At 69.5% G+C, this 47,557-nt stretch carries 36 protein-coding genes and 2 pseudogenes; 12 read left to right on the top strand and 26 right to left on the bottom strand.

Annotated elements, in window-relative coordinates; all coding sequences use genetic code 11:
* The coding region (locus ACIRJP_RS34585; RefSeq protein WP_404183069.1) for a heavy metal translocating P-type ATPase at positions 1-747 on the top strand (747 nt) is incomplete at its 5' end.
* A 513-nt stretch (positions 748-1,260) separates the two neighbouring features.
* Here the strand turns inward: ACIRJP_RS34585 and ACIRJP_RS34580 are convergent.
* Together ACIRJP_RS34580 and ACIRJP_RS34575 are read right to left on the bottom strand one after the other, a co-directional pair.
* Positions 1,261-2,550, bottom strand: coding sequence for a citrate synthase (locus tag ACIRJP_RS34580; protein WP_329921004.1), 1,290 nt, complete (start codon positions 2,548-2,550; stop codon positions 1,261-1,263).
* A gap of 197 nt (positions 2,551-2,747) precedes the next feature.
* On the bottom strand, positions 2,748-5,006 hold the full coding sequence (locus ACIRJP_RS34575) for an ATP-dependent RecD-like DNA helicase (RefSeq protein ID WP_404183065.1): 2,259 nt from the start codon (positions 5,004-5,006) through the stop codon (positions 2,748-2,750).
* Between the two features lie 104 nt (positions 5,007-5,110).
* Here ACIRJP_RS34575 and ACIRJP_RS34570 point away from each other — a divergent pair, with 104 nt between their 5' ends.
* Both ACIRJP_RS34570 and ACIRJP_RS34565 read left to right on the top strand, forming a co-directional pair.
* Complete coding sequence (locus ACIRJP_RS34570; protein WP_404183062.1) at positions 5,111-5,410, top strand: hypothetical protein; 300 nt, start codon at positions 5,111-5,113, stop codon at positions 5,408-5,410.
* Entirely contained in the window at positions 5,407-5,877 is a 471-nt protein-coding gene (locus ACIRJP_RS34565; protein WP_404183059.1) for a hypothetical protein, read from the top strand. The genes ACIRJP_RS34570 and ACIRJP_RS34565 overlap by 4 nt, the downstream gene beginning before the upstream one ends.
* Positions 5,878-6,057: 180 nt before the next feature.
* Here the strand turns inward: ACIRJP_RS34565 and ACIRJP_RS34560 are convergent, their stop codons facing one another.
* The 3 genes from ACIRJP_RS34560 to ACIRJP_RS34550 all read right to left on the bottom strand — a co-directional run bounded on the left by ACIRJP_RS34560 (position 6,058) and on the right by ACIRJP_RS34550 (position 7,433).
* Positions 6,058-6,711: a hypothetical protein gene (locus ACIRJP_RS34560; RefSeq protein WP_404183056.1), complete on the bottom strand. Its 654-nt coding sequence runs from the start codon at positions 6,709-6,711 to the stop codon at positions 6,058-6,060.
* 87 nt (positions 6,712-6,798) lie between these two features.
* Positions 6,799-7,152: a hypothetical protein gene (locus tag ACIRJP_RS34555; protein ID WP_404183053.1), complete on the bottom strand. Its 354-nt coding sequence runs from the start codon at positions 7,150-7,152 to the stop codon at positions 6,799-6,801.
* Positions 7,149-7,433 (bottom strand): hypothetical protein, encoded by a 285-nt coding sequence (locus tag ACIRJP_RS34550; protein ID WP_404183050.1) that lies wholly within the window; start codon positions 7,431-7,433, stop codon positions 7,149-7,151. The genes ACIRJP_RS34555 and ACIRJP_RS34550 overlap by 4 nt, the downstream gene beginning before the upstream one ends.
* A 138-nt stretch (positions 7,434-7,571) precedes the next feature.
* Here ACIRJP_RS34550 and ACIRJP_RS34545 point away from each other — a divergent pair, with 138 nt between their 5' ends.
* Together ACIRJP_RS34545 and ACIRJP_RS34540 are read left to right on the top strand one after the other, a co-directional pair.
* Positions 7,572-8,411 (top strand): Scr1 family TA system antitoxin-like transcriptional regulator, encoded by an 840-nt coding sequence (locus ACIRJP_RS34545; protein WP_404183048.1) that lies wholly within the window; start codon positions 7,572-7,574, stop codon positions 8,409-8,411.
* On the top strand, positions 8,383-8,607 hold the full coding sequence (locus ACIRJP_RS34540; RefSeq protein WP_404183045.1) for a DUF397 domain-containing protein: 225 nt from the start codon (positions 8,383-8,385) through the stop codon (positions 8,605-8,607). Before ACIRJP_RS34545 ends, ACIRJP_RS34540 begins: the two co-directional genes overlap by 29 nt.
* Positions 8,608-8,659: 52 nt before the next feature.
* On the opposite strand, the gene ACIRJP_RS34535 is transcribed toward ACIRJP_RS34540, so the two are convergent.
* The 12 genes from ACIRJP_RS34535 to ACIRJP_RS34480 form a co-directional block, all read right to left on the bottom strand.
* Positions 8,660-9,382, bottom strand: coding sequence for an HNH endonuclease (locus tag ACIRJP_RS34535; RefSeq protein ID WP_404183042.1), 723 nt, complete (start codon positions 9,380-9,382; stop codon positions 8,660-8,662).
* A gap of 32 nt (positions 9,383-9,414) precedes the next feature.
* Positions 9,415-10,809 carry an AAA family ATPase gene (locus ACIRJP_RS34530; RefSeq protein ID WP_404183039.1) on the bottom strand — a complete coding sequence of 465 codons (1,395 nt, stop codon included), beginning with the start codon at positions 10,807-10,809 and terminating at the stop codon, positions 9,415-9,417.
* A 36-nt stretch (positions 10,810-10,845) separates the two neighbouring features.
* Positions 10,846-12,390, bottom strand: coding sequence for an N-6 DNA methylase (locus ACIRJP_RS34525; protein WP_404183072.1), 1,545 nt, complete (start codon positions 12,388-12,390; stop codon positions 10,846-10,848).
* Between the two features lie 65 nt (positions 12,391-12,455).
* The gene (locus ACIRJP_RS34520; protein ID WP_404183036.1) at positions 12,456-13,892 is read right to left on the bottom strand and encodes a restriction endonuclease subunit S; all 1,437 of its coding nucleotides are present in this window, start codon (positions 13,890-13,892) and stop codon (positions 12,456-12,458) included.
* The gene (locus ACIRJP_RS34515) at positions 13,889-17,479 is read right to left on the bottom strand and encodes a DEAD/DEAH box helicase family protein (protein ID WP_404183033.1); all 3,591 of its coding nucleotides are present in this window, start codon (positions 17,477-17,479) and stop codon (positions 13,889-13,891) included. The genes ACIRJP_RS34520 and ACIRJP_RS34515 overlap by 4 nt, the downstream gene beginning before the upstream one ends.
* Before the next feature lie 277 nt (positions 17,480-17,756).
* Complete coding sequence (locus ACIRJP_RS34510) at positions 17,757-18,545, bottom strand: ABC transporter permease (RefSeq protein ID WP_404183030.1); 789 nt, start codon at positions 18,543-18,545, stop codon at positions 17,757-17,759.
* A complete protein-coding gene (locus tag ACIRJP_RS34505; protein WP_404183027.1) occupies positions 18,542-19,525 on the bottom strand; it encodes an ATP-binding cassette domain-containing protein in 984 nt (327 codons plus the stop codon). Before ACIRJP_RS34505 ends, ACIRJP_RS34510 begins: the two co-directional genes overlap by 4 nt.
* 76 nt (positions 19,526-19,601) lie before the next feature.
* Positions 19,602-20,444, bottom strand: coding sequence for a DUF4097 family beta strand repeat-containing protein (locus ACIRJP_RS34500; RefSeq protein ID WP_404183024.1), 843 nt, complete (start codon positions 20,442-20,444; stop codon positions 19,602-19,604).
* A gap of 93 nt (positions 20,445-20,537) precedes the next feature.
* Positions 20,538-21,065 carry a hypothetical protein gene (locus tag ACIRJP_RS34495; RefSeq protein WP_404183021.1) on the bottom strand — a complete coding sequence of 176 codons (528 nt, stop codon included), beginning with the start codon at positions 21,063-21,065 and terminating at the stop codon, positions 20,538-20,540.
* Between the two features lie 533 nt (positions 21,066-21,598).
* Positions 21,599-22,426 (bottom strand): sugar phosphate isomerase/epimerase family protein, encoded by an 828-nt coding sequence (locus ACIRJP_RS34490; protein ID WP_404183018.1) that lies wholly within the window; start codon positions 22,424-22,426, stop codon positions 21,599-21,601.
* A complete protein-coding gene (locus ACIRJP_RS34485; protein ID WP_404183016.1) occupies positions 22,423-23,577 on the bottom strand; it encodes a dihydrodipicolinate synthase family protein in 1,155 nt (384 codons plus the stop codon). The genes ACIRJP_RS34490 and ACIRJP_RS34485 overlap by 4 nt, the downstream gene beginning before the upstream one ends.
* A 38-nt stretch (positions 23,578-23,615) precedes the next feature.
* A complete protein-coding gene (locus ACIRJP_RS34480; protein ID WP_404183013.1) occupies positions 23,616-24,767 on the bottom strand; it encodes a Gfo/Idh/MocA family protein in 1,152 nt (383 codons plus the stop codon).
* A gap of 110 nt (positions 24,768-24,877) precedes the next feature.
* On the opposite strand from ACIRJP_RS34480, the gene ACIRJP_RS34475 reads away from it, so the two are divergent.
* Complete coding sequence (locus ACIRJP_RS34475) at positions 24,878-25,957, top strand: LacI family DNA-binding transcriptional regulator (RefSeq protein ID WP_404183010.1); 1,080 nt, start codon at positions 24,878-24,880, stop codon at positions 25,955-25,957.
* An 82-nt stretch (positions 25,958-26,039) separates the two neighbouring features.
* The gene (locus tag ACIRJP_RS34470; RefSeq protein ID WP_404183007.1) at positions 26,040-26,828 is read left to right on the top strand and encodes a sugar phosphate isomerase/epimerase family protein; all 789 of its coding nucleotides are present in this window, start codon (positions 26,040-26,042) and stop codon (positions 26,826-26,828) included.
* A 37-nt stretch (positions 26,829-26,865) separates the two neighbouring features.
* On the opposite strand, the gene ACIRJP_RS34465 is transcribed toward ACIRJP_RS34470, so the two are convergent.
* Positions 26,866-27,786, bottom strand: coding sequence for an EamA family transporter (locus ACIRJP_RS34465; RefSeq protein ID WP_404183004.1), 921 nt, complete (start codon positions 27,784-27,786; stop codon positions 26,866-26,868).
* Between the two features lie 160 nt (positions 27,787-27,946).
* Between ACIRJP_RS34465 and ACIRJP_RS34460 the strand changes: the two genes are divergently transcribed.
* Together ACIRJP_RS34460 and ACIRJP_RS34455 are read left to right on the top strand one after the other, a co-directional pair.
* A complete protein-coding gene (locus ACIRJP_RS34460) occupies positions 27,947-28,867 on the top strand; it encodes a LysR family transcriptional regulator (RefSeq protein WP_404183001.1) in 921 nt (306 codons plus the stop codon).
* Between the two features lie 180 nt (positions 28,868-29,047).
* Positions 29,048-30,901 carry a glycoside hydrolase family 3 protein gene (locus ACIRJP_RS34455; protein WP_404182998.1) on the top strand — a complete coding sequence of 618 codons (1,854 nt, stop codon included), beginning with the start codon at positions 29,048-29,050 and terminating at the stop codon, positions 30,899-30,901.
* 74 nt (positions 30,902-30,975) lie between these two features.
* On the opposite strand, the gene ACIRJP_RS34450 is transcribed toward ACIRJP_RS34455, so the two are convergent.
* Together ACIRJP_RS34450 and ACIRJP_RS34445 are read right to left on the bottom strand one after the other, a co-directional pair.
* The gene (locus ACIRJP_RS34450; RefSeq protein WP_404182995.1) at positions 30,976-32,445 is read right to left on the bottom strand and encodes a S28 family serine protease; all 1,470 of its coding nucleotides are present in this window, start codon (positions 32,443-32,445) and stop codon (positions 30,976-30,978) included.
* A 110-nt stretch (positions 32,446-32,555) separates the two neighbouring features.
* A complete protein-coding gene (locus ACIRJP_RS34445; RefSeq protein WP_404182992.1) occupies positions 32,556-32,927 on the bottom strand; it encodes a hypothetical protein in 372 nt (123 codons plus the stop codon).
* 276 nt (positions 32,928-33,203) lie between these two features.
* Here ACIRJP_RS34445 and ACIRJP_RS34440 point away from each other — a divergent pair, with 276 nt between their 5' ends.
* On the top strand, positions 33,204-33,707 hold the full coding sequence (locus ACIRJP_RS34440; RefSeq protein ID WP_404182989.1) for a hypothetical protein: 504 nt from the start codon (positions 33,204-33,206) through the stop codon (positions 33,705-33,707).
* 20 nt (positions 33,708-33,727) lie between these two features.
* Here the strand turns inward: ACIRJP_RS34440 and ACIRJP_RS34435 are convergent, their stop codons facing one another.
* Both ACIRJP_RS34435 and ACIRJP_RS34430 read right to left on the bottom strand, forming a co-directional pair.
* A complete protein-coding gene (locus ACIRJP_RS34435) occupies positions 33,728-37,483 on the bottom strand; it encodes an ABC transporter ATP-binding protein (RefSeq protein WP_404182986.1) in 3,756 nt (1,251 codons plus the stop codon).
* Positions 37,484-37,740: 257 nt separating this feature from the next.
* A complete protein-coding gene (locus tag ACIRJP_RS34430) occupies positions 37,741-38,712 on the bottom strand; it encodes a serine hydrolase (RefSeq protein WP_404182983.1) in 972 nt (323 codons plus the stop codon).
* A 170-nt stretch (positions 38,713-38,882) separates the two neighbouring features.
* On the opposite strand from ACIRJP_RS34430, the gene ACIRJP_RS34425 reads away from it, so the two are divergent.
* Positions 38,883-39,269: a hypothetical protein gene (locus ACIRJP_RS34425; protein WP_404182980.1), complete on the top strand. Its 387-nt coding sequence runs from the start codon at positions 38,883-38,885 to the stop codon at positions 39,267-39,269.
* A 125-nt stretch (positions 39,270-39,394) separates the two neighbouring features.
* Here the strand turns inward: ACIRJP_RS34425 and ACIRJP_RS34420 are convergent.
* The 3 genes and pseudogenes from ACIRJP_RS34420 to ACIRJP_RS34410 all read right to left on the bottom strand — a co-directional run.
* A pseudogene (locus ACIRJP_RS34420) lies at positions 39,395-39,583 on the bottom strand (thiamine pyrophosphate-binding protein); the annotation flags it as partial.
* Positions 39,584-39,689: 106 nt separating this feature from the next.
* Entirely contained in the window at positions 39,690-40,658 is a 969-nt protein-coding gene (gene speB, locus ACIRJP_RS34415) for an agmatinase (protein WP_124717598.1), read from the bottom strand.
* A gap of 95 nt (positions 40,659-40,753) precedes the next feature.
* Positions 40,754-41,171 (bottom strand): annotated as a pseudogene (locus ACIRJP_RS34410) (hypothetical protein); the annotation flags it as partial.
* 141 nt (positions 41,172-41,312) lie between these two features.
* On the opposite strand from ACIRJP_RS34410, the gene ACIRJP_RS34405 reads away from it, so the two are divergent.
* Entirely contained in the window at positions 41,313-42,809 is a 1,497-nt protein-coding gene (locus ACIRJP_RS34405) for a PucR family transcriptional regulator ligand-binding domain-containing protein (protein WP_404182976.1), read from the top strand.
* 955 nt (positions 42,810-43,764) lie between these two features.
* Here ACIRJP_RS34405 and ACIRJP_RS34400 read toward each other — a convergent pair.
* Positions 43,765-47,557 (bottom strand): DUF6531 domain-containing protein (locus tag ACIRJP_RS34400; protein ID WP_404182973.1); only part of this gene is annotated, 3,793 nt, incomplete at its 5' end.

Raw genomic sequence — 47,557 nt, 5'->3', positions numbered from 1 at the left:
CCCACCCCCGAGGACTTCGCCAACATCGCCGGACTCGGCGTCCAGGGCGTCGTCGAGGGCCACGCCGTCCTCGTCGGCCGCGAGCAGCTGCTCGCGGACGCGGGCATCGACGTGCCCGGCACGCTGTCCGGCGCCGTCGCGGACGCGGCGGCCGAGGGCCGTACGGCAGTCATGGTCGCCTGGGACGGGCGGGCGCGCGGCGTACTCGCGGTGGCCGACAAGATCAAGGAGTCCACCGCGCAGGCCGTCGCCGAACTCCGCGCACTCGGCCTCCACCCCGTTCTGCTGACCGGTGACAACCGTGCCGTGGCCGACGCCGTGGCCCGTGCCGTCGGGATCGACGAGGTCCGCGCCGAGGTGCTGCCGGAGGAAAAGGTGCACGTCATCGAGCGGCTGCAGGCCCGGGGGCGCTCCGTCGCCATGGTCGGTGACGGGGTCAACGACGCGGCCGCCCTCGCCACCGCGGACCTCGGGCTGGCGATGGGGACCGGCACGGACGCCGCGATCGAGGCCGCGGATCTCACCCTGGTTCGTGGAGATCTCAAGGTGGCCGCCGATGCGATCCGGCTCTCCCGGCGCACCCTGACCACGATCAAGGGCAACCTCTTCTGGGCATTCGGCTATAACGCGGCCGCCCTGCCCCTTGCGGCATTTGGCCTGCTCAACCCTATGATTGCCGGAGCGGCGATGGCCTTCTCATCGGTCTTCGTCGTGACGAACAGCCTGCGGTTGCGCGCCTTCACGTAAAATCCACAAAGAGATCCAGATCACATGGATTTCAGGGTAACCATCCGGCGGGTTCGTGAGTCTAAGAGTGCGATGCCAAGGATGTCTTGGGGGACGTCCGTCGGAGCGTCTTGGGGGACGCGCCGGGCAAGCGTTGGCCGGGGCACGTGCACCGGGGAGCTTTGAGCGGCCCTCCCGTGCGTACGTACCCCGGCAGATCGCACGAAGCAGGACAAGTGAAAAGCGCAGTTCGCAGCTAGTCGAGGAACGCAGGAGCTCCGGCTCCCACAGACGCCCGGCCGGATCCCGTGGGGGGAATCCGCTCCGGGACATGGGAAGCGCCTCGCTGTCGGCCCGTGGGGGGATCGATGGCGGGGCGCTTCTCTCTGCCGTCTCTCTGCCGCCGCTGGGCGGTGAAGCAGCCCGCCGGACACGCAAATCGCCCCGGACACCGCGCTCTGTGCGAAGGCGCGGTACTCGGGGCGAAGTCGACCGGCCTCGGCGGCCGGGGTCGTGCGGGGGGTGCTACGAGGTTCAGCGGCCCTCGACCGGGACGAAGTCGCGCAGGACCTCGCCGGTGTAGATCTGGCGCGGGCGACCGATGCGGGAACCCGGCTCCTTGATCATCTCGTGCCACTGGGCGATCCAGCCGGGGAGGCGGCCGAGCGCGAAGAGCACGGTGAACATCTCGGTCGGGAAGCCCATGGCCCGGTAGATCAGACCCGTGTAGAAGTCCACGTTCGGGTAGAGGTTGCGCGAGACGAAGTACTCGTCGGAGAGCGCGTGCTCCTCCAGCTTCAGCGCGATGTCGAGCAGCTCGTCGGACTTGCCGAGCGCGGACAGCACGTCGTGGGCAGCGGCCTTGATGATCTTGGCGCGCGGGTCGAAGGACTTGTACACCCGGTGACCGAAGCCCATCAGGCGGACGCCGTCCTCCTTGTTCTTCACCTTGCGGATGAAGGAGTCGACATCGCCGCCGTTGGCCTGGATGCCTTCGAGCATCTCCAGCACCGACTGGTTGGCGCCACCGTGCAGCGGGCCCCAGAGGGCCGAGATGCCGGCGGAGATCGAGGCGAACATGTTCGCCTGCGAGGAGCCGACCAGGCGCACGGTGGAGGTCGAACAGTTCTGCTCGTGGTCCGCGTGCAGGATGAGCAGCTTGTCGAGCGCGGAGACGACGACCGGGTCCAGGTCGTACTCCTGGGCCGGGACCGAGAAGGTCATGCGCAGGAAGTTCTCGACGTACCCGAGGTCGTTGCGCGGGTAGACGAAGGGGTGGCCGATCGACTTCTTGTAGGCGTACGCCGCGATCGTCGGCAGCTTGGCGAGCAGCCGGATCGTCGAGAGGTGGCGCTGCTCCTCGTCGAACGGGTTGTGGCTGTCCTGGTAGAACGTGGACAGCGCGCTGACGACCGAGGACAGCATGGCCATCGGGTGGGCGTCGCGCGGGAAGCCGTCGAAGAAACGCTTGACGTCTTCGTGCAGCAGCGTGTGCTGGGTGATCTCGTTCTTGAAGGTCGACAGCTCGTCGACCTTGGGAAGCTCGCCGTTGATGAGCGTGTACGCGACCTCCAGGAACGTCGAGCGCTCGGCAAGCTGCTCGATGGGGTAGCCGCGGTAGCGGAGAATGCCCTGCTCACCGTCGAGGTAAGTGATGGCGGATTTATAAGCTGCGGTGTTGCCGTATCCGCTGTCCAGTGTCACCAGACCGGTATTGGCCCGGAGCTTCCCGATGTCGAAGCCCTTGTCGCCGACGGTGCTGTCGATCACCGGGTAGGTGTACTCGCCGTCGCCGTACCGCAGTACTACAGAGTTGTCGCTCACGTCATCCCTCACCGACGTAGTGCCTCTTCTTCGAGGTTCCCTGACTGTCTCCACCCTCCCCCATTTGGCTCAGGAGAGTGCACTCGGGGTCGTCCATTGGACCTACTCGCGGCACTGAGTGCCGCGAGCTTACTCATCCTGCCCCCTCGGTTCCGGTTCCGGAAGGGCTGGGTGATGTTTCCCACCGATTTGATCGATCATTTTTCCGCCGATCCTCCGCCCGAGCCGCCCGACAGCCGGTAATCCAGCGCCGTACAGCGTCTGCCCGCGGAAACCGTGCGGACCGCCTGGCCGATCGCCTGCCGCGAGCCGACCAGCACGACAAGCTTCTTGGCCCTGGTCACGGCGGTGTACAGCAGGTTCCGCTGGAGCATCATCCAGGCGCTCTTGGTCACGGGGATGACGACGGCCGGGTACTCGCTGCCCTGGGAGCGGTGGATCGTCATGGCGTACGCATGGGCCAGCTCGTCGAGCTCGTCGAAGTCGTAACCGATCTCCTCGTCCTCGTCGGTGAGCACCGTCAGCGTCTGTTCGTCCAGGTCGAGGGCGGTGACGACGCCGACCGTGCCATTGAAGACGCCGTTCTCGCCCTTGTCGTAGTTGTTGCGGATCTGGGTGACCTTGTCGCCGACCCGGAAGACCCGGCCGCCGAACCGCTTCTCGGGGAGGTTCGGGCGGCCCGGGGTGATGGCCTGCTGGAGGAGTCCGTTGAGCGTGCCGGCGCCGGCCGGGCCCCGGTGCATCGGGGCGAGTACCTGCACGTCGCGCCGCGCGTCCAGGCCGAACTTGGCGGGAATGCGACGGGCCGCGACATCCACCGCGAGCACTCCGGCGTCCTCCGTCTCGTCCTCCACGAAGAGAAAGAAGTCCTTGAGGCCCTGGGTGAGGGGCGGCACACCGGAGTTGATCCGGTGGGCGTTGGTGACGACGCCGGACTGCTGGGCCTGGCGGAAGATGGTGGTGAGCCGGACCGCCGGAACGGGACTGCCGTCGGCGAGCAGATCGCGCAGCACCTCCCCCGCGCCGACCGACGGCAGCTGGTCGACGTCCCCGACGAGCAGCAGATGGGCACCGGGTGCCACCGCTTTCAGCAACTTGTTGGCCAGCAGCAGATCCAGCATCGACGCCTCGTCGACGACGACCAGATCGGCGTCCAGCGGACGGTCCCGGTCGTAGGCGGCGTCGCCGCCCGGTTTCAGTTCGAGCAGCCGGTGGACGGTCGACGCCTCGGCGCCGGTCAGCTCGGAGAGCCGCTTGGCCGCCCGCCCGGTCGGCGCGGCCAGCACCACCTTGGCCTTCTTGGCCCGCGCCAGCTCCACGATCGACCGGACCGTGAACGACTTCCCGCAGCCGGGCCCACCGGTCAGCACGGCGACCTTCCGGCTGAGCGCGAGCCGGACCGCCGCCTCCTGCTCGGGCGCCAGCTCCGCCCCCGTACGCGTACCGAGCCAGGCCAGCGCCTTGTCCCAGTCCACGTCCGCGAAGGCCGGCATCCGCTCCTCGGGCGTCCGCAGCAGCCGCTGCACCTGGGCGGCGAGGGCGACCTCGGCACGGTGGAAGGGCACCAGGTAGATGGCGGTGACGAGCTCGCCGCCCTCGGGCGACGGCACCTTCTCCCGTACGACGCCCTCCGGGTCCTCGGCGAGTTCGGCGAGGCACTCGATGACCAGTCCGGTGTCGACCTGGAGCAGCTTCACCCCGTCCGCGATCAGCCGCTCCTCGGGGAGGAAGCAGTGCCCCTGGTCGGTGGACTGCGACAGCGCGTACTGGAGGCCGGCCTTGACCCTTTCCGGGCTGTCGTGCGGGATGCCGACCGCCTGGGCGATCTTGTCGGCGGTGAGGAAGCCGATGCCCCAGACGTCGGCGGCCAGCCGGTAGGGCTGGTTCTTCACGACGGAGATCGAGGCGTCCTCGTACTTCTTGTAGATGCGGACGGCGATGGAGGTGGAGACGCCGACGCCCTGGAGGAAGACCATCACCTCCTTGATCGCCTTCTGCTCCTCCCAGGCGGCCGCGATCATCTTCGTGCGCTTGGGGCCGAGGCCGGGGACCTCGACGAGCCGCTTCGGTTCGTTCTCGATGATGTCGAGGGTGTCGACGCCGAAGTGGGTGGTGATCCGGTCGGCCATCACCGGGCCGATGCCCTTGATCAGCCCGGAGCCGAGATAGCGGCGGATGCCCTGGATGGTGGCGGGCAGGATCGTCGTGTAGTTCTCGACGGTGAACTGCTTGCCGTACTGCGAGTGCGAGCTCCAGCGGCCTTCCATGCGCAGCGATTCGCCGGGCTGCGCGCCGAGCAGCGAACCGACCACGGTGAGCAGGTCGTTGGCACCGCGACCGGTGTCGACGCGCGCGACCGTGTATCCGTTCTCCTCGTTGGCGTACGTGATCCGTTCGAGTACGCCTTCCAGGACGGCCATGTTCGGCTTGGGGTGAGTGGCGGACGTGGTGGACATGGGTGCGACGGTACCGGGCGGAGCTGACAGTGGGTGGGCCACGCCGGAAGCTGACATGCACCGAGCCCACGGCATCCCGTAACACTCGGTGTTATCGTGGCCGTATGGCTACCGAGCGCTTTTCGATCAGCATGCCGTCCGAGGTCCGCGACCGGATCAGAGAGCACGCCGCGGACGCCGGACTCGATGTCTCCACGTTCCTCACGATCGCCGCACAAGCCCAGATGGACCAACAGGACCGCGTCCGGAGGATTTTCAGGCCGTTCGAGGAGGCGCGCGCGGAGGCCGAGGAGAATGCCGGCACCGGCACCTGGGCCGGTGACGAGATCGAGTTGACCGGGGATGAACGGGCGGAGGTTGCCGCGATCCTCGGCCGCCCCTCCCGCGACGAGGCCGCCGCGTGAACGTAGTCGTCTACGACACCGGGATGTTGATGGCGCTGGTGAGCCAGGACCGCCGGGCACACGTCCTGCACAAGGGTTTCGTCGCAGTCGGCGGACACCGGCCGATCGTCCCTGGTCCCGCCCTCTCGCAGGCCTGGCGGACAAGCCCGAAGACCGCCTACGAGTGGAAGCGAATCCTCGCCGACGTGGTCGTGTACCCAGGAACCAGGGCCCGCTTCCCCGTGGACCAGGTGCCCAGTTGTCTTCCCTGTGTGGGGGGCATGACCATCGAGGACTGGAAAACGATCGGCGACATGATCGGCACGGCCGCGCTACCGCCCAAGAAACGCCCCGACCCGGTGGATGCGCTGGCCGTCTTCGTCGCAGCCGCCCACGGCGCAGGCGCCGTGCTGACCTCCGACACCGACGACATCGAGGCGTACGCCGCCACACTGCCCGGAGCCGATGTCTCGGCCGTGGCCATCTGACGGGCGAGTCCACCTGGCCGTGACGGTGCCCGTGGCGACGGTCCGTGCCCGAACGGTCAGCCGACCACTGCCGTGATCGAGCGTCGGTGCTTCGGGGTGGGGCGCCGCCCGGGAAATCCGTCGGGCGCTGAGCGGGTGCCGCTCCTGGCCGGAGCCGCGTCACCTCGGCACGTTCGGTGCCTACTCGTCGAGTACGCGCGCCATCGCCAGGGCGATGCGGTCGATCCAGTTGATCGCATCCGTCACATCGGGCTCGGTGATGGGGCGCCGTAGCTTGAGGTCTCCGGCCACAAGATCCGCGTCGTGCGCGATCTTGTTGCGGCGGGTGGTGATGCTCATGAACTGCGCCTTCAGCGTCTTGTCCGTGTACGCGGTGCGACCGCCCTGCCAGGTGTTGATCTGCGCGGCTGCGCCCTGCCAGACGTTCTTCTCGGTGACGAGCCTCAGCGCATCGGTGATGGCGCGCGGATTCTGGAGTGAGGCGCTGCCCCACCTCTCCTTGACGTGCTCGACGACCACCTCGGCCAGCGTGACATCACCACGCTGCACGGCCTCGACCCGGTGCAGAGGGATCTCGTAGTTGCGAAGCTGGAGCGGCATCTCGGGGCTGTCCTTGGCCGCCAGTTCGGCGACGCGGCGGAAGAGCTCCTCGTGGAACCAGTGGTCGATGGCCGCCACGGCCTGCACCCAGGCGGCACGGTAGAAGTCGTCGACATCGACCGTCCCCGGCTGGAACGGAGCCAGATACCGCCCCGCGTCGACCATCTTGCGGGCGTAGGCGAGGTTCGTGGTGAACGCCTCGAACTGGCTGGTCTGCGGCCTGGGAATGGCCATCGGTGAGCCCCCGTACTGTCACATGTTCTCTGAGCTGCATGAACAGGTTTGGTGACAGCCCGGGAGCCCGTCAAGCGGCTTATGGACTCATCGGATATCGATGTCCGGTTCTCGACGCCTCGGCCCGTCGATGTCCGGAACGGACCCACTCGCCTTCAGTCGCGAACCCCGGCTCTCGGCGACTGCCTTGACCTCCCGCAGCGACTCGCTCAGCCGGCTGGCGAGGAAATGGAGCTCCGGCCCCGTGACCCTCTGGTCCGCCAGCAGTTCGGCGGCGTGGTCGAGCAGATCGCCCGCCATGCCGAGTTGGACGCTTTCGATGCCGTCGGCCATCCGTGACACGTAGCCGGTGCCGTCCCCCAGGACGTAACTCGGCTTGCCCTCCGCCCCCGTCCAGGGCAGCAGCCTGAACGTGTGGTGCTGGTGCCGCTCCGCGTTCACGCGGCAACCTCCGCTCCGAAGGCGGGCCGGGGACTGATGTCCACACCCTGCACGGCCAGCCACAGCGTGCGCCGCCGACGCCGCGCCTCGGCCATCTGCCGCTCGTGCGCCACGAGATACGGACGGACCAGGGGGCTGTCCTCGCCGCGCGGCGGGCGCTCACCGGTACGGCAGGCGGTGGGACCGGCCACGTACACGCAGGAGTAGGGATGAACGGTGGCGGGGACCGGGCGTACCAGCCGCATCAGCGACTCGGTGACCCGGCCGACGAGATTCTTCATGTCGACGTGCTCTCCCTCTGAATACCCACGAACGGATGCGCTCTGTGGCGAACTCATCACAGAGTGGGGTCGGACGTGGCTACGCTCCAGAGGTTCGGGCTTGACAGCCCGCCGGTCAGACAAAGGAGTTGGGGCTGAATGGCGACGAACCGGAAGCCGCGTACGCCGAGGGAGAAGTACGGGGAGGAGCTGAGGCTGCGACGGACAGCGGCGGGGCTGACTCAGGAGGCCCTGGGCGATCAGGTCGTGTGCTCGCCGACGCTGATCAGCCATTACGAGGCGGGGCGGCGGTTGCCGAAGCCGGATGACGCGCACCGGCTCGACATCGCGTTGAAGACTGACGGCTTCTTCGCCCGCTGGCTGGACGACTTGGACTCGAAGTTCGCTCATTACTTCGCGGTGGTCGCCGAGTTGGAGCGTGAGGCTACGGAGATCCGCCAGTATGCCGCGTCTCTCATCCCTGGCCTGCTTCAGACGGATGCATACGCCCGTGCCGTTTTCCAGGCGTGTCGCCCCAACTACGGCACGGGAGAACTTGACGAGTTTATTGTCAATCGCTTGGAGCGCGGTCGGCTGCTCGCCGAGTCATCGACTCCGGTCGCCTGGACACTGCTTGATGAGGCCGCGCTCAGACGCTCGGTCGGCGGGCCACACGTCATGGCGGAACAACTACACAAGGTGGCAGATATGGCCGAGTCCGGTCGCCTGCGCCTGCACGTGCTGACTTTCGGAGCGGGAGCACACGCGCTTCAGGAAAGCATGGTCTACCTGCTGAACTTCGCGGATGCCGCTCCGGTCTCGTACGTCGAGGGTCTTCGCACTGGACATCTGATGGATGATCCGGCGCTGGTAGAGGCGTGCCACACGTCCTACACTCTCGCCCTGGGCGACGCAGCCCCACATGAGGAGTCGGTGGCCCTCGTAAGAGCCATCGCGGAGGAGCACGAGCATGCACAGCACCGAGCCCGCCATCGTTGACGGCGAGGCGCTGTCCGGGTGGCGCAAGTCGAGCTACAGCGGAGGCTCCAACGGCGAGTGCCTTGAGGTCGCCGACGGCTACTCCGACATCCCTGTCCGCGACAGCAAGACACCGGGCGGCCCGACGCTCGTCTTCTCGGCCGACGGCTGGTCGTCGTTCGTCGCCGCCGTCAAGGGTGGCCACACCAGCATCTGAGCCCGTCTGTGCCTCGCAACCGGCCCGCAGACGGCCCAGTTGCGGGGCACCGTCACATGCGCGCGAGAAAGCCCTCACGCAGGGCAGGTTCGCGCAGCAGGGCGAGTGTCTCTTCCTCACCGTCGAAGAGCAGCTCCGCAGCCGGGTGGTCCGACTGGTGGAACATCGCGGCCAGTACGTCGGCGAGCGGGCGGTTCCAGGCGACTCGGACAATCTCCGCCGCCTTGCTGTGCTGGCCCCGGTCCGTGGCGATGCTCCAGAGCTCGACCGACTGCTTGGCGGTCCCGTAAGCCGTTCTGCGCCCGTCGACGAGGGCCCCGCGTGTGTTGAGTCCGAACACGTCTATGCACGCCTCCCCTTGAGGCGTCCGCCCCTTGTACGTGCACAGGGGCAGGACCAGCCGCATATGGTCCAGCGGGTCCTGGAGAGTGGGGTCGAGGAGGAGCGGGCTGCCATCCTCCGCGGATCGGGGGAAGGTATTCCGTTTCTGGTTGCTGTTGCAGTACGCGCAGGCCAGTAAGTGGTTGAGCCACTCGAAGGTACGCAGCGGAGCAAGGCTCTTCGGCTCGAAGTGATCGATGTCCGTTCCCTGGCTGTCACCGCAGTACATGCAGCGCTGGTGGCCGGGTGCCATTTTCGCGAGGGTGTCGAGGAGGCCTTCTCGTACACGTCTCCGTACGGTCGAATGCGCCCAGAGATCCGCCGCTTTCGCCTTGCGTCTCGACTCTGCGGTCTGCTCGATCTCCTGGGTGTACGCCTTCAGGTGCGCTGCCACGGCTGGGGGCAGGCCAGTGCGTTGCAGCCGGATCATTCCGCCTCGCCCGCCTCTCCGTTCTCGATCTCCTCGGCGATGCGGTGGAGTTGAGCGGACGCCTCAAGCACGCGCGCTGCGGGCGAGCTGGCCAGCAGGCCCTTCAAGGTCTTGTAGCGGGCGACGGTGTCCGGCGAGGTATCGCCCTCGTACACCTTGGACTCCAGCGCGACGAACTCGGCGCGGGCATGCTCGGCCCGCTCGGAGTACGGGGTGTCCAGGCCGAAGAGGTCGGAGAGGACCGCGTCATCACCACTGCCGTACACCACTCGCTCGTAGAGCTCCTTCGGTACGACCTCGGGCGCGGCATCTTCCTCCACACCTGGCAGGCGGATCAGGCCGCCCGGGTCGGCTGCCTGGCAGATGTACGGGCTGTGGGTCGTCACGATGAACTGGATGTTGGGGAAGCGCGTGGTCAGCCAGGGACCGATGCGACGTTGCCAGGAGACGTGGAGATGGGCGTCGATCTCGTCGATGATCACGACACCGGGAACCTGGAGGGGGCTGGGTCCGTCTCCGCTTCCGCCGAACACCTCGTCGCCGAAGGCGTCGTGGATCTGCTTCAGCAGGTCGACCACCAGCGCCGCCACGGTTCGGAAGCCGTCGCTCATCTCACGCAAGGGGTAGCGGTGCCCGTCACGCGTGATCCAGAGTCCCTCCGAGTCCACGTCCTCGACGCGGTAGCCATCCGGGAGAAGCCCGTCGCCCAGAACTGAGAGCGCTGCCGCCTTCAGGTCTGCTGCGCCCTCCTTGCCTTCCAGCGCGCGTAGATGCTGCTCGATGAGCCAAGCGACACCTTCGGCCAGCGAGGCATCCTCGTGGAACAGGCTTGCCTGCCGGGCCACTGGCCCGGAGGCCAGCATCAGACGCTGCACCTCGCCCGATCCCCCGGCCATGCGCCGGAACGGCCCGTACGCGGCACAGAACCAGCCCACCGGGTTGTCGGCCCACGGGCCGCGCTGGGCAGGACTGGCACTCGTCGCTCTGGGGTTGTACCTGATCTCTCCCAGGGCAGGCTGGGCACTCCTGCGGCCTCCGGCGCCGTCAGCAGGGGCGGTCCACCGCAGCCCGGTCCAGAAGTCGTTCTGGGTGCGTCCCGAGGCGGTGAACTTGTCGAAGACCGCGTCCCTGACGACCTCTGCCTCGGCAGTGCCTGAGTCCGCCCCCCGCGTGACCCAGTTCTCGAAGCTCTGGACCAGGCCACGGGCCGGCACCGGGCCGCTCAGAGCAAGAGCCAGGGCTCGGAGCAGTGTCGTCTTGCCCGACCCGTTCCGGCCCGCGAGAACCGTCCAGCCGGCGTGGGTACCGTCCGGGCGGGTCAGTGTCAGGTCGACGACGCGCGGACCATGGAACGACTTGATGTTCTCGACGTGCACGCGGGAGACGTACATGGGTTGCGGTTCCGTCCGGTGTAGGAGGGGCGGGAGCTATTCCGGTTCCGCGTCGGCCGGAACCTCGCCGCCCAGTGCCTCGGCGATCGCGGCGAACTCGCTGAGCGCCGCCTGGAGGTCCTGGACGATCTCGGCGGCGATCACCTCGGGCGGCAGGAGGCTGTCGGCGTCCTCCAGGGCCGGGTCCTTCATCCAGGTGAGGTCGAGGTTGACCTTGTCGCGCTTGACCAGTTCCTCGTACGCGTACGCCTTGAAGCGGCCACCGTCGTCAGCGGACGTGTCCACGCGGTCGGCGGGCTTCTCGCCGTACGCCTGGACGAACTCCTCCAGGTCGGTCCGGGTCAGCGGGCGCTGCTTGAGGGTGAAGTGCTTGGCCGTGCGGAGGTCGTAGACCCAGACCTTGGTGGTGTGCGGCTTGCCGTCCGCGCGAGGGGTCTTCTTGTCGAAGAAGAGGACGTTCGCCTTCACGCCGCCCGCGTAGAAGATTCCGGTGGGCAGCCGCAGGATCGTGTGCAGGTCGAACTCGTCCAGCAGGCGTCGGCGGATCTTCTCGCCCGCGCCGCCCTCGAAGAGGACGTTGTCGGGGAGGACGACGGCAGCCCGACCGTTGATGGCTGTCAGCGACATGATGTGCTGGAGGAAGTTGAGCTGCTTGTTGGTGGTGGAGGCGCGGAAGTCGTCGCGGTCGTAGCTGATGTCCTCCCTCTCCGCCTTGCCGTCCGAGCCGATCACCGTGATCGCGGACTTCTTGCCGAACGGCGGGTTGGCGAGGACGAGCGACGCGTGCTTGCCGCTCGGCTTGGTCGCGAGGGCGTCGCCGACATCGATCAGGCTCTTGCCTTCGCTGCTGCCGATGCCATGGAGCAGCAGGTTCATGGCTGCGAGCCGGGCGGTACCGGGGACGAGTTCGTTGCCCCAGATCTTGCCCGCACCCAGCGCGAGGCGCTGCTCGCGGGTGAGGTCCTTCATGTGGTGCTTGCGGATGTAGGAGTGCGCGGCGATGAGGAAGCCGCCGGTTCCGCAGGCGGGGTCGGTGATGGTGTCCTCGGGACGGGGGCGCATCACCTCGACGATCGCGTCGATGAGCGGGCGAGGCGTGAAGTACTGGCCGGCTCCGGTCTTGGTGTCCTCGGCGCCCTTGGCGAGCAGCCCTTCGTAGGCGTCGCCCTTGAGGTCCGCGTCGCCGACGGTCCAGTCCTGCTTGCCGATGAGATCGACGACGAGCTTTTCGAGCAGGGCGGGTTCGGTGATCCGGTTCTGGGCCTTGGTGAAGATGGTGCCGAGCGTGGTTCCGGGGCGGGTACCGAGGGCGTCGAGGACGTTGCGGTAGTGGAGTTCGAGCGCCTGGCCCTTCTTGCTGGCGAGGGACTTCCAGTCGTACGCCTTCGGCACGATCTCGGCGGCGTCTGCGTCTGAGAAGGGGTCGTCGTTGATCTCGTCGACCATCTTGAGGAAGAGGAGGTACGAGAGCTGCTCGACGTACTCGATGGTGGACAGGCCGTTGTCGCGGAGGACGTTGCAGTAGTTCCAGAGCTTGGCAACCAGAGTGTTGGTCTGGGCTGCGGCCTGCGGGGCGAGCACGATGTTGTCGTCGACGGGGGCAGGGCGGGGGCCCTGGTCGGCGGTGGCGGTGGACGCGGGCGCGGTCACAGGTCGAACTCCTGCTGTACGGCGTGGGTGGGGGCGGGGGTGGGTGACGGGGCGAGTGCGGGGGGCGAGGTTGTGGGGGCCTTCGACTTGCGCGGCGCGGCGGAAGTGCGTCGGGCGCGCTTGGCCTTGGGCTGCGCATCCCGCTCGGCCTGGATGCGGGTGAGAAGGGCGGTGGCGGGCTCGTCGGCGGGGTCCTGGGGGACGAGAGCGCCGGTGAAGGCGTGTCGCAGGAGAGCATTCCGCAGCGAGGCCGCGCGCACGTCCTGCTGAGTCAATTGACTACCGACGCGTGCAGTCGCATCGATTTTCGCGGCAACCTCGGCCACCAGGCTCTTCTGCACTTCGATCGGTGGAACTGGCATCTGGAAGTTGGCGATGACAGCCTGGTCGATCTTGGGCATGGAGCCTGCCAGCCCCTTCGCCTTGGTCTTGAAGTAGGTCCGCGCGGACTTGCTCCGCAGCACCATGACCGCGAATTCGGGGTCCAAGCGAGTGTCTGTACGCACCCTGATCAACAAGTCCGGATAAATGGCCCAGTTTTTTGGCCCGTTGAAAATTGCCGCTGTACCCACCAAGTCGGGCGTATTGGACCGCTGGATCAAGATATCTCCCGGTTCCAGCCAAAGCCCCTTAACTTTAGAGGGGTCCGCTGACGTGATCTTCGTGTTTTCATCCCGGAAATCATTCAACGTAACCGCGGTGAGATTGAGCGTGCGGACCCCGCCAGCATCAGCCGTCACCCGGGCGGAGTGCCCGTTGCGCAAGGGTTCACGCAGAAGGCCTTCGAGTGGCTCGACGGGGAATCCGCTCCCGTCGTTCAGCATGGCGCTGACCACTGAATCAGCGAGGAGCGACAGGCGGCGGGCGGAGTGCTTGAGGAGTCGGACCGCCGCATCCAGACGGGAAAGGTGGTCTTCGAGGGTTTCGACGATGCGGCGCTGCTCCGCAAGAGGGGGCAGAGGAACACTGAAGTTGGAGATCGCGGATTGATCAACCTTGGGCATGGACCCAGCCAGCCCTTTAGCCTTCGACTTAAAGTATCTGCGCGCACGACCACTACTCAAAAGCAACGCAAGGAAATCAGGAAGAATTAGCGAGTTAACCCTGACGCGAATGAGTAGGTCCGGGAAAATTGCCCAGCCACTGTCTCCTTTGAAGATCGCTGCTGTACCCACAAGATCTGGCGTATTGGAGCGCTGAATAAGGATGTCTCCCGATTCAAGCCAGAGATCCTTGACTCGTTCCGGACTCGCCGAGGTGATTTTAGTATTCGCATCACTGAAATCAGTCTTGGTAACGGCCGTCAGGCTCAGCGTGCGGATTCCGTCCGGGTTTTTCGTGGCGCGCGCTGAGTGCCCATTGCGTAGCGGCTCGCGCAGCAGGTCTTCGAGACGCACCCAAACCCACCCCGCCGGAAGTTCCTTCTCGCTCAAGCCAGTTCCCGATTCAGCTCAGTCAACAGATCCAGCGCCGGCTCTTTTCCGCCGAACGCCATCATGAAGCCGCGCCCCTTGCCGCGCTCCGTGAACGGCTCGTGGGCGAGCTCCGCCGGCTCTATGCCGACATCGCTGGCGACGACGTCCCGGATCTTCTCCAGCCACCACAGCTGGTCGTCCGTGAATGCGACGCCCGCCTGTCGCTGCCGCAGCAGCCAGCCCTCGAAACGCTCCTCGACCACCGTACGGTACGGGCGGAGCTCACTGTCCGCGCCCAGCTCGTAACGGATCAGGCTGATCAGGTCCGGGATCCCCGCCTCGCGTCCCGGGCGGGCCACCGCCTGGCTCAGGTCCTCGTGGAAGCCCCAGAGAACGTTCGGCGTCCAGGCCCGCCGGGAGGCCCTGATCGTCGCCGCGAGTTCCTTGAGGGCGTCCCGGGCCTCGGCCGGGGAGACCGGGTTTCCGCTGCCCAGGGCGAGCCGGATCGCCGCGTTGCGGTCGCGCTGATTCTTGAGCAGGTCACCCCACTCGTCCAGGTTCTCGCGGGCGCGCTTCTCGCGCGGGACCTCTTCGACCTCCGTCACGGTGACGGCCGTCGTCTCGTCGTACGTCAGGTCCTTGTCCCGGCGGATCTCCAGGATCTGGCGACGCAGCTCCGGGTTGCCGGTGAGCACGGCCACGGCGTCCTCCACCAGCCTGCGGGCCGCTCCCGCACCGCCCTGCCGCCTCGCCGTGTCCTGGGCGTCGACGTCCACCGCGTCGACGATTCCGCGGGCGATCTCGGAGAGGGTCATGCCGCCCGCCGTGTTGGCCAGGAGGTCCCGTTCCTCCGGCTTGAGCTGCTGGCTCAGTCGCGACAGGCGTCGCTGGAGGATCTCCGCCTCCTCCGCGCTGATCGACCTCGATCCCGTCTTGTCGAGCAGCTTGGCGAGCGAGACCTGCTTGCCCGTCGCCGGGATCATGGGCCGCGCGTCGACCAGCGGGGAGGTGGTGACGCCCGCCGCGTCGATGAGGACGAAGCGGTCCTTCGTGACGTCGTCGTCGGCGTCCGGGGTGACCTCGCGCAGCTCGGTGGCGTCAATGGTGCGTGCCCCGCGTCCCTTCATCTGCTCGAAGAGGACCGCGCTGCGTACCGACCGCAGGAAGATCACGCACTCCAGGGCCCGTACGTCCGTGCCCGTGGCGATCATGTCGACCGTGACGGCGACCCGCATCCGGGGCGAGTTACGGAGATCGTTGATCAGGTCGTCGGGGTTGTCGCCGTTCTGACGGCTCTTGTACGTGATCTTCTTTGCGAAGTCGTCGCCGCGCCCGAACACCTCCTTGACCTGCTTGAGCACGTCCTCGGCATGGTCTTCACCGACCGCGAAGACGAGGGTCTTGGGGAGGTCCCTGCGGCCGGGGAACCAGCGCTGCCAGTTGTTCTTGTAGGTCGTGAGCACGGCGCGGATCTCATCGACGGTGATCACCGACCGGCCGATCTGGTTGGTGGTGTAGGTGAGGTCGTCGTCGAGTTCCACGTACCGCTGGGCCCTGGTCTTACGGTCCTTGATCCGGACCGTCGTCCCGGCCTCGATCTTCGCGCCGCCCTGCTCGCGCAGGTCGGTATTGACGCGGACGATGTCGAAGTCGACGTTGACCCCGTCGGCGACGGCCTGCTCGTAGGTGTACTCGGAGACCGTGTTCTGGTCGAAGAAGCCCCGGGTCTGCGCGGTCGGAGTCGCGGTGAGGCCGACGAGGTGGGCGTCGAAGTAGTCCAGGACGCCCCGCCACAGTCCGTAGATGGAACGGTGGCACTCGTCCACGACGATCAGGTCGAAGGACTCCGGAGGCACGTCCGGCTGGTACTCGACCTCGATGGGGCGGTCGGTGGCGTAGTTCATCTCGGGGTCGTCCCCCGCGCTGTCGGCGGAAGCCGTTCCCGTCTGCTGCTGTCCGGCGTCCGTCGCGTCGTCGCGGGCGTCGTCGTCCGTCAGCTGCTCGCCCTTGAGCAGGGCGTACATCTTCTGGATCGTGCAGATCACGACGGACGAGGTGTCCTGGAGTCCGGCCGCGCCCAACCGGTCGACGTTGTAGAGGTCGGCGAACTTCCTGCCGTCGTCGGGGGTGGTGTAGTTGCGGAACTCCGACAGCGCCTGACGGCCGAGGTTGTTGCGGTCGACGAGGAAGAGGACACGACGGGCGCCGGTGTGGCGAAGCAGTCGGTAGGTCTCGGTGACGGCCGTGAAGGTCTTGCCCGCGCCGGTCGCCATGTGGATCAGAGCGCGGGGCCTGTCCTGGGCGAGGGACTGCTCCAGGCCGCTGATCGCATCGATCTGCGCGAGGCGCAGACCGTACGGCTCCAGCTTCGGCATGCGCCGCAGACCGGCCCGGAAGGTCGGGGCCCGGCGGTCCTCCGCGCGCTCCATCCAAGCGGCGACGGTCTCGGGACGGTGGAAGGAGAACACCTCGCGGGACCGGGGCTCGGGGTCCAGGCGGTTGACGAAGTAGGTCTCGGTTCCGGTAGTGGCGTAGCGGAAGGCGAAGGGCTCGGACTCCCGCCAGACGGCCAGGCTGTGCTCCTTCAGCACACCCTTGGCATAGCGCTCGTTCTGGGAGAGGGCGCTGGAGAGGTGGTCCCCCTCGCGCTTGGCCTCGATGACGCCGACGATCCGGCCGTCGACATACAACACGTAGTCCGCGCGTCCGGTCGCGAGGGTGAACTCCCGTACCGCGACGCCCTGTCCGGCGAGCGGGTTCAGGTCGGCGCGGTCCTGGACGAGCCAGCCGGCCTCGGCGAGCATGACGTCGATCTTCTGCCGGGCCTGGACCTCGTTGAGAGGGGCCGGGCGCTGGGCACGGTGCACGATGGCGTCACGGGCGGCGGCGTTCACCCGGCGCGGCTGCTTGCGGTCGGTCTCGTACTGGGCCTGCTGCGCGGATCGCAGGCTGACGATCTCGGTCTCCATGTCCACGAGCCGGGCAGCCAACGCTGCCTTGGCCTGCTGAGCACTGACCATCAGGGCTTCGGCCTCGGCGCGGGCCCGGCTCTCGGCCGCGAGGCGGTCGGTGGACTCGCTCAGCTTGACCCGGGACTGGGCCAGTGCGTCGCGCTGCCCGTCGAGCGCCCGGCGCAGTTCGGCGACCTCCGCCGGGTCCGTGAGTACGGGCATGGCAGGCGGAACGAAGGCCGTGACCGTGCGCTTGCCGGTCAGGGCGCGGTGGTAGAAGACTCCGAGCTCGTAGCAGAGGCGTACGGCCTCAAGAGCGCGGGTGGTGTCGAAGAGGTGGGCGTGCGCGGCCTCGTTGCGGTCGCGGCGAAGCCGGTCGAAGGCGTCGTGCACGGCGGGGGGGAGCGCGCCGATGTCGGTGAGGGCCCGCAACCGGTCGATCTGGCGGGTGCCCGCGACACGGATGCCCGTACGCGTGACGAGATCCTCGGCCAACACCTCACCGAACTGGCCCGCCTGGACCTGGGCGGCGTTCGGATTGCTGAAGACGTTGAGTTCGGCCTGGGCGCCGTACAGGGCGAGGAGCGGCTGATGCTGATACAACACCCCGAAGTTCGGTGATGCCTTGGCCAGGTCACGAAGCCGGTCGTCCACGCTGTTCCCACCCCACCGGTACATATCGTCAAGATGATCGAGTCTATGAGGCGCAGGGTGGTCGGGCCTTGTGTTTTGCCAGGTTCTTCATACCGGCGAGGGTCGGTCCCCGCGCCCGGCATCACTTCGGTCCTGGCGGCTCGGACCAGTCCGCGAAGCCCGGACGACGAACGGCTCCCCCCAGCCGGGCCGACGCCCTCGACATGCGGGAGCGGGGTGCCCGCTCCCGCCGGCTCCGTGCCGGTGGGTGAGCACCCCGCCTTGGGCGTTTTGGTGTTCAGCGCTTGGTGCTGCTGTTGAAGAGCGAGCGCGACCAGACGTAGCCGACCAGAGTGATACCGGCGCACCAGGCGAGGGAGATCCAGCCGCTGTTGCCGATCGCCGAGCCGGTGAGCAGGCCGCGCAGGGTCTCGGTCATCGGCGTGAACGGCTGGTACTCGGCGAACCAGCGCAGGCCGGGCGCCATCGAACCGGCCGGCACGAACGCCGAGCCGAGGAACGGCAGGAACTGGATGAGCAGCGGCTTGTTGCTCGCGGACTCGACCGTCTTGGAGATCAGTCCGAGCGCCGCCGACAGCCAGGCCACGGCGAACGCGATGGCCGCGATCAGCCCGGCCGCGGCCAGCCACTCCAGCGGGTTCGCGTCGGGGCGGAAGCCGAGCGCGAGGGCCACGCCCACCACCAGGACCAGGCTCACCACCGTGGTGATGACGGAGCCGATGACATGGCCCGTCATGAACGACGAGCGCGTGATGTTCATGGTGCGGAAGCGGTTGATGATGCCCTCGGTCATGTCCTGGCAGACCGCGATCGAGGTCGACATGGCCCCGGCGGCGACGCCCATGATGATGACGCCGGGCGTCAGGTACTCCAGATACGCGTCCCGGCCGCCGGAGCCCGGCAGACCGGCGCCGATCGAGTCCCCGAAGGCGTACACGAAGAGCAGCAGCATCAGGATGGGCATCATGGCCGGGCCGAGCGAGACGGCGGGGTAGCGCAGCGCGTGCTTGATGTTGCGCCGCAGCATCGTCATCGAGTCGTGCACGGCGTACGTGAGGGTGGTCATCGCAGGGTCTCCTTGACGTGGAGCGGGGTGGCGTCGGTGCCGTCGCCGGTCAGGGCGAGGAACACGTCGTCGAGGTCGGGGGTGTGCACGGAGAAGTCGGCGGCCCGCACTCCGGCCGTGTCCAGCTGGTCGAACAGGGCGCGCAGGGCCTCCATGCCGGCGTCGCTCGCAACCCGCAGGGAGAGGTTCTCGTCGTCGCGGGCGGCGCCGGGGAAGGCGGCGGCGGCGCGCTCGAACTCGTCGACGGCGTCGAACCGCAGCCGTACATGGCTGCCGGGGATCTGTGCCTTGAGCTCGTCGGCGGTGCCCTCCGCGACGATCCGGCCGCCGTCGAGCACCGCGATCCGGTCCGCCAACTGGTCGGCCTCCTCCAGATACTGCGTGGTGAGGAAGACGGTGACGCCGCTCTCGACCAGCGTGCGCACCGTCTCCCACATCGTGCGGCGGCTGCGCGGGTCGAGCCCGGTCGTCGGCTCGTCCAGGAAGATCACTTTCGGGTCGCCGACCAGCGTCATCGCGAGGTCGAGCCGGCGCCGCATGCCGCCGGAGAAGGTCGCGGCACGGTTCCTGGCGACGTCCGCGATGCCGAACCGCTCCAGCAACTCCGCGGCCCGCCTGCGCCCTTCGTGCTTGCCGAGGCGCAGCAGGTCGGCCATGAGGAGCAGGTTCTCCTCGGCGGTGAGCAGGTCGTCGAGCGCGGCGAACTGTCCGGTGACACCGATCGCGGCGCGCACCCCGTCGGGGGAGCCGGCGACGTCGTGGCCCGCGACCTGGGCCTGTCCGCCGTCGGCGGCGATGAGCGTGGACAGGATCTGCACGGTCGTCGTCTTGCCGGCGCCGTTCGGGCCGAGCAGCGCGAACACGGATCCGGCCGGGATGCGCAGGTCGATGCCGTCGAGGACGGTCTTGTCGCCGTAGGACTTGCGCAGCCCGACGGTGGAGACGGCGAGGGCCGCCGATTCGGTTGTGAGCATGGGCATGACAGAAGCAGGCATGGAGCCCTCCGGGCTCGTGAGGGGAGTGGAGCGAGGGACGTCGTACGGGTGTTGCTGACGCTCAGGCCTTGGCGCGGCGGATGTCGATGTTGCCCCAGCGGGTGCGGGCGCGGACCTGCACGGTCCGCTCCGTCTCGGCCGGCGGCGCCGAGTCGGCGATCGTGTTGTGCACCTGCCCGCGCTCGGCACTGACGTCGAGCCAGGCGGCGGTGCCCCGGCGGACCCCGATGTCGATGGCACCGTAGGAGGTCTCCAACTGGACGGTGCCGGAGACCACTTCGGCGACACGCAGGGCGCCATGGGCGGTGGTGGCGGTGACCGATGCCTCGGCGCACATGATGTCGATGTCGCCGTAGGCGCCGTTCGCCCGCAGGTCGCCGACGACGGCACCGACGGTCGTGCTGCCGTGCGAGTTCTTCAGGACGGCGGGTCCGTCGACCGTGCCGACGCGCAGGCTGCCGGAGCTGGTGGTGATCTCGGCCGCGCCCCCGACCCGGTCGACGGAAATCGAGCCGTGGGAGACGGTCAGGTGCACCGGCCCGGTCTCGTCGAGCCGGACGTCGCCGCCCGAGCTCTTCACCCGGACCTTGCCGAGCCGGCCCTCGGCGGCCACCTGGGTCCAGGCGCCGGTGATGTCGACGCCGGAGCCGACGGGCAGGTCGATCACGACGTCCACGGCGCCGGCGGGGCCGATGAAGCGGCGTTCCTTCGTCCTGACGGTCAGGACGCCGTTGGCGTACGAGACCTCGGTCTGCTCGGCGGCCCGCACGTCCTTGTCCCGCTTGGGGCTCGCGGGCCGTACCTCGACGGCGGTGTCTCCGCGCTCGCTCGCGGTGAGCCGGAGGGAGCCGGCGCCGACGTGCGCGGTGACCGTGATCGGTTCGGGAGTGTCGAAAGAAGGCATGGCTGTACCGTCCTCATGACTCGTCGGGGCGTCCCCGCAGGTGGGACGTGGTGTGGGTGGCGCAGGTCGGGTGCGGGTGCGGCCAGGTCCTGCCTAGCGCACCCAGCCCGTGAAGCTCTGTCCTGTGGTGCTGGTCTTCTGGGGCGTACGGGGCTGCGCGCCGCCGTCGACCGCGGCCGACACGGCTCGGACCAGCCACGCGTTGACCGACAGACCCTCGCGGCTCGCGGCCTCCTCGGCGCGCGCCTTGAGGTGGGCGGGCAGGCGCAGGTTGACGCGGGCGGTGCCACCCTCGTCGCCGTCGGCGGGTGCCGGGGACGGGGCCGGGGCCTTGAGCGGCTCGACGGGCCCGCCCCTGTCCCCGTACGTCTCCTCACCCGTCGGCCGTGTCACCACGAAGTCGGGGTCGAGCCCACGCAACCGTACGTCGACCGATCCGGGGGCGAGTTCACGGGTGATCTCGTCCATCGCGGCGGAGAGCACGTTGAGCATCGTCAGGCGGGTCGCCGACTCCAGCGGAGCGGTGAGCCGCTCGGCCAGCTCACGGGCTTCTTCGCCGCCGGCTTCGGCGGCCACCGCGAGTTCGCGGCGGAGGTTGTCGACATACGGCGTGAGGTCCATGACGCCATAGTGGCACCAGGGTGGCGCCATACGCAACCCCGAAAGAGGGGTAGCTGTGGAGCGTTCACACCGGGATGGCTCTGACCTGCGGATATAGGCCGACGCCATGTTGCATCAATGCGGTGCCACATGGATTCTCGGCTTCTCCGGCACCTTCGATGGCGCCACATGGCACCACATGGCGCCACGTGATGCCACGTGATGCCACGTGATGCCACGTGATGCCATGTGATGCCGCGTAATGCTGCATTTTTCCGTCACAGGGTCCGTCGGCGGACCGGGTCCCGGGCCTGCGCCAGCGGCAGCGGCGACAGCAGCAGCAGCAACGGCGGCGCCGTGCATGCCGGGCGGCCCCCGAACACGAAACGGGGCCCGGTCGCAAAACCGGGCCCCCCTCGCTTTCCCCCAACGCCGGGACTTCCTGATCCCCCCAGATCCCTCCCCGGAAGCACCCGACGCCAGATACGACCAGGCGAACCACCAAACGGTTGCACGCCTTGACGATCTCTTTGCCTTGTTGGCAAAGAGCCCTGTCAGCAGGCGTGTTCGGCGTACCGGGAGGCGACCTCGGCGAGGACTTCGGCGCCGTCCCGGGCCCAGAGCGCCTCGTTGAAGATCTCCACCTCGACCGGGCCGTCGAAGCCGGCGGACTCGACCAGCGAGCGGAACGCCCGGAAGTCCACGGACCCGTCGCCGAGTTGACCGCGGCCCACCAGAACTCCCGCCGGGAGCGGGGTGATCCAGTCGGCCAGCTGGAAGGAGTGGATCCGGCCGCCCGCACCGGCACGGGCGATCTGCGCGGCCGCCTGGTCGTCCCACCAGATGTGGTACGTGTCGACGACCACGCCGACCTGGTCGGCCGGGAAGCGTTCCGCGATGTCCAGCGCCTGGGAGAGCGTGGATACGACGCAGCGGTCCGAGGCGAACATCGGGTGCAGCGGCTCGATGGCGAGACGTACGCCGCGTTCGGCTGCGTACGGGGCCAGTTCACCCAGGGCGTCCGCAACTCGTTCACGGGCGCCGTGCAGGTCCTTGCTGCCCTCGGGGAGGCCGCCGGAGACCAGGACCAGGGTGTCGGTGGACAGGGCCGCCGCCTCGTCGAGCGCGGCGCGGTTGTCGTCCAGGGCACGGGCCCGTTCCGCCGGGTCCAGGGCGGTGAAGAAGCCGCCGCGGCACAGGCTGGTGACGGACAGGCCGGAGTCGGCGAGGAGCCGGGCGGTGCGCTCGATGCCGTACGACTGGACGGGGGCCCGCCACAGGCCGACCTTGTCGATGCCCGCCTTGACGCAGCCCTCGGCCAGTTCGGGCAGCGACCACTGCTTGATGGTCTCCTGGTTGATGGAGAGACGGCCGTCGCTCATCGGGTTCCTCCGTCGCCGCCGTTGACCGTGAGCAGGGCCCGCATCCGGGATTCGGCCAGTTCCGGGTCGGGGAACAGGCCCAGCCGGTCGGCGAGTTCGTACGCCCTCGCCAGGTGCGGCAGCGAGCGGGCGGACTGCAGGCCGCCGACCATGGTGAAGTGGTCCTGGTGGCCGGCCAGCCAGGCCAGGAACACCACGCCCGTCTTGTAGAAGCGGGTGGGCGCCTGGAAGAGGTGCCGGGACAGCTCGACCGTGGGGTCGAGGAGGTCGCGGAAGCCCTGGGTGTCGCCCGTGTCGAGGACTCGTACCGCGTGGGCGGCCAGCGGGCCCAGCGGGTCGAAGATGCCGAGCAGGGCGTGGCTGAAGCCCCGGTCGTCGCCCGCGATCAGCTCGGGGTAGTTGAAGTCGTCGCCGGTGTAGCAGCGCACCCCGCCGGGCAGGCGGCGGCGGACGTCGATCTCGCGCTCCGCGTCGAGCAGGGAGATCTTGATGCCGTCGACCTTGTCCGGGTGTTCCGCGATGACCTTCAGGAACGTGTCGGTGGCGGCGTCGAGGTCCGAGGAGCCCCAGTAGCCGTCCAGCGCGGGGTCGAACATCGGGCCCAGCCAGTGCAGGACGACCGGCTCGGACGCCTGGCGCAGCAGGTGCGCGTACGTCTCCAGGTAGTCCTCGGGGCCGTTCGCCGCCGCGGCGAGCGCGCGGGAGGCCATCAGGATGGCCTGGGCGCCGCTCGCCTCGACGAGCGCGAGCTGCTCCTCGTAGGCGGAGCGCACCTCGGCGAGGGTGGCGGGCCCGGCGGGCAACTGGTCGGTGCCGACGCCGCAGGCGATACGGCCGCCGACCGCCTTGGCCTCGGCGGCGGAGCGGCGGATCAGTTCGGCCGCGCCGGCCCAGTCCAGGCCCATGCCGCGCTGGGCGGTGTCCATCGCCTCGGCGACGCCCAGGCCGTGCGACCAGAGGTGGCGACGGAAGGCGAGGGTGGCGTCCCAGTCGACGGCGGCGGGCGAGTCGGGGCTGACGTCGGCGTACGGGTCGGCGACGACATGGGCGGCGGAGAAGACCGTGCGCGAGGCGAGCGGGCCGGCGCCGGGGGCCAGGTCGAGCGGGGTGGTACGGGGTTCGTACGGGCCCTGCGGGAGGTGGATGGTCACTCAGATCAGCTCCGATGCGCCGTGCGTGGGGTGGCTCGTCACAGCGACAGCTCCGGTACGTCGAGACGGCGACCCTCGGCGTGGGACTTCAGGCCCAGCTCGGCGAGCTGCACGCCGCGGGCACCGGCCATCAGGTCCCAGGTGTACGGCTCGTCGAGGACGATGTGGCGCAGGAAGAGCTCCCACTGGGCCTTGAAGCCGTTGTCGAAGACCGCGTTGTCGGGGACTTCCTGCCACTGGTCGCGGAAGGACTCGGTGACCGGAAGGTCGGGGTTCCAGACCGGCTTGGGGGTGGCCGAGCGGTGCTGGACGCGGCAGTTGCGCAGGCCCGCGACGGCGGAGCCGTGCGTTCCGTCGACCTGGAACTCGACGAGCTCGTCGCGGTTGACGCGGACGGTCCAGGAGGAGTTGATCTGGGCGACCGCGCCGCTCTCCAGCTGGAAGATGCCGTACGCGGAGTCGTCGGCGGTGGCGGCGTAGGGCTTGCCCTGCTCGTCCCAGCGCTGCGGGATGTGCGTCTGGACGTGTGCCTGGACGGTGGAGACCCGGCCGAACAGCTCGTGGAGCACGTACTCCCAGTGCGGGAACATGTCGACGACGATGCCGCCGCCGTCCTGCGCGCGGTAGTTCCAGGAGGGGCGCTGGGCCTCCTGCCAGTCGCCCTCGAAGACCCAGTAGCCGAACTCGCCGCGCACGGAGAGGATCTCGCCGAAGAAGCCGCCGTCGATGAGGCGCTTCAGCTTCAGCAGGCCCGGCAGGAAGATCTTGTCCTGGACGACGCCGTGCTTGATCCCGGCCTCGCGGGCCAGCCGGGCCAGCTCCAGGGCGCCCTCGACGTCCGTGGCGGTGGGCTTCTCGGTGTAGATGTGCTTGCCGGCGGCGATCGCCTTCTTGATCGCGTCCACCCGGGCCGAGGTGACCTGGGCGTCGAAGTAGATGTCGATGGTGTCGTCGGCGAGCACCGCGTCGAGGTCGGTCGACCACTCGGTCAGACCGTGCTGCGCGGCGAGCTCCTCCAGCGCGTGGGCGCGGCGGCCCACCAGCACCGGCTCGGGCCACAGCACGTCCCCGTCGCCGAGGTCGAGGCCGCCCTGCTCGCGGATCGCGAGGATCGAGCGCACCAGGTGCTGCCGGTAGCCCATGCGACCCGTGACGCCGTTCATGGCGATGCGCACTGTCCTGCGTGTCACGAAACTTCCTCCATACAGCCGTAGCAAGCGCTTTCTATCCAGGATGACGCTAGCCTGCCGACAGCGGCCCGGACAAGAGGGCCCGGCCCGAAACCCTCGGAGGAAAGCGGATGACAGTCACCCTGGCGGATGTGGCGGCCCGCGCCCGGGTGTCGCCGGCCACCGTCTCCCGCGTGCTGAACGGCAACTACCCGGTGGCCGCGTCCACCCGCGAACGGGTCCTGCGCGCGGTGGACGACCTGGACTACGTGCTCAACGGGCCGGCGAGTTCGCTCGCGGCGGCCACATCCGACCTGGTCGGCATCCTGGTCAACGACATCGCGGACCCGTTCTTCGGGATCATGGCGGGCGCGGCACAGACCGAGATCGGCGGTCCCGGGGACGGCTCCGGCCGGGCGGGCGGCGAGAAGCTGGCCGTCGTCTGCAACACCGGCGGCTCCCCCGAGCGCGAACTCACCTACCTCACCCTGCTCCAGCGCCAGCGCGCCGCGGCCGTCGTCCTGACCGGCGGCGCGGTGGAGGACCCGGCGCACCAGGACGCGGTCTCCGCCAAGCTGGCCAAGCTCGCGGACGCGGGCACCCGGGTGGTGCTGTGCGGGCGCCCCCCGCTGCCGGACGGCGGGGCGGTCGTGGCCGCGCTCGCCTTCGACAACCGGGGCGGCGGCCGCCGTCTCACCGAACACCTGCTCTCGCTCGGCCACCGGCGGATCGGCTACGTCGCCGGCCCGCCGGAGCGGACGACGACCCGCCACCGGCTGGAGGGCCACCGCGACGCGATGCGGGCGGCGGGGCTCGGCGGCCCTGCGGACTCGCACGAGGAGGATCGCCTCACCGTCCACGGCCCCTACGACCGCCGCTCCGGCTACGACGCCACCCTCGAACTCCTGCGCCGCGAACCGGAGGTGACGGCGATCGTCGCCGCCAACGACACGGTGGCGCTGGGCGCGAGCGCGGCGGTCCGGGACCAGGGACTGCGCATCCCCGAGGACATCTCGGTGGCGGGCTTCGACGACCTGCCGTTCTCCGTGGACGCGGTCCCGGCGCTGACGACCGTACGGCTGCCGCTCTTCGAGGCGGGCGCACGGGCGGGCCGCCTCGCGATGGGCAAGGAGACACCGCCGCCCGGGGGAATCGCGACGATCGCGGCGGAGCTGATGGTGCGGGGGTCGACGGCGCCGCCGCGCGCGTGAGCCGCACGGGACCGTACGGTTACCGGCATCCGGGAACGCCGCATGCCGGTGCGGTGGCACGCACCGACGGAAGGACACGCACGTGAAGCTCGCTTTCTCGACCCTCGGAGTGCCGGGGATGCCGGTCGCCGATGTCGTCCGGCTCGCCGCCGGGCACGGCTATCAGGGGGTGGAGCTGCGCGCCCACCCCGAGGAGCCGGTGCACCCCGGCATCTCGGCGGACGAACGGGCCGCCGTCGTCAAGGAGTTCAAGGAGGGCGGCGTCGAGATCCTGACCGTCGCCGGGTACGTCCGGGCCGCCGCCGAGGGCGACGACGCGCCGGTGCTGGACGAGTTGGCCGGGCTGGTGGACCTGGCGCACGATCTGGGTGCGCAGAACGTCCGGGTCTTCCCTGGCGGCGGCGGCCAGGACCCCGGCACGGCCGACGCGACCGCGGCCCGGCGGCTGGCCGCCGCCGCCGAGCACGCCGCCGACAAGGGCGTGCGCATCCTGCTGGAGACCCATGACTCGCACCGGGCCGGCGCCGATGTCGCCCGGGTCGTCGGGACGGTCGGGCACCGGCAGGTGGGCGCGCTGTGGGACATCATGCACACCTGGCTGGCGGGCGAGGAGCCGGCCGCGAGCCATGCGGTGCTGGCCCCGCACCTGGGATACGTACAGGTGAAGGACATCGCGTCGGCCGAGGACACCGAGCCGTTGGCGCTGGGGGCCGGGGTGCTGCCGCTGGGTGCCTGCCTGGACACGCTGGACCCGGACAGCTGGGTCTGCTGGGAGTACGAGAAGCGCTGGCACCCGGCCGCGGCGGAGCTGCCGGGGCTGCTGGACGCCGGGCGGGAGCACCTGCTGCGGCTGGGCGCGCCCAAGCAGTAGGCGGCGCGCGGGCCGGGGGCGTGGCACGCGGGCCGGGTCAGGCGGCCCGCACCACCTCCGGCTCCGGGGACTCGGGGGCCTCCTGGGCCCCGGTGCGCGGGCGCCGCGCCCCCGCCAGCGACGTGAGCGCCACCCCGCCGACCAGCAGCGCCGCCGCGCACCATCGCAGCGGGCTCACCGACTCGTCCAGCAGCAGGGCGGCCGAGGACATCCCGAAGACCGGGACGAGCAGGGTGAACGGGGCCACCGAGGAGGCCGGGTGGTGGCGCAGCAGGAAGCCCCAGGCGCCGAAACCGAAGACGGTGGTGATCCAGGCGACGTAGACGATGATCCCGGCGCCGCTCCAGTCCAGCGCGGCCAGCGCCGCCTTGTCGCGGTCCCAGCCCTCGAAGAGGAGGGAGAGGCCGAGCAGCGGGAGCACGGGCACGGTCGAGACCCAGACCATGAAGTTGAGCGAGTCGCTCGGGGCGGCCTTGCGGGTCAGTACGTTGGACACGCCCCAGCAGGCCGCCGCCGCGATCACCAGGACGAAGGCGAGCACGGGGCCGCCCGCCCCTTCGTCGACGGCGGCGACCCCGATGCCGGCGAGCGCCACCCCCATCCCCAACACCCGTACCGTTCCCGGGCGTTCACCGAGCGCGACGGCGGCGAAGAGTGCGGTGAAGACCGCCTGGACCTGGAGCACGAGGGAGGAGAGGCCGGCGGGCATGCCCCGGTCCATGCCGATGAAGAGCAGGCCGAACTTCGCCACCCCGAGGACGAGCCCGACGCCCACGATCCACTTCCAGGCGACCTTGGGCCGGCCGACGAAGAAGACCGCGGGCAGCGCGGCTACCAGGAAGCGCAGGGCCGAGAAGAGCAGCGGCGGGAAGTGCCCGAGGCCGAGCTCGATGACGACGAAATTGACACCCCAGAGGGCTGCCACCAGGGCGGCCAGGGCGATGTGGAGGGGACGCATACGCCGAGGATCACCCGCACCGACCATGTAGCACCAGCGCGGATTTCTTCATGGTGAAATTGAGTATCGCTAACGAATTACGTGACCGATCACGTGACTGGTCACGCGACTGGTCACGCGACTGATCCGCTCGTGGATCAGCGAGGTCCGGGAGGTTGTGGTGCTCGATCTGGCCCGGCTGCGTGCCCTGCACGCCGTCTTCGTCCACGGCTCCGTCGCGAGTGCCGCCGCCGCGCTCGGCTACACCCCGTCGGCGGTCTCGCAGCAGATCACCAAGCTGGAGCGGGAGACCCGCACCACGCTGCTGGAACGGCGCGGTAGGGGTGTCGCGCTGACCGAGGAGGCGCTCCATCTGGCCGAGACGGCCCAGCAGTTGCTGGCGATCGTGGAGCGCGCCGAGACGACGCTGGAGGAGCGCAGGGGGCTGCCGACCGGGCGGCTGTCGATCGGCGCGTTCGCCTCCGCGGCGCGTGGACTGCTGCCCGGGGTACTGGCCGGGCTGGACCGGGATCACCCGGCGCTGGAGGTCCGGATGACCGAGGTCGATCCGCATCTCTCGGTCGACCTGGTGGCCAAGGGCGTGATCGATCTGGCGGTGGCGCACGACTGGGACATCGCCCCGCTGCCCGCCCCCGAGGGCGTGGCACAGGCGGTGATCGGCGACGACCACTGCGATCTGCTGGTGCCCGCCGGGCATCGTCTCGCCGGGCGGGGAGATGTGCGGCGCGAGGAGCTGGCGAAGGAGCGGTGGATCTGCCAGCCGCCGGGGACGGTCTGCCACGACTGGCTCCTACGGACGTTGCGGGCGGCGGGCTGCGAGCCGGACATCCGGCACCAGGCGGAGGAGAACCACACTCAGCTGGCCCTGCTCGCCGCCGGCCTCGGAGTCGCGATGATCCCGCGCCTGGGGCGCGGGCAGCTGCCGCCGGGGGTGGTGGCGGTGCCGCTCGATCCCGTGCCGGTGCGACGGCTGTACGCGCTATGGCGTACGGAGGCGGCCCGGCGGCCCGCGATCACGGCGGCGGTCTCCGCGCTGCGGGCGCACGGCGCCGCGGTGGGGCTGGGGCAGGGGCAGGACTGACTAGGCGGGGCAGGGACGGGGCCCACGGGCGGACGTCGGGACGATCTCTGCCACGCCGGAGACGCTCAAAACGGTCCGGACCCTTGACCGGAAGTTATTTTCTGGATATCCGTGCTCCTTGGAAGTTTCTTTCACCACTCTCGCCACCTCTCGTCCCCGAGTACGGCCGAAGGAGCTCACGTGCACCACCGCACCTCCAGACGCACCCTCCTCACCGCCACCGCCGCGACGGCTGTAGCCGCCGTCACGGGCGCGGGCCTCGCCCCCGGCGCGCTCGCCGCCCAGCGGTCCGCGAGCAGCGGACAGCACGATTCAGCCACAACGACCAAGCGCCTCAAGCGGATCATCTCCGGGATGACCCTGGAGGAGAAGGTCGGGCAGCTCTTCGTGATGCGGGTGTACGGGCACTCCGCCACCGACCCCGACCAGGCCGACATCGACGCCAACATGGCCGAGATCGGGGTCCGCACCGCCGCCGAGATGATCGACCGGTACCACGTCGGCGGCATCATCTACTTCGCCTGGGCGCACAACACCCGCGACCCGCACCAGATCGCCGAACTCTCCAACGGCATCCAGCGCGCCGGTCTCGCCGGCCCCACCCCCCTGCCGCTCCTCGTCTCCACCGACCAGGAGCACGGCATCGTCTGCCGGGTCGGCGAGCCCGCCACCCTGATGCCGGGCGCGATGGCGCTGGGCGCGGGCGGTTCGCGCTCCGACGCCCGCCGGGCCGGGCAGATCGCGGGCGCCGAACTGGCCGCGATCGGCATCAACCAGAACTATGCCCCGGACGCCGACGTCAACGTCAACCCGGCCAACCCGGTGATCGGCGTACGCTCCTTCGGCTCCGACCCGCGGTCCGTGGCCGCCCTGGTCGCCGCGCAGGTGAAGGGGTACCAGAGCAGCGGGATCGCCTCGACGGCCAAGCACTTCCCGGGCCACGGCGACACCAGCACCGACAGCCACACCGGACTGCCCGTCATCACCCACACCCGGGAGCAGTGGGCGGAGCTGGACGAGCCGCCGTTCCGGGCCGCGATCGCCGCGGGCATCGACTCGATCATGACCGCGCACATCGTGGTACCGGCCCTGGACCCGGCCGAGGACCCGGCGACGCTCTCCCACCCGATCCTCAGCGGCATCCTGCGCGAGGAGCTGGGCTACGACGGTGTCGTGGTGACCGACTCTCTCGGCATGGAGGGGGTGCGGACGAAGTACGGCGACGACCGCGTGCCGGTCCTCGCCCTCAAGGCCGGCGTCGACCAGTTGCTCAACCCGCCGAGCCTGGACGTCTCCTGGAACGCCGTGCTGGAGGCCGTGAAGAGCGGTGAGATCAGCGAGGCCCGGATTGATGAATCGATCCTGCGCATCCTGCGGCTGAAGGCGAAGCTCGGGCTGTTCGACAACCCCTTCGTCAGCCGCGCGGGGGTGGACCGCACGGTGGGCACCCGGGCGCACCTCGCCGCCGCCGACCGGATCGCCGAGCGCACCACCACGCTGCTCGCGAACGACGGCGCGGTGCTGCCGCTCTCCCGCCGTTCCCACAAGAACCTGCTCGTGGTCGGTGCCGATCCCGCCTCCCCGTCCGGCACCACCGGACCGCCGACCACCACCCTGGCCACGGAGTTCGGCGAACTGGGTCACGCGGCGACCGCGCTGTCCACCGGCACCGCTCCTGCGCCGGCGAAGATCGCCGAGGCGGTGGCCGCCGCACAGGGCAAGGACGCGGTGGTCGTGGCGACGTACAACGTCTCGGCGACCAGCTCGCAGCGCACCCTGGTGAGCGCGCTGGCGGCGACCGGCGTCCCGGTGATCACGGTGGCGATCCGCAATCCGTACGACATCGCCCAGCTGGCCGGGACCGGGTTCGCGGCGAACCTGGCCACGTACTCCTGGACCGATGTCGAACTGCGGGCCGCCGCCCGGGTGATCGCGGGCCGCGCCGAACCGCGGGGCACCCTGCCGGTCCCGGTGCAGCGCGCGGACGACCCGTCGAAGGTGCTGCACCCGGTCGGTTACGGGCTGACGTACTAGCCGGAAGGCGCGGAGGGGCTGCGCGCCGCGCGCACAGCCCCTCCCTCAGCTCACGGAACCTGCTCGAAGAACCGTTACCGCCGCAGCTGGCGCTCGTTCCTCACGTCCTGCCGGTCGAGCCGCGTGTCGAATTTCGCGAGCGGCTTCGCCTTCGCCGGGTCGTCCTGCACCGCGGCTGGAGCAACGCCCGCCCAGCGCAGGATCGCCGCGGTGGCCTTCGCGTTGTCGTCCGCGGCGAGCCCGGCCACGTTGGCACCGTGGTTGCCGCCGGGCACGGTCATGACGTAGCTGTCGTGCGAGCGGGCGCCGGGCCGGAAGCGCTCCGCGCCCCACGGGTCGTTCTCCCCGTACACGTACAGCATCCGGTCGGCGTGGTTCTTCACCCACTTGTCGACGTCGCGCATCACCGACGGCTGGAACTTCATCGGGATGGAGCGCGGCACGTAGTTGCGCGGCGGCTGGTACCCGTACCGGCTCAGGTCGCCGAGCCACGGCTGCTTGATGTCGGGCGAACCGAGCTGCGTGCCCGCCTGGTAGTAGTACGGCGTGTACCGCTCCAGGCCCTGGTCCGTGTATGCGGAGAAGCCGGAGATCGCGTCTATCGAGTCCCAGATCTCCTGGTCGGTGGCCGAGGCGGCGTCGGCCGGGATGGTGTCGCAGTCGGACAGCAGGCTGTACTGCCAGTACGCCCAGACGTAGTCCATGACGACGGCCTCGTACGCCCGGTCGAGCGAGCCGGTGGTGTCGAAGGTGTAGCCGTTCGCGGCGGCGTACTCCTGGTACTTCTTCTCCAGCGGCTCGCGGCGGACCAGCGCCTCGCGCTGAACGCCGTTCAGCCTGTCGCGGCACTCCTTGGTGCCGACGTTCTCGAAGAACCGGTCGTAGGCCGAATCCTCCTTGTTCACCACGTCGTTGGGCGCGACGTACGCGACGACGCCGTCCATGTCCCGGGGGTAGAAGCGCTCGAAGTAGGTGGCGGTCATGCCGCCCTTGGAACCGCCGGTGGCCAGCCAGTTCTTGGTGTAGATCTGCTTCAGCGCGGTGAAGACGCGGTGCTGGTCGCTGGCGGCCTGCCAGATGTCGAGCTTGGACCAGTCGGCGGGCGCCGGGCGGGACGGGGTGAAGAAGCGGTACTCCAGGGAGACCTGGTTGCCGTCGACGATCCGGGTCGGCTCGGAGCGGCCGGGGTTGGTGGAGACGTTGTATCCGCCGGTGTAGAAGACCGTCGGGCGGGACGTGTCCTTGTGCAGCAGGGTGATGCGCTGCTGGAAGGTGCCCTCGGACGGGTGCCGGTGGTCGATCGGCTGGGTGTAGTTGAGGACGAAGTAGCGGTAGCCCGCGTAGGGCTTCTCCTCGATGAGGCTCATCCCCGGAATGGCGAGGATGCGGTCCTTGATGTCCGTGCCGGTGCCGTTGTCGGCGGCGGTGCCGGTCCGGATCGCTGCCGGTTCCGCGGCGGTGGCCGCCCCGGCCGAGGCGCCTGTCGCGCCCACCGTGCCGATGAGCACCGCGAGCGACAGGAACCCTCTGAACGCCTTGCGCATACACCCTCCCAGGAGTCACAACTTTCGCCGTGAACCTAGCGGGGCAACTCCCGTACCGCCAGACCCGGTCGGCACCCGGAAACGAGGGTCCGGGCCGGTCAGCGGAGAGTTCAGCAGAGGATCCAGCCCGTGGACCCCGACTTCCCCGAGATGGTGGCCGAGGCCCTGACGCACCGGTTCAGCGCATGGACCGTCACCGGACCGGCCTGCTTGGTGTACTGACCCCGGTCGACGACGGGGCTGCCGCCGCGTGCCTGGAGCGTGACGGACATGGTGCGGCGCGGGCCCGATTTCTTGGCGACGGCTATCGCACAGGCGTAGGAACGGTTCTTGTAGACGCGCAGCTCCCCGGTCTTGAACGCCACCGTCTTCGCGGGACGTCCGGCGCAGACCGACGCGGCGTCGGCGCGGCCGGCCGAGGGACCGCCGAGCACCAGGCCGAGCGCGGCCACCAGCGGCAGGGCGATCGAGCACACCAGCATCCGACGGCCGGCCCGGGGACCTTTCCGGTCTCCCCCGCCCCTTCCACCGCCACCCTCGTCGGACAATGCGACCTTTCCGGACTTACGCACCCCTCTGATCACCAGTAACCCCATCACCAATCGAACATTTACGCCCCTGCGCGACGCATACGCATACATGCGTACGACGCAGGAGGCCATCCGGAGGTTGCATACGGCGCGCTCCCCCTCCGGGCAACCGAATCGCCACAGCATGACTCCAACAGGACAGAGCCATACGAAAGGCAGGTACTGCCCATGCTTCAGCTTCGCGACACCCCGGGTCCTCGCAGCCGGCGCCAGATCGGCCGGACGCTGCTCGCCTCCGCTCTCCTCACCGCCGTCGCAGCGGTCCCGGCAGTGGCGGCGGCCCCGCAGGCCCCGGAGACCGCCGCGTCGGTACGCAGTGACCTCGGGTCCCCCGCCTACCAGCAGGTCGCCCACTTCTACGGTGCCTACATCGATGCCGTCTCCGACTCCACCGAGGACGGCGGACGGCTCGCCACCTCCCTGCGGACCTTCTATCTGACCCCTCGGCTGCGCTCCGAGCTGAACACCTGGGAGCGGCGCAACCACGCGGACGGGGTGCTCCGGGCCCAGAACACCCCGCTCGCCTTCCGGGTCACCGCGGGCGACAGCGCCGCCGGCCACACCTGGTCGACGGTGCGGCTCACCTGGAGCGGCGGCAAGCACCCCACGTACTCGTACCTGACCGTCCGCTCGGACCTGCGGACCGGAAAGATCTCCGGCATCGGCGACTGACCGGCGGACGGGCCCGGCTCTCACACCTGCGCGGGCTCGTCCTCCCCGACGAACGTGCGCCACAGCACGGCGTAGTGCCCGTCCCTGGCCAGGAGTTCGTCGTGCGTACCGTCCTCGACGACCCGGCCGTGGTCCATCACCACGACCCGGTCGGCGCGGGCGGCCGTGGTCAGCCGGTGGGCGACGACCAGGGTGGTGCGGCGGCCTGTGAGCCGGTCGGTCGCCTGGTTGACCAGGGCCTCGCTGGCCAGGTCGAGCGAGGCGGTCGCCTCGTCGAGCAGCAGGACGTCCGGGTCGACGAGTTCGGCGCGGGCCAGCGCGATCAGCTGGCGCTGGCCGGCCGAGAGGTTTCGGCCCCGCTCGGCGACCTCGTGCAGATAGCCGCCGTCCAGCGTCGCGATCATGTCGTGGGCGCCGACCGCCCGCGCCGCCGCCTCCACCTCGGCATCGGTGGCCTCGGGCCGCCCGTAGGCGATGGCGTCGCGGACCGTGCCCGCGAAGAGGTACGCCTCCTGCGGTACGACGCCGAGCCGGTGCCGGTACGCGGTGAGGTCGAGGCGGCGCAGATCGGTGCCGTCCGCGGTGACCCGGCCGCCCGTGGGGTCGTAGAACCGGGCGACGAGCTTGACGAGGGTGGACTTGCCCGCGCCGGTCTCGCCGACGAACGCGACCGTCTGACCGGCCGGTATCCGCAGGTCGACCCCGATGAGGGCCTCCTCGGCGCCGTCGCCGGAGCCGTACGCGAAGGACACGTCCTCGAAGGCGATCTCGCCGCGCAGCGACCGCACGTCCAGCGGTTCGTCCGCGGCGTCGGTGGAGGTCGGCTCGCGCAGCAGCTCCTGGATGCGGCCGAGCGAGACGGTGGCCTGCTGGTAGCCGTCGAAGACCTGGGAGAGCTGCTGGACCGGGGCGAAGAACAGATCGATGTAGAGCAGGTAGGCGACCAGCGCCCCGGTGGTGAGCGTGCCGTTGTCGACCCGGCCCGCGCCGACGATCAGGACGGCGGCCGCGGCCACCGACGACAGCAGCTGCACGAACGGGAAGTAGACCGATATCAGCCACTGGCCCCGGACCCGGGCCTCGCGGTAGTGGTCGCTGCGCTCCGCGAACCGCCGGGTGCCGTCGTGCTCGCGCCGGAACGCCTGCACGATCCGCAGCCCGGAGACGGACTCCTGAAGGTCGGCGTTGACGACGCTGATGCGTTCACGGGCCAGCTCGTACGCCTTGACGCTCTTGCGGCGGAAGAAGAACGTGCCGACGACCAGCACCGGCAGCGTCGCGAAGACCACGAGGGCCAGCTGCACATCGAGGACCAGCAGCGCGACCATGATGCCGAAGAAGGTGACGACGGAGACGAAGGCGGTGACCAGACCGGTCTGCAGGAACGTCGACAGCGCGTCCACGTCCGTCGTCATCCGGGTCATGATGCGGCCGGTCAGCTCGCGCTCGTAGTAGTCCAGGCCGAGCCGCTGCAGCTGCGCGAAGATCTTCAGCCGCAGTGAGTACAGCACCCGTTCGCCGGTGCGGCCCGTCATCCGGGTCTCGCCGATCTGGGCGGCCCACTGCACGAGGACGACCACCAGGGCCAGCGCGGACGCCGCCCAGACCGCGCCTAGCGCGAGCTGCGAGACGCCCTGGTCGATGCCGTGCCGGATCAGCACCGGCAGCAGCAGACCGGCGCCCGCGTCGACCGCGACCAGCACCAGGCTCACCAGCAACGGCAGCCCGAAGCCGCGCAGCAGCCTGCGCAGCCCGTAGGAGTCCTCGGCACCGACGGCCCGTGCCTCGTCGATGTCGGGGGTGTCGGTGGCCGGCGGCAGCGCCTCGACCTGGGCGAGCAGTTCGGGGGTGGCGGGCATGCCGGCCGCGCCGGTGTCGCGCGGCTCCTCCTTGCGGACCCACAGGTGGGGGCTGATGCCGCGCTCGGCGTCGAACTCGGCGTCCAGCTCCTCCTGGAGCGCGCGCTCGTCCTCGGGGGTCGTGTCGGGGGCGGGGGTGAGCCGCTGGTGTCCGGGCGAGGTGCCGCCCAGCTCGTCGGGGTCGGTGAGCAGCCGCCGGTAGAGCGGGGAGCGGCGCTCCAGCTCCTCGTGGGTGCCGATGTCGGCGAGCCGGCCGTGCTCCAGGACGGCGATCCGGTCGGCGAGGCCGAGGGTGGAGCGGCGGTGGGCGATCAGCAGGGTGGTCCGCCCGGCCATGACCTGGCGCAGCGCCTCGTGGATCTCGTGCTCGACACGGGCGTCGACGGCGGAGGTGGCGTCGTCGAGGAGGAGCAGCCGGGGGTCGGCGAGGATGGCGCGGGCGAGCGCGACGCGCTGGCGCTGGCCGCCGGAGAGGGTGAGCCCGTGCTCGCCGACCTTGGTGTCGTAGCCCTCGGGCAGCTCCGCGATGAACCGGTCGGCCTGGGCGGCGCGGGCCGCCTCCTCGATCTGCTCCTGGGTGGCGTCGGGGAATCCGTAGGCGATGTTGGCGCGGACGGTGTCGGAGAACAGGAAGCTGTCCTCCGGCACGAGGCCGATGGCGGCGCGCAGGGACCGCTGGGTCAGTTCGCGGACGTCGTGGCCGCCGACCAGGACGGCGCCGTGCGTCACGTCGTAGAAGCGGGGCAGCAGCAGCGAGACGGTGGACTTCCCGCTGCCGGACGCGCCGACGACGGCGACGGTCTCGCCGGGCTCGATGGTCAGCGAGAACCCGTCGAGTACGGGGCGCTCGGCGTCGTAGCCGAACCGTACGTCGTCGAACTCGACGCTGGCAGGAGCGTCGGCCGGGAGGTCCTTGGTGCCGTCCTTCATGGTCGGCTCGGTGTCGATCAGTTCCAGTACGCGTTCGACGCCGGCCCTGGCCTGCTGTCCGACGGTGAGGACCATGGCGAGCATCCGGACCGGTCCGACGAGCTGGGCGAGGTACGTGGAGAACGCCACGAACGTACCGAGGGTGATCTCGCCCCGGGTGGCGAGCCAGCCGCCGAGGGCCAGCATCGCGACCTGGCCGAGCGCGGGGACGGCCTGGAGGGCGGGGGTGTAGCGGGAGTTCAGCCGGATCGTCCGCAGCCGCCCGGCGAACAGCTTGCGCCCCACCTCGCGCAGCTTGCCGGTCTCCTGCTCCTCCTGCCCGAACCCCTTGACGACCCGGACCCCGGAGACGGCCCCGTCGACCACTCCGGCGACGGCGGCGGCCTGCCCCTGGGCGTACCAGGTGGCGGGGAAGAGCCGGGTGCGGGAGCGGCGGGCGATGAACCAGAGGGCGGGGGCCACGGCGATCGCCACCAGGGTGAGCAGCGGCGAGAGCCACGCCATGATCACCAGGGAGATGAGGAAGAGCAGCACGTTCCCGATGGTCATCGGGAGCATGAACAGGAGTCCCTGGATCAGCTGGAGGTCGCTGGTGGCGCGCCCGACGACCTGACCGGTGGACAGCTCGTCCTGCCGCTTCCCGTCGAGGCGGGTGATCGTCCCGTACATCTCGGTACGCAGATCGTGCTGCACGTCGAGGGCGAGCCGGCCGCCGTAGTACCGGCGGATGTACGTGGCGATGTACACGAGCCCGGCGGCGGCTATGAGGAGCCCGGTCCAGACGGCGAGGGACCGGGTGTGGCCGACCACGACATCGTCGATGATCACCTTGGTGATCAGCGGGACGAGGGCCATCACCGCCATGCCCGCGAGCGACGAGCCGAGCGCCAGCAGCACATTGCGCCGGTAGCGCCACGCGTACCCGCACAACCGCCGGGCCCATCCCGGGGCCCGCGCCGCGCCCTGTACGTCCCCTGCGTCCGTCACCGGTGCCTCCCCGTTCGACCTGCTCTACCGGAAGACACCAACGCGGTGGGCAGCGGATTTCATCCCGCCGTTACAAAGGCGGGCCGAGGACGGGGCCATCGGCGTAGGGCGGGTGCGGCGGTCGGCGTAGGACCGGTCGGAGCGGTCCTACGCCGACCACGGCTGAGCGGGCGCACGGCTGAGCGCGCGCTCGGCCGCGGGTCAGGGCCGTAGGGACCGGCCCCGACCCACCGGCACCGAGCCGCCGGCGTCGGTCCCTACGGCCGCGGCGTCGCGGTGAGCATCCGTACGGCCGGGGCCTCCGGCACCGCGGGCACCGCTTCCTGCGGGGCGGCGGGCGGGGCGATGGTCGATGTGGTCTTCGCGGCGACGGCCGGGTTGAGGTCCTTGTGCACGGCGCGGGCGACGGCCTGGATGGTGTTGACGCCGTCGTTCATCGTCTTGTTGTCCTGGGTGAGCACGGTGATCGCGTAGTCGTGCCCCTTGCCGGTGAACGCGCCGATGCTGTGCACCCGCCAGCCGTGGGTGGCGCGCGGCAACCAGCCGTTCTTGACCTGAACGGTCACCCCGGACGGCGCCCCGGCGGGCGTGCCCCAGCGCTGCGAGGAGACGACCTTGCGCATCAGGCCCAGTTCGTAGGCGCGCGCGTTGTCGCTCAGCACGGAGTTCTTGGCGGTCAGCAGGGTCAGCAGACGCAGCTCGTCCTGGGCGGTGATCTGGGTCAGCCCCCAGTAGCCGCCGGAGCCGGGCACGGTGTGCGTCATCCCGGCGGCCTTCAGGAACGCCTTGACCTTGGTCACCCCGAGCTGCTTCCACAGGCTGGTGGTCGCGTTGTTGTCGGACTTGGTGATCATCGCGGTGGAGAGGTTTATCTCGCGCTGGGTGAGGTAGCGGTTGTGCTTCTTGTTGTCCCAGAGCAGCGTCGCCAGCACGGTCGCCTTCACGACGCTGGCGGAGTCGTACTTCGTCGTCGCCCGCAGGGTGCAGTCGGTCTTGGTCGTGCGGTCGTAGAGCGCCACGGCCGTCGTCGACTTGCGGCCCTTGAGCGCGGCGGTGATGTCCTTCGACAGCTTCGCGGCGAGCCCGGCCTTGCCGGACGTACAGCTCACCGTCGGCGTCGCCGCCGCGGCGGGCGCCGCGCCGAGCGCCACGGGTGCGAGCACGCCCGCGGCGAGCGTGACGGAGAGCGCGGCCTTGGCGCGACGGAATATGCGGGGCTGTTCTTTCATGCGGCTGGTCCCCCATGAGTGGATCGGTACGGTGCGCCCCCGGCGCACCCGTGAGTAACGACTCACGACGGGCCGAAAAGTTGCGCATTTTGGGCTGTATGGTTCGTCGCCCGTCGCGCGGGTATCGGTCACCGGGTGCGACCCGGCACCTTGATCGAATCGAGGGAACCTTGACGAGCGCTCAGCCGGTCCGGCACGCCGAGGCATACCGCTGCGGCCGGCTCTTCGCGGCGGTCGCGGCCCTGCAGCGGCTCGCGCAGAACGAACACCACGCGCTGGGACAGCCCGGAGCCGCGGAGAAGGCTGCCGCGCGGCCGGAACCCGTTCTGCGAGAGCCCCTGCGGGAGGTCGTCCAGTACCTGGTGCAGGCCCGGATCCGCGGTCAGGGAGCGGCGGCCGACCCGGTGTTCCGGTCGCTGACCGACTTCCTGCCACCGGCGAGGGCCGTGCCCACCAGCCTCCATCCCGACGAGCGGCCGGACTTCCACCGGGGCAGGGAGGAGCAGGCGGCTCTCATCGCTGGGACAGGCCCTGGGGAGCACCCGCCCCGCGGATGAACCCGCCCGCCCGCACCCCGGCCGAAGCCGGGTACGCGGACGGGCACCGAGCCGATGCCTACAGGTGCGTCGGCTCGAACATCCTCAGCAGGGCCGGGAGCACGACCACCGAAGGACCGGGCCCGCAGCGCCTCGCGGACCGAGGCGATCAGCCGCTGCTCCAGGGTGAGTTCCTGGGCGGCGATCCTCTCCCGTACCGCTTCGAGGACCGTACGGACCCGCTCCGGCGCCGACGGGTCCTCGCGGCGGTCGACCGCTTCGAGGAGGTCGGACAGCGCCTCGCGGGCGTCGGCGTGAATACCGTGCGCGGGGTGGGGGTCTCGACGACGAGGTCGGCGCCGTTGCGCCCGGCCGGCGGGTTCAGGGCGGCCGCGATCTGCTCGGTGGTGAGTTGCGGCCGCTCGTCGTGGTGGTCGTGGCTCACTTCGTACGGGCCTCAGCGATCTGGCGGGACATGATCGTGGTCAGCTCGTACGCCGTGTGGGAGGCGGCGACGGAGGTGATCTCGGCGTGGTCGTACGCGGGGGCGACCTCGACCAGGTCGGCGGAGACCAGGTTGCAGGAGGACAGCCCGCGGACGATCTCCAGGAGCTCGCGGGAGGTCAGGCCACCGGCCTCGGGGGTGCCGGTGCCGGGGGCGTGCGCCGGGTCCAGCACGTCGATGTCGATGGAGATGTACAGCGGCCGGTCGCCGATGCGCTGACGCAGCTGGTCGGCGACCTCGTCGACGCCGCGCCGCATGACGTCGGCGGAGGTGACGATGCCGAAGCCCATCTTCGCGTCGTCGTCCAGGTCCTGCTTGCCGTAGAGCGGACCGCGGGTGCCGACGTGGGAGAGCGCGGAGGTGTCGAGGATGCCTTCCTCGACGGCGCGGCGGAACGGGGTGCCGTGGGTGTACTCGGCGCCGAAGTAGGTGTCCCAGGTGTCGAGGTGCGCGTCGAAGTGGAGCAGGGCGACCGGGCCGTGCTTCTTGGCGACGGAACGCAGCAGCGGCAGCGCGATGGTGTGGTCGCCGCCGAGCGTCATCATGCGGGCGCCGGTGCCGAGGAGGTCGTCGGCGGCGGCCTCGATGGTCTCGACGGCCTCGTTGATGTTGAACGGGTTCGCGGCGATGTCACCGGCGTCGGCGACCTGTGCGAGCGCGAAGGGCGAGGCGTCCTGCGCCGGGTTGTACGGGCGCAGCAGGCGCGAGGCCTCACGGATCGCGTTGCCGCCGAAGCGGGCGCCGGGCCGGTAGGAGACACCGGTGTCGAAGGGCACGCCGACGACGGCGACATCGGCGGTGCCGACCTCGTCGAGCCGGGGCAGCCGGGCGAAGGTCGCGGGTCCGGCGTACCGCGGGACGCGGGAGGAGTCGACGGGGCCTCGCGGCGTTTCGTTGCTGCTCATGTGAAGTGCCTTCCTTCGGGTTACGTGCGTTGTTCAGTGTGCGGAGCGAGGCGGGAGGGGCGGGGGCCGCCCCTCCCGGGGGCGTGCGGGGACGGTTACGTCGTGGCCGGCTCGTGCACCGGCTCCGGCGTCGTCGCACTCCGTCCCGCCAGCCGCTCGCGCCAGGCCGCGAGTACGGCCGCGTCGGTCGGCTTCGTCGCCAGGGAGACGATCACGTACGCCGCGAGCGAGGCCAGCAGGCCGTAGTAGACCGGTTCGTTGGCGAGGATTCCGTATCCCGCCATCAGGCCGATCACCGCGAGGCCGCCGGCCGCCACCGCGGCCAGCGCGCCCGCCGCGGTGCCCCGGCGCCACAGCAGACCGCCGAGGATCGGACATCACGGCGGCCAGCGCGGCGGCGAGCACCAGTCCGCGCACGCCGATCGGCAGCTCGTCCTTGACGATGGTCGCGAACGCGGAGTCGGCGCTGGGCAGCGTCGGGTACATGACCTTCGCGGCGGTGCCGATGACGGCCGCGTAGTCGACGGCCATGGGCTTCCTCCATTTCGGTCACAAGTGCACATGTCTTATGTGAAGAAGACGGTAGGTGGCCCGCAAGCGGCGCTGAAGAGTACGTTTCATCCATAATCGAAGTCCCTGATGGATGGACCGTCCATGCCGGAAGCCTCGGCCGGGCCGACCCCGATGCCTGCTCAGCCGCCCACTCCCCCGCCCGCACCGCCGCCCACGCCACCGATCCCGCTCGCCGAACTGCTCGCCCACGAGGAGCTCGGGCTGCGCCGGATCGCCGGTCCGGCGGAGGCGGATCTGCTGTGGGTGCACACCACGGAGATGGCCGACCCATACCCGTATCTGCTCGGCGGTGAGCTGCTGCTGAGCGCCGGGGTGCAGCTGAAGGACCCGGACGCGTTCGTGGACCGGCTGATGGAGGCGGGGGCGGCGGCGCTCGGTTTCGGGGTGACGCCGGTGTTCGACACGGTGCCGCAGGCGTTGATCGAGGCATGTGACCGGCACGGCCTGCCGCTGCTCGAGGTGCCGCCCGAGACCCCGTTCACGGCGATCGCCCGGACGGTGTGGCGGCTGATGGCCGAGGCCCGCCACCGCGAGCTGCGCCGGGTGACGCGCGCCCAGCAGGCCCTGGCCACGGCGGCGGCACGGCCGGACCCGGTCCCGGCGGTGCTGCACCAGCTGGCGGCCCAGCTGGAGGGCCGGTCGGCGCTGCTCTCTGCGGACGGCGAGGAGCTGCACGCCTCGGGCCGCCGCCCGGCCCCCGACGTCGGGGCGGCGCTGGCCAGGCTCACCCGGGTGGTCCGCGCCGGGTCGCGCCCCGCCCCGTCGTCCGCCACCGACACGCTGCGGGACACCCATCTGTCCGCGTACGCGCTGGGAGGCGGCCAGGGGCTCGTCCTGGCGCTGGCGACGGACCGGCGCGAGGCGGGCGACCACACCATCGCGGGGATCGCGGTCGTCCTGCTCTCCCTACTGGCCGCCCCGCACCAGGGCGCCGACGCCGCGGGCCGGTCGGCCGCCCTGGTCCGGATGCTGCTGGGCGCGGACCCGCAGGACGTCGCACCGCTGCTCGGTGGCGCCGAGCAGTGGACGGTGGTGCACGCGCGCCGCAGCGGCGACAGCCCGGTCGACCCGCTGACCACCGGAGCACTGGGCGCCGCCCTGGGTTCGGCGCTGGTCGACGCGGGCCGGGGCGGCGACGCGGTACGGGTCCTGATCCCCGGCGGCGACCGGATCACCCCGCAGCCCGGCTGGACGCTCGGCGCGTCCGCCCCCGCCGCCGTCACCGCCCTCGACCTCGCCGACGGTCAGGCCTCCCGCGCCCTGGGCCGCGCCGTCGCCACCCGCACCCCGCTGGCCCACCACCACAACGGCAGCGGCTCCGGCCTGTCCGCCCTGATCCCGCCCGACCGCGCCGAGGCGCACGCCCGCGCCCTCCTCGCCCCGCTCACCGAGCCGCTGACCGAGACCCTGCGCTGCTGGCTGAGCCTCCACGGCAGCTGGGACCGCACGGCCACGGCCCTGCGCATCCACCGCAACACGGTCCGCCAGCGCATCGCCCGCTGCGCGTCCCTGCTGGACGTGGACCTGGACGACATGGACGTACGCACGGAGCTGTGGTTCGCGCTGCGGGTGCGGTGAACGGGGCGGGCGGCGGTTCCGGGGCGTGGGTGCCACCGTGCCGGAGCGCGTCCAGATCATCGATGCCGTCCGCCCCGGCGATCATGCCGCCCACAATCGACAGGGCCTTCGCCTCGACGGCCGAACCGGCGCTGTTCCCCGCGCCGGTGAGCTTCACCGGGCTGTAGGAGACCTCTACTTACGAGGTGCCTTGCTTCGTGGGACTGATGAGGGCGTAGGAACTCTCATCACCCCAGGCCTGCGGACACCTCTTCTCATTCCGCCGTCCACAGAGCGAATATCGCGCGGTGGATCCAGGCTCGGCGGGCTCGCGTTACGAGAGCATGTGCGCATGAGACCCATGGTGTTCTCATGGGTCCTGCGGGCACTGCCGCCAACTTATGGGAGTTTAGGGATCAAAGCGATCCACCGCTCCAATTCTCTTCGCAGTGAGGCGTCGGACTCCAGCGAGACGTCGGACTCGATGAATTCCTCCAACCCATGCAGAGGAGTGAGCATGTTCTTGATTCTCCTCAAGCGCAGCATCTCCGCTCGCGTCAAGGATCTCCAATTCTCTGCGGCCGACGCTGCCGAGTGATAGGAGGTTCCTATATTCTCGATGACATCTCGAAGGAGCTGGCGAGGATCCCTGGCGGGGTCCCCTTCCGAGGGACCGAAGATCTTAATCATCGCAGCCCGGACATGCGCTTGTTCCGAGATTCTCTCCAGAGCCTCATCACCGGATGACCATACTTTGTTCGCTGACGAAGCAAGGGCCAGGTGAGCCCATCGCAATCGGTCGGAAACGCTCAGACCGGTATCCCGCATCCGGATTGTGGAAAGCTCACGCACGAGCTCCCACGCTTGAGACTCCTCCGAGGAATCATCTGGCGCCGCAGCGAGGACCTCCAGCCGGTCAAGGGGCAAGCTGGAAATGTCGACACCGCTCAGCGCACTCCCCACCTCATGCACACCCTCATTCGACGAATTGAATTCCTGCCCGCTCAAAAGCTTCTCTTCCTATCTGGACGCTTGCCCGTGACGGCAGATAATGGCCACTGTTGTTATTGATCTCCATTCCGAAGTAAGATCCTTCGGATCCAGCTATCTCCGCCTCTCCTGCGGCATGAACATTGTCCCCACGCGTGAGAACCGGATGCTTCAACTCTACGCCGTTGACATGTTTGGCCATTAACAGGAGTTCCCCTTTCTCATCGACCACCCATTTAATCGTGCCTGAGTTGATGGCATCCTCAAACCCAGGGTCGCCGACCTTGAGTGGCCTCACGCCAAGAGCCTCGGCAGCGGCCAGTTCCTTCTCAAGTTCTTTGGGCAGCTGGTTCTTGTACGGCGCTAACCCCAACGGGTCCGCCCACACATGGGGATTGGAAACGTATGCCGAAGCGTTAGGCGCAGCGGTCAGGCCGAGCGGATCGACAGAGGTATATCGCGCGACTTCCGGATCGTAGTAGCGGAAGCAGTTGTAATGCAGCCCCGTCTCGGGATCGAAGTACTGCCCCGGGAAACGCAGCGGCGTGTACGCCGATGCATCCGTGTTCCAGGTGGTGGTACCCCAAAGAGTACTGCGGGCCCGCCACGCGATCTCCCCACACTCCGCGACGAGTTCGCGCGGGGTTCCGACGAGGTCGGTGACAATGGCGAAGAACCGGGAGTCGATCTCCTCTTGCGGGGTGTCGCCCCCGAGGATGCGTTCGGTCTGGGCTATTGGGTGCAGTCCGTGGTGATCCCAGGTGAGGGTGACGGAGCTTGGCAACGCCGAGACCCAAGTCGTTTGTTCACACAGCGTCGTACCGTCCCAGGTGAATGTAACCCGCTCAGCTATTGCCGCGCCGCCGATCGCCATGCGTAGCTTTGCCGTACGGCGACCCAACGGGTCATACGTGTAGAGCCACACTGTGCCATCCGGCGTGATGGCCCGGGTGAGTCGATCCTCCGAGTCCCACTCGTAGCGCCAAGTGTCCGGCTTCCGGGACAAGCGAGTCTTCCGGCGCAGGACGACGCGCCCCAGGGCGTCGTATTCGTACCGGACGTCCCCGGCACGCGTGATGTGGGTGCCGAAGTAGATGCGGTCGCCGGTGGCCTCGTGGCTGGGGTGTGCAGCGGGCCAGACAGCCGAGGACTGATTGCCCGCTGCGTCGTAGACATAGGTCTCCGCCCATCCGGCTGCCCGCACTGCGGTGACGCGGCCCACAGCGTCGAGCTTGAACCGGCGGGGGCCGTCCAGGTGGTCGTCGAGGGCGGTCAGATTACCGTCCGCGCGATAGGTGTGGGCGCGGCGTTGAAGAGTTCGCTCCTCCGCTCCCGTCACTGACTGCGCGACGAGGCGACCAAGCAGATCGAACGTGTTCTGAAGTGTGATGAACTCGCCTATGTGACGAGTAAGTTCACGACCGGCTTCGTCGTACGTGCTATCGACCGGACGACCGGAGGTCACCAGACCGGTACGTCGGCCCGCCGCATCGTACGACCAGGAAGTCGTCGCGCCGACGGGAGTGGTGCGTCCGGTTCGGCGCCCCAACTTATCGTACGCATAGGTGAGTTCACGACCATCGACCGTTTCCGAACGGATACGCCCATGACGGTCGCGCAGGATCGTCACCCGGGTGCCGTCGAAGCCCATCGCCTCGGCCAGCTGGTCGGTCAGGTCGTAGGCGTACGTCGTCACCGCTCCGTCGGCGGTTTCCTTGCGCGTGATCTGGTCCAGCGCATTGCGCTCGAAGGAAGTCACCTGCCCGAGAGCATTCGTGCGTGCCACCAAGCGGCCCGCCGCATCATGTGTGTAAGTGAGCGTTCGGCCGTCGAAGTCCGTCTCCGATATCAGGCGTCCGGCCGGATCGTGCACATAACTCCAGGTCAGGCCTTGAGGATTGAGGACCTGTGTGAGTCGGAGTCCGTGGTCGTGGGCGAATTCGTAGCGCGCCCCGTCGGGCGTGGTGCGGGCGGTGAGCAGATCGAAGTGGGTGTACTCGAAGCGGGAGACGGCGCCCATGGCATCGGTATGGGTCAGACAGTTCCCCTCGCCGTCGTACGTCCAGGACTGCGTGGAGCCGTCTGCGTCGGTGCGGCGGGAGAGCTTGCCCTCGACGTTCCATTCGAGGCGTGTGACCGCGCCGAGGGGGTTGGTGAGGACGGCAGGACGGCCGAAGGCATCCCGGACAACCTGGGTGGCGGCGCCCAGAGGGTCGGTCATCTCGATGGGAAGGCCAGCCGCGTCACTGCTGATGCGGGAGGTGTTGCCGAGCGCGTCGGTCACGGATATGAGTTGCCCGACCTCGTCGTACGAATAGGCCGTTGTCGCACCGGAGGCATCGGTGACCGACGTGCGGTTGCCGCGCTCGTCGTAGGTCTGTCGGGTGACTGTCCCGTCTGTGCCCTTGACGCGCACCGGTAGGCCGAGGTCGTTGTAGTCAGCGGTCGACTCGCGCCCGTCCGGGCGGATCACCGAGGTGAGACGGCCGTGCTCGTCGTACGTGGAGCGGCTGAGGTATCCGAGCGGGTCCGTGACGGACAGCAGCCGGTGGTGGCGGTCGTACTCGTGGCGGGTGACGGCTCCCAGGGGGTCGATCTCGGCGACGACCTGAGAGCGGTCGTTGATCACGTATCGCGTTGTGTGGCCGAGTCCGTCGGTCATGGACGTCATGCGCAGCCCGGTGTCGGGGTCGGTGTCGTCCCAGGTGAAGTGGGCTTCGAGGTGGCCGTTGGTGCCGGCCTGGTGAACGCAGCGGTCGTGTTCGTCGTAGGCGTATTCGTAGCGACTGCCGTTGGTGTCCGTCCATGAGGTGATGCGGCCCAGTTCGTCGCAGCCGAAGCGCAGGGGTTTGCCTGATGAGTTGGTGACTTCGGTGAGGTGGCCGTCGGTGTAGCCGTAGCGGAGGATCTCCTGGTCGGTGCCGTCGGGGGCGGCGCCCGCCAGGTGGAGGGCGGTGATCCTGCCGTTGTTCGTGGTGAGTTTCAGGTGGTAGCCGCCGTGGTGCACGATCGACGTCGGCGCGCCTGTCTCGTCGTACTCGAAGGCGATCCAGCGGTTGTTGCGGTCGTCGATCTGGGCCAGGAGTGCCAGCTCGCGGTTGGGTTGGTCGATGAAGTGCCGGACGTGGCCGGTTTCCGGGTCGGTGATGGTGTAGCCGTCGTCCACCCGGTCCAAGGGCCAGCGCCGCCCATGTGTGGGCATGACGGGAACGCCGGGCGCGGGGTGCGGGTAGGCGAGCAGGCTGCCCTCGTTGCAGCTGAACACCACGCCTTCCGCGTCGATCTCCAGGTGCTGGTCGAGCGTGCTCGACCAGCCGGATCCGAACCAGCGGCCGGCCCGGTACGAGGAGTCGAAGACTCGCTCGAAGACCAGGGGCAGAGATCCCGGGAGCACGATGTCCGTCTGCGGGAGCAGCATGCGGCCGGTCGCGACGTCGACGGGGTCTCCGGCGCATTTGACCTTGCTGCACTGGTTGGAGTTGGAGTCGGGGTTCTGCTCGTGTCCGTGCCGGTTCTTGCCCTTCGGGCGTTCGAGGAGGTCCTTTATCCCGGCGCGCAGGCCGCCCTTGGTCAGGCCGCTGCCCTTGGTGCCGATCATTTCGGGTACGAGGCGGCCGATGAATTCGGAGGGGTCGCCCTTGGCGGAGTCCCAGGCGCTCTTGAGGGCCCGGTCGGGGTTGGCTCCGGTGGAGACGAGGCCGGCGAGTGTGGTGTGGACGCCCTTGTAGTAGTCGGCCGGGTGGGTCAGGTTGTACGGGTCCGTCGGGTTGACCGAGCGG

The sequence above is a fragment of the Streptomyces sp. NPDC102437 genome (assembly GCF_044765565.1).
GTDB lineage: Bacteria > Actinomycetota > Actinomycetes > Streptomycetales > Streptomycetaceae > Streptomyces.
Note: the sequence above shows the minus strand (reverse complement) of the source record. Positions and strands in the feature narration are given on the sequence as shown.

Bases quoted from the DNA above. Each gene is read 5' to 3' on its own strand.
- ACIRJP_RS34475 (WP_404183010.1), top strand. From the start codon at position 24,878: ATGACAGTCACCCTGGCGGATGTGGCGGCCCGCGCCCGGGTGTCGCCG.
- ACIRJP_RS34430 (WP_404182983.1), bottom strand. From the start codon at position 38,712: ATGAAAGAACAGCCCCGCATATTCCGTCGCGCCAAGGCCGCGCTCTCC.
- ACIRJP_RS34570 (WP_404183062.1), top strand. From the start codon at position 5,111: ATGGCTACCGAGCGCTTTTCGATCAGCATGCCGTCCGAGGTCCGCGAC.
- ACIRJP_RS34495 (WP_404183021.1), bottom strand. From the start codon at position 21,065: ATGGACCTCACGCCGTATGTCGACAACCTCCGCCGCGAACTCGCGGTG.
- ACIRJP_RS34405 (WP_404182976.1), top strand. From the start codon at position 41,313: ATGCCGGAAGCCTCGGCCGGGCCGACCCCGATGCCTGCTCAGCCGCCC.
- ACIRJP_RS34575 (WP_404183065.1), bottom strand. From the start codon at position 5,006: ATGTCCACCACGTCCGCCACTCACCCCAAGCCGAACATGGCCGTCCTG.
- ACIRJP_RS34445 (WP_404182992.1), bottom strand. From the start codon at position 32,927: ATGCTGGTGTGCTCGATCGCCCTGCCGCTGGTGGCCGCGCTCGGCCTG.
- ACIRJP_RS34465 (WP_404183004.1), bottom strand. From the start codon at position 27,786: ATGCGTCCCCTCCACATCGCCCTGGCCGCCCTGGTGGCAGCCCTCTGG.
- ACIRJP_RS34540 (WP_404183045.1), top strand. From the start codon at position 8,383: ATGCACAGCACCGAGCCCGCCATCGTTGACGGCGAGGCGCTGTCCGGG.
- ACIRJP_RS34550 (WP_404183050.1), bottom strand. From the start codon at position 7,433: ATGAAGAATCTCGTCGGCCGGGTCACCGAGTCGCTGATGCGGCTGGTA.
- ACIRJP_RS34530 (WP_404183039.1), bottom strand. From the start codon at position 10,809: ATGTACGTCTCCCGCGTGCACGTCGAGAACATCAAGTCGTTCCATGGT.
- ACIRJP_RS34450 (WP_404182995.1), bottom strand. From the start codon at position 32,445: ATGCGCAAGGCGTTCAGAGGGTTCCTGTCGCTCGCGGTGCTCATCGGC.
- speB (WP_124717598.1), bottom strand. From the start codon at position 40,658: ATGAGCAGCAACGAAACGCCGCGAGGCCCCGTCGACTCCTCCCGCGTC.
- ACIRJP_RS34560 (WP_404183056.1), bottom strand. From the start codon at position 6,711: ATGGCCATTCCCAGGCCGCAGACCAGCCAGTTCGAGGCGTTCACCACG.
- ACIRJP_RS34490 (WP_404183018.1), bottom strand. From the start codon at position 22,426: ATGAGCGACGGCCGTCTCTCCATCAACCAGGAGACCATCAAGCAGTGG.
- ACIRJP_RS34440 (WP_404182989.1), top strand. From the start codon at position 33,204: ATGCTTCAGCTTCGCGACACCCCGGGTCCTCGCAGCCGGCGCCAGATC.
- ACIRJP_RS34510 (WP_404183030.1), bottom strand. From the start codon at position 18,545: ATGACCACCCTCACGTACGCCGTGCACGACTCGATGACGATGCTGCGG.
- ACIRJP_RS34500 (WP_404183024.1), bottom strand. From the start codon at position 20,444: ATGCCTTCTTTCGACACTCCCGAACCGATCACGGTCACCGCGCACGTC.
- ACIRJP_RS34545 (WP_404183048.1), top strand. From the start codon at position 7,572: ATGGCGACGAACCGGAAGCCGCGTACGCCGAGGGAGAAGTACGGGGAG.
- ACIRJP_RS34505 (WP_404183027.1), bottom strand. From the start codon at position 19,525: ATGCCCATGCTCACAACCGAATCGGCGGCCCTCGCCGTCTCCACCGTC.